The organism is Paenibacillus sp. Y280, from assembly GCF_056786335.1.
In genome coordinates this window covers 56,578-105,394 of sequence record NZ_JBXCIW010000018.1, presented here as the reverse complement: position 1 = coordinate 105,394, position 48,817 = coordinate 56,578, and the positions used below count along the sequence as shown (strand labels likewise).

Annotated in this window: 50 protein-coding genes (1 of these 50 cut by a window edge); 33 read left to right on the top strand and 17 right to left on the bottom strand. The window is 40.2% G+C overall.

The window, feature by feature from the left end; all coding sequences use genetic code 11:
* The 9 genes from tnpB to AC1TPC_RS20575 form a co-directional block, all read right to left on the bottom strand.
* A partial coding sequence (gene tnpB / locus AC1TPC_RS20615; protein ID WP_482068683.1) for an IS66 family insertion sequence element accessory protein TnpB occupies positions 1-335 on the bottom strand: 335 nt, incomplete at its 3' end.
* Entirely contained in the window at positions 329-664 is a 336-nt protein-coding gene (gene tnpA, locus AC1TPC_RS20610; protein WP_482068682.1) for an IS66 family insertion sequence element accessory protein TnpA, read from the bottom strand. The genes tnpB and tnpA, both read right to left, overlap by 7 nt.
* A 478-nt stretch (positions 665-1,142) precedes the next feature.
* Positions 1,143-2,474: a hypothetical protein gene (locus AC1TPC_RS20605; RefSeq protein WP_482068681.1), complete on the bottom strand. Its 1,332-nt coding sequence runs from the start codon at positions 2,472-2,474 to the stop codon at positions 1,143-1,145.
* Between the two features lie 468 nt (positions 2,475-2,942).
* Positions 2,943-3,539, bottom strand: coding sequence for a hypothetical protein (locus AC1TPC_RS20600; RefSeq protein WP_482068680.1), 597 nt, complete (start codon positions 3,537-3,539; stop codon positions 2,943-2,945).
* Between the two features lie 524 nt (positions 3,540-4,063).
* The gene (locus AC1TPC_RS20595) at positions 4,064-4,432 is read right to left on the bottom strand and encodes a hypothetical protein (RefSeq protein ID WP_482068679.1); all 369 of its coding nucleotides are present in this window, start codon (positions 4,430-4,432) and stop codon (positions 4,064-4,066) included.
* A gap of 123 nt (positions 4,433-4,555) precedes the next feature.
* Positions 4,556-5,263, bottom strand: coding sequence for a hypothetical protein (locus AC1TPC_RS20590; RefSeq protein WP_482068678.1), 708 nt, complete (start codon positions 5,261-5,263; stop codon positions 4,556-4,558).
* Between the two features lie 515 nt (positions 5,264-5,778).
* Positions 5,779-6,309 carry a hypothetical protein gene (locus AC1TPC_RS20585; RefSeq protein WP_482068677.1) on the bottom strand — a complete coding sequence of 177 codons (531 nt, stop codon included), beginning with the start codon at positions 6,307-6,309 and terminating at the stop codon, positions 5,779-5,781.
* A gap of 133 nt (positions 6,310-6,442) precedes the next feature.
* Entirely contained in the window at positions 6,443-7,066 is a 624-nt protein-coding gene (locus tag AC1TPC_RS20580) for a sigma-70 RNA polymerase sigma factor region 4 domain-containing protein (RefSeq protein WP_482068676.1), read from the bottom strand.
* 453 nt (positions 7,067-7,519) lie between these two features.
* On the bottom strand, positions 7,520-7,855 hold the full coding sequence (locus tag AC1TPC_RS20575) for a hypothetical protein (protein ID WP_482068675.1): 336 nt from the start codon (positions 7,853-7,855) through the stop codon (positions 7,520-7,522).
* 243 nt (positions 7,856-8,098) lie between these two features.
* Between AC1TPC_RS20575 and AC1TPC_RS20570 the strand changes: the two genes are divergently transcribed.
* The 9 genes from AC1TPC_RS20570 to AC1TPC_RS20530 all read left to right on the top strand — a co-directional run bounded on the left by AC1TPC_RS20570 (position 8,099) and on the right by AC1TPC_RS20530 (position 12,861).
* The gene (locus AC1TPC_RS20570) at positions 8,099-8,395 is read left to right on the top strand and encodes a hypothetical protein (protein ID WP_482068674.1); all 297 of its coding nucleotides are present in this window, start codon (positions 8,099-8,101) and stop codon (positions 8,393-8,395) included.
* 26 nt (positions 8,396-8,421) lie between these two features.
* Positions 8,422-9,138: an LPD29 domain-containing protein gene (locus AC1TPC_RS20565; RefSeq protein WP_482068673.1), complete on the top strand. Its 717-nt coding sequence runs from the start codon at positions 8,422-8,424 to the stop codon at positions 9,136-9,138.
* Between the two features lie 28 nt (positions 9,139-9,166).
* Positions 9,167-9,376 (top strand): Spo0E family sporulation regulatory protein-aspartic acid phosphatase, encoded by a 210-nt coding sequence (locus AC1TPC_RS20560; protein ID WP_482068672.1) that lies wholly within the window; start codon positions 9,167-9,169, stop codon positions 9,374-9,376.
* A gap of 77 nt (positions 9,377-9,453) precedes the next feature.
* Positions 9,454-9,774, top strand: coding sequence for a hypothetical protein (locus AC1TPC_RS20555; protein WP_482068671.1), 321 nt, complete (start codon positions 9,454-9,456; stop codon positions 9,772-9,774).
* Positions 9,771-10,049, top strand: coding sequence for a hypothetical protein (locus AC1TPC_RS20550; protein ID WP_482068670.1), 279 nt, complete (start codon positions 9,771-9,773; stop codon positions 10,047-10,049). Before AC1TPC_RS20555 ends, AC1TPC_RS20550 begins: the two co-directional genes overlap by 4 nt.
* Before the next feature lie 63 nt (positions 10,050-10,112).
* Positions 10,113-11,174, top strand: coding sequence for a phosphoadenosine phosphosulfate reductase domain-containing protein (locus AC1TPC_RS20545; RefSeq protein ID WP_482068669.1), 1,062 nt, complete (start codon positions 10,113-10,115; stop codon positions 11,172-11,174).
* Positions 11,175-11,199: 25 nt separating this feature from the next.
* Positions 11,200-11,535 carry a sigma factor-like helix-turn-helix DNA-binding protein gene (locus tag AC1TPC_RS20540; RefSeq protein WP_482068668.1) on the top strand — a complete coding sequence of 112 codons (336 nt, stop codon included), beginning with the start codon at positions 11,200-11,202 and terminating at the stop codon, positions 11,533-11,535.
* Positions 11,536-11,587: 52 nt separating this feature from the next.
* Positions 11,588-12,682 (top strand): zeta toxin family protein, encoded by a 1,095-nt coding sequence (locus tag AC1TPC_RS20535; protein WP_482068667.1) that lies wholly within the window; start codon positions 11,588-11,590, stop codon positions 12,680-12,682.
* Between the two features lie 38 nt (positions 12,683-12,720).
* On the top strand, positions 12,721-12,861 hold the full coding sequence (locus tag AC1TPC_RS20530) for a hypothetical protein (RefSeq protein WP_482068666.1): 141 nt from the start codon (positions 12,721-12,723) through the stop codon (positions 12,859-12,861).
* Positions 12,862-12,935: 74 nt separating this feature from the next.
* Here AC1TPC_RS20530 and AC1TPC_RS20525 read toward each other — a convergent pair whose 3' ends face one another.
* The 7 genes from AC1TPC_RS20525 to AC1TPC_RS20495 form a co-directional block, all read right to left on the bottom strand.
* Complete coding sequence (locus tag AC1TPC_RS20525) at positions 12,936-13,319, bottom strand: YhjD family protein (RefSeq protein ID WP_482068665.1); 384 nt, start codon at positions 13,317-13,319, stop codon at positions 12,936-12,938.
* A 380-nt stretch (positions 13,320-13,699) separates the two neighbouring features.
* The gene (locus AC1TPC_RS20520) at positions 13,700-14,368 is read right to left on the bottom strand and encodes a SprT-like domain-containing protein (RefSeq protein WP_482068664.1); all 669 of its coding nucleotides are present in this window, start codon (positions 14,366-14,368) and stop codon (positions 13,700-13,702) included.
* 119 nt (positions 14,369-14,487) lie between these two features.
* Positions 14,488-15,009, bottom strand: a complete 522-nt coding sequence (locus tag AC1TPC_RS20515) for a hypothetical protein (RefSeq protein ID WP_482068663.1) — start codon at positions 15,007-15,009, stop codon at positions 14,488-14,490.
* Positions 15,010-17,288: 2,279 nt separating this feature from the next.
* Positions 17,289-17,942: a hypothetical protein gene (locus AC1TPC_RS20510; protein ID WP_482068662.1), complete on the bottom strand. Its 654-nt coding sequence runs from the start codon at positions 17,940-17,942 to the stop codon at positions 17,289-17,291.
* A gap of 337 nt (positions 17,943-18,279) precedes the next feature.
* The gene (locus AC1TPC_RS20505) at positions 18,280-18,924 is read right to left on the bottom strand and encodes a hypothetical protein (protein ID WP_482068661.1); all 645 of its coding nucleotides are present in this window, start codon (positions 18,922-18,924) and stop codon (positions 18,280-18,282) included.
* 2 nt (positions 18,925-18,926) lie between these two features.
* Positions 18,927-19,382 carry a helix-turn-helix domain-containing protein gene (locus tag AC1TPC_RS20500; protein WP_482068660.1) on the bottom strand — a complete coding sequence of 152 codons (456 nt, stop codon included), beginning with the start codon at positions 19,380-19,382 and terminating at the stop codon, positions 18,927-18,929.
* 131 nt (positions 19,383-19,513) lie between these two features.
* Entirely contained in the window at positions 19,514-20,185 is a 672-nt protein-coding gene (locus AC1TPC_RS20495; protein ID WP_482068659.1) for a hypothetical protein, read from the bottom strand.
* A gap of 1,680 nt (positions 20,186-21,865) precedes the next feature.
* Here AC1TPC_RS20495 and AC1TPC_RS20490 point away from each other — a divergent pair.
* The 11 genes from AC1TPC_RS20490 (at position 21,866) to AC1TPC_RS20440 (ending at position 34,565) form a co-directional block, all read left to right on the top strand.
* On the top strand, positions 21,866-22,240 hold the full coding sequence (locus AC1TPC_RS20490) for a hypothetical protein (protein WP_482068658.1): 375 nt from the start codon (positions 21,866-21,868) through the stop codon (positions 22,238-22,240).
* Between the two features lie 3 nt (positions 22,241-22,243).
* Positions 22,244-23,563, top strand: coding sequence for an FtsZ/tubulin family protein (locus tag AC1TPC_RS20485; protein ID WP_482068657.1), 1,320 nt, complete (start codon positions 22,244-22,246; stop codon positions 23,561-23,563).
* A gap of 671 nt (positions 23,564-24,234) precedes the next feature.
* Positions 24,235-24,666 (top strand): hypothetical protein, encoded by a 432-nt coding sequence (locus AC1TPC_RS20480; RefSeq protein ID WP_482068656.1) that lies wholly within the window; start codon positions 24,235-24,237, stop codon positions 24,664-24,666.
* Positions 24,659-27,319 (top strand): MobP3 family relaxase, encoded by a 2,661-nt coding sequence (gene mobP3 / locus AC1TPC_RS20475; RefSeq protein WP_482068655.1) that lies wholly within the window; start codon positions 24,659-24,661, stop codon positions 27,317-27,319. The genes AC1TPC_RS20480 and mobP3 overlap by 8 nt, the downstream gene beginning before the upstream one ends.
* Before the next feature lie 43 nt (positions 27,320-27,362).
* Positions 27,363-29,276 (top strand): VirD4-like conjugal transfer protein, CD1115 family, encoded by a 1,914-nt coding sequence (locus AC1TPC_RS20470; RefSeq protein ID WP_482068654.1) that lies wholly within the window; start codon positions 27,363-27,365, stop codon positions 29,274-29,276.
* A 107-nt stretch (positions 29,277-29,383) separates the two neighbouring features.
* The gene (locus tag AC1TPC_RS20465; protein WP_482068653.1) at positions 29,384-29,758 is read left to right on the top strand and encodes a hypothetical protein; all 375 of its coding nucleotides are present in this window, start codon (positions 29,384-29,386) and stop codon (positions 29,756-29,758) included.
* Complete coding sequence (locus AC1TPC_RS20460) at positions 29,758-30,627, top strand: conjugal transfer protein TrbL family protein (RefSeq protein WP_482068652.1); 870 nt, start codon at positions 29,758-29,760, stop codon at positions 30,625-30,627. Before AC1TPC_RS20465 ends, AC1TPC_RS20460 begins: the two co-directional genes overlap by 1 nt.
* 3 nt (positions 30,628-30,630) lie before the next feature.
* Positions 30,631-30,969: a PrgI family protein gene (locus AC1TPC_RS20455; protein ID WP_482068651.1), complete on the top strand. Its 339-nt coding sequence runs from the start codon at positions 30,631-30,633 to the stop codon at positions 30,967-30,969.
* Positions 30,970-31,006: 37 nt separating this feature from the next.
* Positions 31,007-31,669, top strand: coding sequence for a TraC-like domain-containing protein (locus AC1TPC_RS20450; protein WP_482068650.1), 663 nt, complete (start codon positions 31,007-31,009; stop codon positions 31,667-31,669).
* A 2-nt stretch (positions 31,670-31,671) separates the two neighbouring features.
* The gene (locus AC1TPC_RS20445) at positions 31,672-33,534 is read left to right on the top strand and encodes a VirB4 family type IV secretion system protein (RefSeq protein ID WP_482068649.1); all 1,863 of its coding nucleotides are present in this window, start codon (positions 31,672-31,674) and stop codon (positions 33,532-33,534) included.
* Complete coding sequence (locus AC1TPC_RS20440; RefSeq protein WP_482068648.1) at positions 33,534-34,565, top strand: M23 family metallopeptidase; 1,032 nt, start codon at positions 33,534-33,536, stop codon at positions 34,563-34,565. Before AC1TPC_RS20445 ends, AC1TPC_RS20440 begins: the two co-directional genes overlap by 1 nt.
* A gap of 26 nt (positions 34,566-34,591) precedes the next feature.
* On the opposite strand, the gene AC1TPC_RS20435 is transcribed toward AC1TPC_RS20440, so the two are convergent.
* Positions 34,592-34,915 (bottom strand): helix-turn-helix transcriptional regulator, encoded by a 324-nt coding sequence (locus tag AC1TPC_RS20435; protein ID WP_482068647.1) that lies wholly within the window; start codon positions 34,913-34,915, stop codon positions 34,592-34,594.
* A 337-nt stretch (positions 34,916-35,252) separates the two neighbouring features.
* Between AC1TPC_RS20435 and AC1TPC_RS20430 the strand changes: the two genes are divergently transcribed.
* The 13 genes from AC1TPC_RS20430 to AC1TPC_RS20370 all read left to right on the top strand — a co-directional run.
* Positions 35,253-36,560 carry a hypothetical protein gene (locus tag AC1TPC_RS20430; RefSeq protein WP_482068646.1) on the top strand — a complete coding sequence of 436 codons (1,308 nt, stop codon included), beginning with the start codon at positions 35,253-35,255 and terminating at the stop codon, positions 36,558-36,560.
* Between the two features lie 14 nt (positions 36,561-36,574).
* Positions 36,575-37,270 (top strand): SAF domain-containing protein, encoded by a 696-nt coding sequence (locus tag AC1TPC_RS20425; protein WP_482068645.1) that lies wholly within the window; start codon positions 36,575-36,577, stop codon positions 37,268-37,270.
* Between the two features lie 13 nt (positions 37,271-37,283).
* On the top strand, positions 37,284-38,444 hold the full coding sequence (locus AC1TPC_RS20420) for a CpaE/TadZ family protein (RefSeq protein WP_482068644.1): 1,161 nt from the start codon (positions 37,284-37,286) through the stop codon (positions 38,442-38,444).
* A 3-nt stretch (positions 38,445-38,447) separates the two neighbouring features.
* Positions 38,448-40,106: an ATPase, T2SS/T4P/T4SS family gene (locus AC1TPC_RS20415; RefSeq protein ID WP_482068643.1), complete on the top strand. Its 1,659-nt coding sequence runs from the start codon at positions 38,448-38,450 to the stop codon at positions 40,104-40,106.
* Positions 40,103-41,092 (top strand): hypothetical protein, encoded by a 990-nt coding sequence (locus AC1TPC_RS20410; protein ID WP_482068642.1) that lies wholly within the window; start codon positions 40,103-40,105, stop codon positions 41,090-41,092. Before AC1TPC_RS20415 ends, AC1TPC_RS20410 begins: the two co-directional genes overlap by 4 nt.
* A gap of 12 nt (positions 41,093-41,104) precedes the next feature.
* Positions 41,105-41,995 carry a hypothetical protein gene (locus tag AC1TPC_RS20405; protein WP_482068641.1) on the top strand — a complete coding sequence of 297 codons (891 nt, stop codon included), beginning with the start codon at positions 41,105-41,107 and terminating at the stop codon, positions 41,993-41,995.
* Positions 41,996-42,021: 26 nt separating this feature from the next.
* Positions 42,022-42,171 carry a hypothetical protein gene (locus AC1TPC_RS20400; RefSeq protein WP_482068640.1) on the top strand — a complete coding sequence of 50 codons (150 nt, stop codon included), beginning with the start codon at positions 42,022-42,024 and terminating at the stop codon, positions 42,169-42,171.
* A 63-nt stretch (positions 42,172-42,234) separates the two neighbouring features.
* The gene (locus AC1TPC_RS20395; protein WP_482068639.1) at positions 42,235-42,633 is read left to right on the top strand and encodes a hypothetical protein; all 399 of its coding nucleotides are present in this window, start codon (positions 42,235-42,237) and stop codon (positions 42,631-42,633) included.
* A gap of 5 nt (positions 42,634-42,638) precedes the next feature.
* Positions 42,639-43,133 carry a hypothetical protein gene (locus AC1TPC_RS20390; protein WP_482068638.1) on the top strand — a complete coding sequence of 165 codons (495 nt, stop codon included), beginning with the start codon at positions 42,639-42,641 and terminating at the stop codon, positions 43,131-43,133.
* Between the two features lie 16 nt (positions 43,134-43,149).
* Positions 43,150-45,405 (top strand): hypothetical protein, encoded by a 2,256-nt coding sequence (locus tag AC1TPC_RS20385; RefSeq protein ID WP_482068637.1) that lies wholly within the window; start codon positions 43,150-43,152, stop codon positions 45,403-45,405.
* Positions 45,406-45,441: 36 nt separating this feature from the next.
* Positions 45,442-46,173 (top strand): HD-GYP domain-containing protein, encoded by a 732-nt coding sequence (locus AC1TPC_RS20380; RefSeq protein WP_482068636.1) that lies wholly within the window; start codon positions 45,442-45,444, stop codon positions 46,171-46,173.
* Between the two features lie 236 nt (positions 46,174-46,409).
* Entirely contained in the window at positions 46,410-47,393 is a 984-nt protein-coding gene (locus tag AC1TPC_RS20375) for an S-layer homology domain-containing protein (protein WP_482068635.1), read from the top strand.
* A gap of 77 nt (positions 47,394-47,470) precedes the next feature.
* A protein-coding gene (locus tag AC1TPC_RS20370; RefSeq protein ID WP_482068634.1) for an Athe_2463 domain-containing protein crosses the window boundary here: on the top strand, positions 47,471-48,817 show its 5' portion. Its footprint extends 5,379 nt past the window's final position; only the first 1,347 of its 6,726 coding nucleotides appear in the window; it begins with the start codon at positions 47,471-47,473; its stop codon lies beyond the right edge, outside the window.

The following is a 48,817-nucleotide window of genomic DNA, read 5'->3' as shown; positions in this document are numbered from 1 at the left end:
GTGACTTGCGGGTGCGCATGCCGTTGGCTTAGGGCAAGTCCGTCTAGCAGCCAGCGAAGTTCGCGGGAAGAGACGGTGACGGCACCTTCGCGTCCCTTTGGCCACTCAAACGTACCGCGTTCCAGCCGGCGATAAAACAGCCAAAAGCCATTGTACTCCCAGTACAGCATTTTAAGCTTGTTGCGATCGCGATTGCAGAACACGAACAAGCAAGGAGAGAACGGATCGAGCCCAAAACATTCTTGAACGAGCGCGGCTAAACCGTCGATCGACTTGCGAAGATCGGTTGATCCGCAAGCGAGGTAGACAGGGTGGGTACTGGGTAGCGTTAGCATGACGCTACTTCCAATGCATGGACGATTTCACGGAGCAACTGCGGATCGAATCCTGCACGAAGCTCAATGTTGGCTTGTCCAATACGTACAACAAGTGAGGATGTGGAGACCATTGTGTCTGGTTGACTCACAACCGTGAGCGGCATCCAGTGTGTAGAAGGAGTTACTGAAACGGAGGAAGAGGTTTCTTTCGTTTTGCGGAGCCAATATTTGAGTTGATCTAGCTTAAAGTGATTGGCGGTACACCATGCTGACATGGTAAGGCCACTCGATTTGTAATCTGTGATACGTTCAATCCATGCTTGACGACGTTGTTCTCTCGTGGTCATGTGGCAACCTCCTTCATTGGGTTGCCTTCATTTTCTCATGAATGGTTTGGACGTTGAAGGTGGGCTGGATTTGACGCTTACGTTAAAGCTAAGCAATGGAGACAAGCGTTTAAAGAAAAAATAAATGTATTCCAAGATAATACGACAAAAAAATCTTTGTTTATCTCAGTACATAGATTTATTGATAAAGCCTTTGAATTTGGACATTTTGAGGTTGAGTCGTATAAACCATCTATTATTAATCGTAACTGGGTACTGCATGGTAGAGATGATATTAATGAGTGGAAGCCTGTTGACGCACTAAGACTATTTAACGCACTATATAGCCTAACATTTTTCAATGATTCTTTTAATAAATAGATAAATAGGGAAGGGCAGCCGGCTATATCGGCTGCCTCTTGTTCGTTATTGTATCGGGAGACGCTAGTCCAATAAGGCATCGGCAGTCTGAACTTTATTTTCGTCTGTCATTGCTGCTTCATAATATTCGTAAAGCGTTTTTCATCATTCGAATATGTGGATGTAAACGATCGGATATGTCGCCTGTCTCCTTATATAGTTGGATATCCTCTTCACACTCTTTGATCCGGTCTAAGAATCCAGGAGCTGACTCAACTAACGATGAATTTCGCATTACATGAAGGACTTCTGTGTAATGAACTATTGACTCGTCGCTAGTTAGGATAGTTGTTGGACGATAATCGGGAGTAGTGATTTCATAGGATGACGCTACTTCAGAAGCACTTGATGGCTGGACAAAATAAGCTTTTTGTCTAAGCGATTTCTTTCGCATTTCTTCTTCTTTTTCTTCTTGTTCTTTCAAAATAGCTGCATGTCGAGCTTCAATGGCCGTGACTAGTGTGTTTAATTCGTCCGTGCTTACTTCTTCTTCATTCTCCCAAGCAAACGCTTTATTTTGTTTATCAAAAAGAAACAAATCGTTATTTGAGATTTCTTTGATATTGCCGATTATCATATACCATTGGTCTGGAATTTCTTTAGGCTGCGCCGTGCTTTCTCGTAGCTCCAGCTGCGATAATTTGTATAAAAAACCGTCTATTTCATCATTAACATAAAGTAAATGATCAACATTTTTGTTTTTTAACTTCAGACTTCTATCAGAAACGAGTGGGATATCGCCATATTCTTCGGCTAAATCTTGAAGTAGGTCTTCCCAATGAGGTACCCCCTGTAAAAAGGACAAGGATCCCTTTTCCGATAAACTTAAGGCCAGTGCGTGTTGCTCCTCTTTGTATGCAATCTGACTGTGGTCAAATAAAAAATAGCTTTTAAATTGCTTGGAATGATAAAGCTCTTGTTTCTTAAGTAGATAGCGCTGGTATTGCACGCTTTTTGTTCCAGTAACGTAATCAAAACTCCAAACTTCGCCGGTTGGCCATTGTACAATTAAATCAGGTACATAACTCAAATCATCATTATGCAAATAGCCATCAATAACGGTTGCATCGGTTCTTGATAAACCAGCTTGGAGCTGATTTTTAATAATGGCTTTACCCACTCTATGCTTATGAGACTCTTGCGTACCTCCCTTTTTGTACCTGGTATAATTCCGCGATCCAGCACATTCTTCTCCTTTTTCATGTTTGAAATGACAGGCCTTATCTTCAAATAAAGCCATCCAGGTTGTTGCATTGCAGCACTTACATCTAAATAGTCCTTTTTTTGAACTTTCACGATATTTAGCATTTAAAGAGTTTTTGATCATATCCCATTTCATACCGGTTTGAGCTAGCTGAATGCGTTCAATTTCGATTCTTATCTCATCTGTAAGTAACCATGAACTTTCCATACGAAGGACACCCCCGAGAAAATCAGAAAATATAAATAAATTATACCAATATATCTGTATTTCACGATGAGGAAGCTTCAAAAAAATCGTCGTTATCGGATGCGAAATGCTACCGCATTTCGCTGATTTGCATTTCTAGCTCTAAATCCATAAAAAAAAGCTGCTGCAACGAAAAGAACGTTGCTAGCAGCGAGTAAGATCTATGCGTTTTGTAGACTCAAGTGTACAGAGAAAATAAAGTTGTAGACTAACATCCTTGATATTACCTCCATAAAAGTTGTCAGATATCAGGAAATAAGTATTAGACTGGTTCCGAATTACTTCGGCTTTCAAAGAAGATTTTGAAAAATAAAGTTATAAACTACATGCTGTAGTTTCTGGCCATTATTAACGTAGTGCCAGCTTAATCTATATGCTAAACCATAGAACGGAGGGCATGATCCTTGCCCCGTAATCAACAATCATCGACTATTTAACTATGATTTCAAACTCTTTTCGAAAGAGGCCATCTATTAGAGTTAAAGAAGTTTTTCCTTTGTTATACGTGATAAGCTCGTTGTTTCTGCTGTCATAGATCGCAATGCTTTTATCATACGTATAGATGAATGAAACTGGATTTAGAGGATCCACTTTCACGATCTCCTTATTATATAGAATAGTTACATTCATTTTTGAGTTTGGAGCTGCTACAATCTTTTTTGTTTTCTTGTTATCAAGCGACAGGGTATACTTTTTTAGATCCTTTTTGATTTCATGGTTAACTGCGCCAATAAATGTTTTTTCAAACATTGTGGGATTAGGGTTTGTCGTTACTAATTTAATTAGCTGTAATGATTTTTCTTGAAATGCCATTTGCATTTCAAATACTTCTCTCATTGCTTCATCTTTACAATATAACTCTTCACAATACGTAAGATATTCAGAATAAGCTGCTAGCCGTTCATCAGATGTTATTTTATCCGATTTAACTGTATTCGCCCACATTAGACCAGATACAACAACAACTACACTCGCTACAATCCTATATATCAGCTTTATATTCCCCGAATTAAAGATTGACCGCATTAATAACCACTCCTTCTAATATCATTATATTAATCTACTACGTTCGAGTTAAAATTTGGTTGTTTACCGGTAGAAATGATTAAACTGGACTTGTTCATTCAACCAAAGGAGCATCCAGGAGCAGGGGATACACTAGGCATGCTGCTAGCATGGGTTCAATACACATAGTCCAGTATTGCTTTTACGGAAATAAGACGTTTTTTTCTTTTTACGCTTACCTGCTATATGAAGAAAATTTGTTGATTCTATAAGGATTTGGAGCTGAGGAATTGTCAGCTTATAAGAAATAAGTTTTAGACTGAATATCCAAGGAGAAGGTGTCCGTAGCGCAAACCGACACTGTTCGGAGAAAATAACGTAGTAGACTGAGCATTGACTGGTGATCGCCAAGCAGTTGATGGCCACCAACTTTATTTTTCTTTCTAATACTATATTTTCCGAGTCTAACACTTTATTTTCTTTTGACATCAAGATGTAATCAATTTTCCTTTGCAGCGTACCCTGTCCTAAAGAATCATTGAAAATCATACACCGTAAACTTCTGAATAATCATCACTAACCATTACGGCTTGAATACCATCACCACCAGCTGCTGCTGTTTGTAAGTTCTTAATCGTTTCATCTTGGAATGGGATGATAAATAGCGCTTCATTTTCAATCGTTTTATCAGCACCAGCTAACGTAAAAGCGATCAAATCGCTATGTTGCTCTACTTGCTTAACGGATGATGTGACTGCGCTAGCTCGGATATCATCTCGTAATGCAATGATATGATCTTTTGGCAGTTTAACCAATAGCATTAACTTATTATCATCAAGATCGAGTAAGCCCTTACTTGATCCGACCTTTAATCCTTTGGCTTCTTCTTTGAAATAATCTTCATAGGTTCTCATAAGACATCTCCTTCATTTGTGGGTATCTTTTATATGTCGGAAAAAAATCATCGAATTCAGATCTTGGACATAATATTTTCATAAAGAAAAAAATCCCCCTGGAGTGAGCAGGGGGAATAGCAATTAACGGTAACGATAGAGCACGCGGAAGAACGGATCGACTTGCCAGTTCCAGACGATTACTTTGCGAAGCCCGTAGTCGGCATTAACCAACATGGGTACTTCACCCGTAATATTACCTTCCGGATCGAATTGATAACCATTTGCTTCAAGTACATCGGCATTAAAACCGAAGTTACTCGCACTTGGGAGGGTAACCATCACGGTAACTTGGCTTTGGCCGACCAGCTGGAAGGATGGCATCGGTGCAAGCAGCGTGAGTTCAAAGTCGGATCCATTTTCCTCTTGAGGGTATAGGGCCAGTTCATATTCAAACGTAAGTACTTGCGTTCCTTGCTTAAAGAGAACCGGTGATAGTGAGGTAGTTGCCAGGAATAACTGATGAAGACGATTCAGTTCTTCTACATTGGATTCCGCAAGTGCTTGACCGTACTTCTTCAGTTCATCCTGCAGATCGGAATAACGCTGGCCCACAAAACTGACGATATTACCGTCAGGGAAGACCGTCCGGACATCAATTGCTCGATTCGCCGGTGGGGCGTAGAAACTTTCATCTTGAGCGAGAGGGGCATGCAGACCAATTTCATGCAAGACTTTCAAACGGTCATAAACAAGACCATATTTTGAGCTGGAGAGCACCGTGCAGCTGATATGACACCATTTCATTTCAATAGGAGTTGAAACCGTTAATTTAGGGATTTGAATTGTCATTTAAGAAGACCTCCATTTTTTATAATTAGAATTTCGCCGGAGGCTCATGCTATAATAGCATTGTTTACAGAACCACATCGGCTCCCTTACGGGGTCAATTAGGCGACGCATTTAGCAGATGCAGCGCCTTTTTTTTTGGTCAGAGCGACAGGGAATAATAGATCAACTAAAAATGTTTGAAGATAATCACCTCCTTAAAAATCAGGTTCATAATGAACCAGGTAACAGGACAAGATGGATGTAGGTTAGTGAATTATTCGTATATAAAATTAGATTATTCTTGAAAAATATCCACCTTGTCCGCCCTGCAATTCATGGTATTTTGTTGTCTTTATCAAAACGATGAAGTTTTTTTAAAAAAATGAAGGCAGCACAAACCATCTATTTTAATTATTGAAAAAAAGTATAATTGAAAAAAATTTGATTAACATTTTCATTTAAAAGATTGGTACTAATGTGAGGTGGATTTATTTATAGTTCAGGACTTTACAGCTCTATTTTTTACTATTATCTTCTTATGAACCTAATAATGAACTATCTATTTTTCTGTATTCTTCCTCTAATACTTTTAAGAACTGATCTCGCTTGGTTTCCTCTCTTTTTATAATAAAAATCTCTTCATCTTCAGTCATTTCAAACTCAGAATTTGTTAATAGATAAGGACTAATATACTGACTCTCTATTTTTTCAGTAGCCTCTTCAAGTTTTATTTCCATTGCTTGAAAGAGTGCTAAAACCTTTGTAACGTGGAGAGTCCAGATATATCTTTTTAATTCTACAACTGCTTTTATTTCAGCATCTTTTTCAATTGCTTCACCGAGTTTTGCAATAATAAGTTCTACTAGCGTAACAAAATTGTAATTAACATAAGTTTCTACCCTTGATCCAAATTTTGATCTTGCTTCAGACCCACTGTATCCATGAATTGATTTTAAAAGGTTAGTAAACAGAATTTCACGATTAAAAATGTCTTCTCCAAATGTATCGAATTGTTTATGAGCTTGGAGTTGGGTTAGGTTTTCGATTTCGACAGTGTACTTCTTCATATTATTATCCCCTCAACTCCTAGTATCCCTTATTTCCCAAATGGGGGGCTCGAAGTAAGAGCCCCATAAGGATTGAACAAATATTTAGATATGTTATAGATAAGAGCTAAGAGTTATTTGATATAGTTTAGATTTAGTATTTTTCGACGGGTGGCTTCGTCTTTTTCTTTGGTTCAATTTTTATTCCATATGCCTTCCGAATAGCCCTCAGTGATCGTTCATGAATGCTGTAAATGTTGTCTCTTGGTATCCCCATATCATCAGCAATGTCAAGCAGTTTTTCCTTGAGCCCATGGTGCCGGTATAAAACCTCTTTGAATTGAGGCTTTATCATTTCCATGTTTGCATACAGTTTTCGATTCGTTTCAGCTTCATTTTCGGAAATGATTCTCCGATGTAAATCACTTTTTACTTCATTTTGTTGTGCGATTATTTCCTTTATAGCCATTTCGTGTAAAGATTTATCATTCTCATAGATCTCGATCGCTTGCTTTACCCAATTAACTAAATAACTTAAGAGGTCATGCCCTTTATTACCTTTTTCGAAATGACGTTGAATAATAACCATGGTTATTTGGGCAATAACGTCTAACTCTTCCTGGTTAATCTCACTTCGTCGTCGTCTTATGAATTTCTTTGTAACTTCGTAGAAATCGTTAAATCGTGAATCTGAAGCTTTTTCACCTTCTCCTTCTAAAGAACGCTGGATGTCAGTGAATCGATCGTCGTACTGTTTGTGCTTTCCCTGATTAGCCATGCGACAGTTCACCTTCTCTTTCGCTACTTTGGTAGCTCACAGTCTACCTACCTGTCTTTCTCCTTAAAGTAGCGCAACTGCCGATCGCTTTAACAGCTCGGGTGATCTACTTCTGTAACATCGATTACTGCGGATGTAATCGGGCGAGAATTCCATGCCTACTACTTACATTTTTTTGCCCAAAATCTAACAGCCTCTTACTCTTTTTTTGAGAATTCGCTGTACTTCATTCGAGAGTGGTCTCTTTTTCTTCTCTCGTTTGGTTTGCCACCTATTACTACATCAATTTTTTAGGCGGAAATCTAACAGCTTCTCAAAAAATTCTTAGATTCATATTTTCTCGCAATATCCACTTCACATTGCCCCTATGACCTTGCTAATAGGATATTTTCTATGCGGCCAAGGAGACGAGTCCGTTCCCTAAGTACTTCAATACCTAAATGATTTATTCCACTAACCTTTATTGGGCGTGAAACCCCACCACCCCGCAAATTCGGAAGCGACCAGGAAAAACACCTGTTCCATTCCGAATTTTTTTTGCGCCGCCTGCAGCTCTGCAAAAAGGGGTACCCGGTGGCACGTAAAGGCAAACCTCTTACCCATTAAACCAAAAAAAAAATTGCATTTGGGAGGAATCAATGAAGAAAAGATTTGACGGTTTGTGAACCGAAATGGTGTTGCGAGCCACTTGCTGCTTCCGTTTTCAACCGCATTCATCCAGAACTGTGTCAATATCGTCATTTTAGCCTGCCATACCGAACCTTGTCCTGCAAGGGTGGCTTTTCTCATTCGAGAACGCCATCCCTTCGGGCATACCCTTGCACGACAAGAACCGGTATAGCAAAACGGGCTATGCCGATACGACACAAGGATGAATTGCTTTTTGAAAACTACATACGCAAGTTGTACTTTCGCTAACAGATTTCTGTTCCAAACCTTAAAAAACGCGCTCATCGCCGCGCGGCTAGCCTCCTCGAAATCGGATGAAGGGTAGAGAAGGGTCGATTTACCATAATTTGGAGGTTGATGAAAATGGAAGTGACATTTGATAAGGGTTTCATGGTACGCACGCTTGAAACAAAGGTTGTGAGTTGGTCCGCATTTGCTGTTAACGTTCAGGATCCATCATACTCATTGGTTAAAATCATCGGTTTTGTAATTGATGAAGAGCTTTACCGCCATGATGAGCAGTTAGCCGCTATGGTTAACAGCTGTGAATTCAGCGAGCGTTTTCGTGAAAAGGTGGTCGCAACGATAGAGCGATCGGTGACTGCTTTTGAAAAGGTCCTTAAGCAGCTTGAGAGTGAGGAGGTTTCAGAATTAGGTTAACCACTTAGAAAAGGGAGTTGGATAAAATGACAAAACAATCAATTTCTATTCCAGGTAAGGAAACAAAAAAACACATCACGGAGGCGCTTAAGGCAGTGTTTCCCGGCGTGAAGTTTAATTTTAAATCCGAATATGATTCGGTTACAGTGTACTGGGTGGATGGTCCGGTCGTTCCTGATTTGGAGAAAGTGTTGAATCGCTTCACTAGCTATACTCGCGTCCTTGCTCATACGGACTATACCGATGCAACGGGCTATGAGTGGAAAGGCGAGGTTTATGTAGGCCCTAGATATTTAAGCGCTGTGAGGACATTATCAGATGCGCGTAGAGCGGTAATAACCGCGTACATGGATGAAATTGATGGTAATTCATACGCTGATGCGCTGATATTTGAACGGATATCAGCTGAAAGGGAGCTGATCCGCAGTGGGATCATAGAAGGGACAACGCCAGCTGATCGTCCTGATCTTATGCTGGATGCCAGTCCGGTCAGGGATGAGAGAAAAGCAACAAAGCAGGCGGCGCCGGCAAAGCTACCTGATAATGTGGTGCAGTTGTTTCCGAAGAAGACGGCGGAGCAAGAGTATCTAGATTCGCTTACGCCAGAACAGAGGCTAAAGCTTCAGGTGTTATATAGTTTCTTCAAACTAGAAGCTGCAGATCTCTTAGCTCAGTCTGGTATGACAGTGGATACCGCTTTTAGCTTGGCCGCGAATGAGTTTTATGGAAAATCGACTAAATAAAGCGTTGATTCCAGGGAGGAGTAGAACGATGAGCGTACCATTCACCGTTACGAAAGAAGATATTGACCGGCTATCGGCTGAAATAGAGGAAAAAAGGATCGAATTGAACCAGTATAGCAGATGTTACAGAGGAATAAGTGATGACCTGCAGCTGCTATCTGAAAAATTGGATAATCTCATCGTTAGGCACACGCAGCTCACGAAGTATTTTAAAAAGAAAAAGCCGTCTGCTAAGTAGCAAACGACTCATGGAGCGAAGAAACTTGGTCGGTGCCCTCGCTCCTCTATTCTAACAAAACGGAGGATGATGAAACAATGTTAAAAAATATAATGAAACAGCTGCTTACATCTAAATCAGAAAAATACCATGTGATACGTGCGGTGCTCGTCCTGGTATTGGCCAATCAGTTTATGAAAGGTTGGTTTGATATCAGTCTTGCAAACTGGGCGCTGCTGCAGCTTGAATATATTGCAAGTACGGTTTGGTGGAATGTGCTTGGTGCTTTACTATTTGTCGGAATTATCGTGGTCTCGATCCGAAATGTTATGGAGATTGAGAGAGAGCAAAAAGAGCAAGCTGCAGCACAAAATCAGGATAGAGCTCATGTCGTCATAATCAGGAAGGTGATGAAATGAAATTGTTTCGCTTGGTCATTACAGTTGGCGCCTTCTTCTTATTTTCGCAAGGTTTTACCGTTTTTCTACTCCGCAAAATGATTGAGTTTGCAGTCGATCAAAAGCTCCCAATCGATGAGCTGGTTACTTATCAAATTCTTATTATGAAAATATTGATCGGATCACTTCTTGTTTTAGGTGGTTTGTTCTTAGTCCTAGTTATTGTGTTTGTTTATAAAGCAGTGCGATCGCAGGATCCGGTTATAGGGGCTTGCAGAGTAGACGCTGAAGTTTAACCACTTACAGGACGGACGGCGGACGGATTGCCGCTAAGATTCTCAAGAGAGGATGATTAGTTCATGAGAAATCACATCGTTTTTTGTAGTGCCGGCAAAGCAAGTCTAGCTGCAGCTGACTTTATTCAAACGAATCACCCGGAAGATAATATTTTGCTTTATTTCACGGATACATTATGGGAAAGCGGGGATTCTTATCGGTTTATCAATGAAGCATCGGATAAAATGAGGCTCCCATTATTGACGCATAGTACGGGTATGAATCCGATTCAGCTCATGTTTGAGAAAAAAATGGTTTATAACAATCGGATTGGTGATTGCTCAAAAATACTGAAGCAGCGTGTGGCCAGTGATTTTTTAAAGAAGGGGAAAAGACCTGCAGTTGAACACTGGCGGAATCGACATTATCTGAAGAACGATGATTTCATTACAGAGGCAGTCTTATATTTTGGGATCGGGTTTGATGAAATGCATAGGCAAGATGCGATCATTGAAAATTGGAAGCCATTCAGGGTCGAGATGCCACTGATTCATAACAACATTTGGAAAGAGGATGTGCTGAAGAAATACGATATCAAGCAGCCAATTCTGTACGATTATGGTTTCGCTCATAACAATTGTAACGCCAGGTGCGTAAAAGCCGGCCAGGCTCACTACAAGCTACTTAGAGCCAAGATGCCGGATGTCTACAAGAAAATTATGGAGCAAGAGTATCATTTGAAAATGTGTGTGTCAGCGTACCGGTATATCAAGGATACGGTATCTGATGGCAGGGATGGGTTTACTGAAGAGGTCCGCGAAATGCTGTATAAGGAAATCGATGACGCTTATAGAGATTATTTTTATGATCGAGCGCCTAAACCAAAGCTCTATATTCATCCGGCAGCCGGTGCGACTTGCGAGCAAATGCACATTAAACAATACGCATTCATGAAGAAACAAAGTAAGAAACCAGTTAGAAATACATTTACCGACGATGAGGGGAATGTACATACGCTGCTAGATTATCCCGCTGTTCCGTACCCCATTCACGTAATGGACGACGAGTTAAAGAAGGACCAGCAAATCGATTTGTTTGATTTCGGCGGTTGCGGCTGCTTCGTAGAGGATTTCGATGCAAGCTAACTAATAGATACGGAGGTTTTTTAATTTGAACGATAAAAAAAATCTGATTATCAAGAAGGGCTGTATGGATCTGTTATATGGAGGATCACGTAAAAAAGGACTCAAAATCGAACCGTTAACGAAAGAAGAAAATGCCGTATTCCAAGGTGTACTAGAGGAACATATTACGGCGATTTGTGATCAACGTAGGCAGTTGATCGTTTGCCGGCACCTCGGGATCAATGGCTTCATGAAAGAAACACGTAAGGAAATCGGTGAATCACTGGGGATATCCGGCAGCCGGGTGAGCCAGCTGGAGCGTAAAGGGCTTTTAGAATTGTTCCGGAGTATTAATCCAAAATGGCGTTCATGGATTAAATAGAGAGGAGTAAGCCTATTACGGACCAGAGTCTATTCTAGTCAAAAAAGGGAAATTGATTGCGAAACTACCGGTTCTTACCTTAAAGTGGATATATACAACACTTGGAGGGTTTATAATGGACGAGCGTAGTACGAAAGATTTGTATACGAGTAATGGGCATTATACGGAGCAGCGTTTAGAGGTTCATCGAGATATTATTAATGGACTATTTGAAGGACTCTCACCAGCAACAACGCAGCCTGCAGCTAATTTAATGGGTGGGGGAACGGCTTCAGGAAAATCAGCACTTTCAGAGCTCATGATTCGGGCATTTAAGTCAGAGAGAGAAAGTGTAGTCATCATAGATTCGGATAAAATTAAGTCGATGCTTCCGGAGTATGAGAAGCTGCAGAAACAGGATCCAGAGAAAACAGCCTCGATTTTGCATGATGAGAGCAGTGACATTAGTGAAAAGCTGTATATGCAAGCAATGGAGAAGAAGCTAAATATCATTTTTGACGGGACAATGAAAAATAGAGATAAATATGAGCGTTATATTGACTTGGCTAAGCAAAATGGTTATAAAGTTTCGGGTGTATTGGCTGATGTGCCGCTTGAAGAAGCCTTCCGGCGTGAAGAAGCCAGGTTTCTTCGTGAAAAGAGAAGGGTACCTGCTGAAATCGTTAAAGAGAGCCATGCCCTGGTGCCTGTAACATTTCATCATATTAAAGATAAACTGGACTCATTCTATGTGTACGATATGTCAGAACGTCATCCAAGCCCGTTTTATGTAAAAGAAAATAATCAAATACGGGTGATGAATGAGGAGCGTCTAGCAGGCTTCTATGCTAAAGGTGATCTCGAAGGTGACAAGTGGATCAAGCTGGAGAAAACCGTGGAATTAAAGGAGCTCCTAAAACAAGCAAATGGAATGCCAACTGGTTCACAAGTTACCGCGGACTTACTGAAAGCGGCAGTGCAGCATTATAAATTAGATGTGGTAAACGGTAAAGAGATTATGAACTACAAGCTGCAGGATGGGAAAATGGGGAGAATTACGCTCGAGAAGATGCCTTTCTTGTCAAAGGAGAAAAAAAATCAGATCCTGGATCAAGTGAGTAAGGGAAGCTTGATGTCAAAAACACGCAATATGGGTTTAGAAATGTAGAGGATAAAGCGTTATAATGTAATAAAGGGGTGAGAACTATGGATATCAGTAAAGTAATGAAGTATGTTGAGGAAAACAAAGAAGAGTACTACAAAGACTTGTTGGCCAAAGAGGCTGCAGAGTTAGAAAAAGCGTTAAAAGAAAAATCTGATGAGAATTCATCAGCTAAGGATGAGTAGTAACGCAGTGAAATCATAATGGGCGGGAATCAGTGCACTGTGGCACACCCGTCCATTTATTTATATTCCAAATTCTAAGGGGCCGTCTTCGGATCTTTTAGATCTACATCTAAGTATGCAGCCATTCTAACTTGTATCTCAACCTTGACATGACGCCAGAGCATCGTAAACTCATGCTGATAACCACGAACTTTAAACTTCGTTATTACTGCTTCTTTTTCTCGAATTTCCTCGATTATTTTAAGGCCGGCATTCTTCATGCGCTGTTTAATCTCATAATAGGACTTTGTGGCATCATTTTGAGCTTTTCTCAGTAATCCTACATAGACTTCCTTCATTTTCATGTTGGAGGCCATCATAATCTGAATATCTCTTTCGAGTACATCCAGGATATATGGAAACAAAATGGCTTCTTTTAAAATTTGTGTATCATCATTGTTATATGGTTGCGGCGCCATATTTGATCAATTCCCACCTTCAGGTTCGATATTCTTCTCATTATATACCGAACATATGTTCTTTTCCACGAGGGGATTAGTTCCAAGTAAGGAAATTAGAACAGCTATTAGTGTAAGGGTTGTTGATTTGACTGATTTTTGGAGTCGATAAATCTGCAATCTTTGAAAAATAAATTTTAGACTGCACGATCGGGATGAAGTAGCCGGCGCGCCGATTTTTTTCTAACACCCATTTAGGGTCTCTATTCTTCGATTAGAGCGACGATAAGCTTCTTAGGTATTTTGGAATGGATCAAGAGACTTAAAACGCGAGAAGGCCCTTTTAAGGGCCTTCAAATTGCATTTTTAAGCAATTGTTAAAATGCATCGTCATTTACTAATTAATCCGGTATTTCTTCAACCATTTTTTCATCGCAATCATCACAACGAATATTAACCTCTTTGGATGCTCTCACGGAGTTACCGCAGCTCGGGCACACAAGTTTTCTAATATGCGATTTACGGCGCGGTTCTTCCTCTTCTTCAGGCTCTTCATCTTCTTCGTGTTCAGGAGCTACGGTCCCAAACGTATTGCGTGCGATCGTAAAGACAGTTTGATTAATAGACATGGACTCAATCTCATTGATCGCATCATTTGTGAGCTTCGCAAATATCCAGCCAAGCTTTTTATCGGGCTTGTCCGTCTCATAATAAAAACCTCGGCGTAAACATTCATCACGGAAAAGCTTATTGTGATATTGGCCAGAACGAGATACGTCTTTCACTTTATGGATTTTGTTATATAGATGCGTCATTTCATGCATAACCGTCGTCATGGTTTCAATGAATGGGATATTTAAGTATTCAGCAGCGATGTTAATTTCATAGAGTTTAACGGAACCTTCAGTATTAAACCAAATCGGTTGCCGCGAGCACCACCCCATAGTTAATCGCTTGCCACCAGATTGAATAGTAATCGCTATCTCGGGGAGCTCATTATCAAAAAAGGCTTGATTCAAGCAGCGGTAAGCATTGTGTAATTCTTCGGTTAATACCTCAATGTTATTCAATAAAGATCTCCTCCCGTCATAGTTAAACTATATATTTTTGAATGTATACTTTCAACTATAATTGAATGTTTACATTCAATTATTATAGCCAAAAATGAGCCATACCCTTAAAGGTTGGCTCATAAAAAACGTCTCCACCATTTTTTGTTTTTTCGCTGCAGCTCTTCTTTAGTAGCAGCCAGCTGCTGCGTAACATCATCAAGTTGCTTTTTCATTTCTAGAATGGAATTGCTTTGTTCGTTTATTAGTATCGCTTGCTGGCTAAATCGTTCCTCATGGTTTTCATGAAGCCTCGCATGCTCTTGAACGGTGCCCTCTGTTTTTCGAAAAGTCTCAAGCATTTTAGGGAAAAATTCCGGAAAATCAAAAATGACATCAGCTACATCTTTTTCATCGGATGGATCCACCGTCATCGGAAAACGCTTGGCCAGTTCCTTTAGAATTTCACTTTTGGCATAGCTAGCTTCACGTAATCTCTTAATCTCGTAAAGTACAGGCAAGGCTTCGGGTTTATAATAAGTAACGGATCTTTCTTTTATCATCGGTATAAACATTTGAAATTCAATAATCCAATCAGCTGCGGTGCTTTTTGGGACATTGATAGCATCAATTAGTTCGCGTTTGCGCAACATTTGCTTCATAGGCGACCTCCTCCGGCCGTCCGCCGTCCAAACAAAAAAGCGTGGCCAATGCCTACATAATAGCAAGATATCTATCAAAATGGAGATTTCCCCAAAATATTCCCATCAATTTGCAAATTTCGACTTTCTCAAAATCTAGTATTATGTTATAGTATTCCGTAAAAGATGCCATCTTTTAGCGGATGGATCGATCCTTGACAATAGAAAAAAGCCACCGTTTCAAGCGGCAAAGGTTTGGCGACCTTTGGCTGCTCCTACCGTAGATACACGGCGAAACAGGCGCTTACGATGACTTCTTCTAATTGAAATGTCAATTCGTTGTTTAAAAACAACTTTCTGACATCATTTTAGCATAAAGAACGCACTAGTTTCAAGCGTTCCGAGCAAAATGGGAGAAGATACATAGGTCTTTTTACTGACAAACGTAGAGCCCTGCTACCCACCGTGTTAAATCGGTCGGAAGTAGGGCTTTTTTAGTTGTCTAGGATCGCAAGCCGGATGCCTAGTAATGCTGGTTTAGAGCATTATTGCAGCCGATCTAGCTAAGTTACATATATAAATCGAGTATCCTCCACTCAAATTTCAAATTTTTGAAAAATTGAGCTAATGGGGTCTAATTTCCTATTGCCAAAAATCGGAAATGGTCATTTGAGGTAATCAAAAAATAACATATCATGCGCTCCGGATTGTCTTTTGAAAAAAGAAGGCATTCCGAGGGCTTGCTTTCCTATTGTCTTTTTCGAGAATGGGGTTGGTAAGCCGGGTGAGATCCGCATAGCTTGGTGGAACAGGAGACCACGATAAAAGACCTGCTCGATCTATGTGGCGTACCGGTGGCTAGTGGATCGATGTAACGATGGTTGCCACGTTTTGGCCGTGGCCACTTGCACTTAACCAGGTGCGAAGTGAAGCTTCACTCTCGAAGTCTGTCTCTTACCGGGGACAGATAAACCGGATAAATACGAAATGCAAACCAATACTATGTGACTCCATAGTGGATTGCGACCGTTCCGATTGCGCTTGCGAGCGCAGGGTAGTACGTGGTCAGTGTGTCGCTTGTACCTTACTGGAAACCGTTAAGGGAGACATGATCACGCAGGCAACTAATAAAGCCATGGTGGCGGATCGATATATAGGAACCGTAAACGATCCAGAGTAATAAACTCTATAAATAGTTGGCGCTTTGAAAAGAGCGATGGGTAGAAACAAATCCGGCAGCCAGCCGCCGTTAGTGCTGGCCGTCCCTTGTTACGCCAACCTTATCCCAAAAGCAGCCACCGATGCTGCTAAGTCCAGCTTGATAAACTGGCCGGGATAAGGTGAATTGTGTCCACTCACCATCCTATTCATGAAAAGAAAAAGCGAAATGCCATATTCGAACTCCAATTCACCTTGAATGAAGGGGCGGGCGCGGGGAGAATGTTTTCAATAAATGAAACGCGTAGCGTTTCTACCTTCTAATAAAGCTTGTGGATAAGAATTATTAAAAAAGGAATTAATCCACAGATGTGATGTGTTTGGATAGCTCCCCCTGGCGGGTCGTAGAAGGCTGAAAGAAAGAAGAATATATGAGTAAACGTGGCAGGATTCTCATTAAGGTTTAATTCATTAGAGCAGCTGCTGCTGTGAAAAGAAAATAAAGCATTAGATCCATGTAGTGAAATTAAAGCGATTAAGGGTATCGAAACTCGTTTGATATCGAAATATAAGTATTAAATTAAGCTCAGCGAAAGTTATAAGAGAGATTTTGATGAGAAAATAATATATTGGACTGGAAGCTACCGAAAGAACAACTAGGATCACGAGTTACAGCTTCAGCGCGCAGCTGGCCGTCATCGCTCCCGGCGAAACCGATCGCGCGAAGGGGTGCTTCCGGAAGAAGAACAACCAGGATCACGCTGCAGCTTCACCGCGCAGGCGCCCGCTGTCGCTCGCGGCGAACAGATCGCAGCGAAACGCGCTTTCGGTAGAATAACCAGGATCACGAGTTGCAGTTTCGCTCCGGAGCTGGCCTCCGTCACCGGAGCGCGCCGATCCGTAAAGCGGGAAGAACATTAGTACAGCTGTTCAGAGAAAATAAAGTAGTAGACTGTCGGTCTTGCTACTAAGCCTTTTTTCAAATCAATGAACGTCAGCTTCTGGAAAATAAGTATTAGACTCAGCTCATTTTCTTTCCCTCAATCACTCGAAAAAGAAAAATAAAGTATTAGATTTAGCACAACCGTTATAACGATCTATTTAGAGGGTTTTGTCCTAAAGAATCTGTCTAATGCAGTCGGTCAATGGCTCTTGCCATACACCTTTAAATCCCTTAGATCACGATCCCTCATCCTCTGATGGAAAAACTCTTTTGGTATATTTATCATGACTGAATTCAGGCAATAATCTATAGGAAATTGGGCAACCAATCTACCTTCCAAAAGCTCGTTAACCGTGTAATCCTCGAAAAAAGTACACTCATCATCGCGCCACACAAAAATTCTCGTAGTATCCTTAGCTCTAAAACTATCTATATGCAGAGAACCGCACTCCCCCTTGTCAAGACGAGCTAATGATATTTTCTCTCTCCAATGTTGAGGTATCCTTTCTTTTATACCATCGTTACGACTAGCAGTTCCTATGTAAACTTGACAATACTCATCTAAGACCATAACATAGTGCCCGTAAATACCAGCTACAGAATTAAGATCTTTAATTTCATAAAACTTATTTGAAGCTACAAACTTATCCAGTTCTTCATTAAATTTCTCCCGAGACAGTGACTTAAAGTATTTCATATTGAGATCAAAACGAGTCATAACCTTCTCTAACTTAAGCTTTGATTCTTCAGACGAAGTGGCATTATCTTTATCACTCGTCTTCACATAATTATCGGCGGTTAGTTTATATCCACCGTCTTTATTGTGTACCTTCACTCCAAAATGGGGGATCATATATATTCCGTCCTCCTATCTCTACCCCTAAAAAAGTCCACCTAAACAACATTATTTATTGTAGATGCTGGATAGAGGAAACCCGAGGTTTTATGTGATTCTTTGCTTGCCTGATGTCATTATCTTTCCTTATCATTTTCCCGACATCTCGCTCGAAACATGCTTACACATTGGGCTAAACTCAGAACATTCGAGTTAAAAAGTCTGCCACAAGAGAGTCAGTCTATAACTTTATTCTCCTAGTCTAATACTTTATTTTCTCAGTCTAACACTTTATTTTCTTCTAACAACAGCACGAAATAGGCAGAAAAAGTTATTCCTGCCTTCTGACGTACTTTTAGATTAAATCTACTTGGATTTCATCCGAAAGGAACATATCTAGATTCATGACACGAATTCGTCCGAACGGATCAATAAAGTCCTGGAGGTTATAAGTTACGATGATGTCTGCATTATGTATAATAGCAGAAGCCATAACTGGATAGTCATCGACATCCTTTAATGGTTTCTTTCGTCCTCTTACGTTTAAAGCTTCCTCTTGCAACGCAGCGATTGTCATCCCCAAGTGGCTTTCGATTATAGATTGTCCCTTTTGGGTCCACCCGTATTCATTATCCAATATCTGCTCGACAATCTGTTTATAGCCATCCGAATACACTGGCCAAGGAAGATGCTCTAATGAGTCTAAAAAGTCTAAATTAAAAATAGCATCATAAGTTCCAAAGAGACCCATAAGTTCGGTATGCTCAAAAGCAGTTGGTTGCATGGGTCCACCTGGTACCTTTCGGATTGCTATGCCTCCGGAGCGTAACAACCCATAAAATTCTGCCTGTACCGCTTTAGGTAAGCAAAATTCAATTATACCATTAAGGTGCATATCGTATAACCGGTCAAATTCTGCGCGAACCCGATGATTGCGATAGATAAACCGATCGGCGAGTATGCACCCATCCCAAACGATAATTTTAACGTTATTGCTCATATTTAATCCTCATCATGGTACAGGTCTTTGCGGCGGACAAGTTCCATTTCGATAGCACCTTTGAACAACTCATGTTCCCGCTGTTTAACCGTTGTCTCTGATGGAGGATTAGTGAATTGTCCTTTAGGGATCCGGATATCCCGACTATGCTCACTTGATCGCTCATACTTAATCTTGTTTTGGTCAATCCATTTATAAACGGCCTTATCCGAGACTTTGAAACGCTCGGCCACTTCTTGTACTGTATAAAATTCCTCTTGCTGCGAATAGGATACTGCCGCTAATTTGTAAGCCAAATGTCTGACGCGTGGGTGAACGGTCCCATTACGGATGCGGCGGGTTGGGATGATAACCGACGATTCCAGAATTGTCTGTGCCAACTGGATCTCTTCGTGTGTCACGTTTCCCTTCTCTACCTTCACCAGAATGTTCCGTAAGGTATCTTTTACCTTTGTCATACGGTACACCTCCTTAAGCTAAGTATACCACACTAGGAGCTAATTCAACCGTATTCAACCAAAGATGGCCGAATCATAATTATGGTGAAAAAAAAAGGAAGAAGATCCTTCCTCCCCTTCCATTGCTAATGTTATTGTTGAGATTCTTTAAGTTTTCTTTCGAAATTGTCTCGAATAAATTCCTCAATAAAACGATCTCGTTTATTAATATCCTCTTCTTTACGAAACAACCCTGTTTTTATTACTCGTTCATTAATCGGTAAGGCCATCCACTTATCTAGTGCTTCTATTTTCAAACTACTTCTAATAAAGTTCTCGTTAATGCTTTCAGTTTGTCGTTTAAGTTTTTCATCATTATGATTTGTCGATTCTACTAGTTGGGACACAAGTGTTTGTTTTTGTGTCTCTAAGAGCTGTGAAAATGACTCGAAATGTTGAGTGAATAAGTTAGTGATCAAAGTTTCCATGTCTTGACCAAATTTAAGCCGCATTTGTTCAATAGTCATTAACGAGTCATTCTTCTCACCAAAGTTTTCTGGAAATGGACGTAGATCCTCGATGTCGTCAGCGATAATATCGCAAATAGCAGGTAATCCCCAATTTTGAGCTCTTTTCTCCTTAATATAATGAGCTACCTTTAAATCAAGTTCATCATAGACCCTCTTATTGTCAGCTACTCGGGTAACCCAGTGCAGCCCTTTTGCTTCTAGCATGTTAAACCAATCGTTTAATGTGGTGTAATGTGTGGTGCCCACGACTTCAGAGAATTTATTTAATTGCCAAACCTGCGGTTCATTACCCATTATATGCATACACCCCTCTCTATGACTATTAACTACTCAATGACTATTCAATCGTAATACGCGATGACTACTCGAGGACTACCAACTATTATATCACTAACTGAGTAGACTTGAAGGGCTTAATGGAAAACGGCTAATTATATCTATTATTCAGTATAACCAAGATCCCTTTAATATAAACGGATCCCACTCGATGACTTCTCACTATTCAATGACTACCCTAGTATGTATTGAGTATTGAGAGGTATAATAACATTAAATATTAATTATTACTTGATCATAACTCAGATCCGTCCGACCGCCGTTCGATAATCTGTCCAAGGCGGTCAGATCTTTCGAGTGAAAGGGTGATTAAGCAGCTGCTGAGCGCTAGATAAGGTTCCGCCGTTCGATAATCCGTCCAGGCGGTCGAATCTTTCGAGTGAAAGGGCGATTAAGCAGCTGCTGAGCGCTAGAAAAGGCTCATTTATACAGATCCGTCCGTCCGCCGTTCGATAATCCGTCCAGGCGGTCGAATCTTTCGAGTGAAAGGGCGATTAAGCAGCTNGAGCGCTAGAAAAGGCTCATTTATGCCGGTTCGTCCGTCCGCCGTTCGATAATCCGTCCAGGCGGTCGAATCTTTCGAGTGAAAGGGCGATTAAGCAGCTGCTGAGCGCTAGAAAAGGCTCATTTATGCCGGTTCGTCCGTCCGCCGTTCGATAATCCGTCCAGGCGGTCGAATCTTTCGAGTGAAAGGGCGATTAAGCAGCTGCTGAGCGCTAGAAAAGGCTCATTTATGCCGGTTCGTCCGTCCGCCGTTCGATAAACCGACCAAGGCGGTCGAATCTTTCGAGTGAAAGGGCGATTAAGCAGCTGTAGAGTGCTAGAAAAGGCTCATTTATGCCGGTTCGTCCGTCCGCCGTTCGATAAACCGAGCAAGGCGGTCAAATCTTTCAGGTGAAAGGGCGATTAAGCAGTTGTAGAGTGCTAGGAAAGGCTCATTTATGCCGGTTTGTCCGTCCGCCGTTCGATAAACCGGCCTTGACGATCAAATTCATCGAGTGACTGAGTTATCAAGCAGCTGCTGAGAACTGGAAATGACTCATTATTAGCAGTTTCGTCCGACCGCCATTCGATAATCCGTCCAAAGCGGTCAAATCTATCGAGTGAATGGATAATGAATCTGCTTTAGACCGCTAGGATAGGATCATTTATGTAGATCCGTCCGTCCGGCGGTCAAAATCATTAAGTAAATGGGGAAATAAACTGCTTCAGAACAAACGGGAGTTATGTTAAATACGGGATCTCTTAAACCGGTGCTTGAAATACATATGACTCTTTATGAGTCTATTTGAGTCCTTTTGATTCTTTATGAGTATTTTTTCTTCTTAAATTAATCTTTAGGCATCCGCAGCTGAAGTATTAGGAGCATTGGTTGAGTAGGGGGCTAGGATAAGGTTTATCGCCAGTACATGTACTTTTAAGGGTTCATATGTTTACCTTGAGTAGGGGTAGTGGATTAGCCCTCAGCTATAATTATTTCTTTGCTTAATTGGCTATGATTCTACCAATAATTAGTTGCCGAAATAGGATAAATATGCTAATATTGACTCATGGCTCATTATGACTCAATTTGATTCCTTTTGACTCAATATGATTCAAAATGAATTTAATATACCTTTTGAAAAGGAGGAAAGGGAATTGGAACAACTGGTTTCACATATACCTATTGAAGAGATTTGCCGTAAAATTTTAAAAAAATATGTTTTAGATATTTTCTTTCTCATCAAGGCAGAACCAAATCTATCAAAAGCTGATATTAAGCAGAAATTTGCCGATTATGATCCTGAGCCAAATACGAAAACGACCAAGTACCGTACACAGATCGAAGTTGGAATTGCATGTCTAGAAGCCGCGTTATTTATTGATAGCTGGCAAGATGGACAAGCTGATCGATATTTCCTTACAACATACGGGAAAAGAGCTTCTGATATCGTAGGCGATCTACTAGATCAGGACCAAGGAACAATGCTACTAGGGAGCATGATCGTTTCACAAATTATGAAGGAGGAATAAATCATGAGTGATCCAATGAAAATTGATAATGTGTGGGAGTTAGAAGGATTTATAAAACAAAGCAATGCTGTTGCAAGCATTAAGTATGGCATAATCGGGCTTGGACAGGGTGGATCTAAGATTGCGGATGCGTTTGCTGGTATTCGTTCACCAAAAAACGGGGAACCCGTTTATAAATGCCTAATTGTTAACTCTAATCTAGGAGACATGAAAAGTCTGAAGAATATTCCCCAACGGTTGCAGTTTGGCCTTAAAGGCTATGAAAAGGGTGTCGGTAAAAACCCTGAAATCGGTAAAGAGGCCTTTTTAAACAATGGTTCAGAGATTTTTGATGCTATCAGTCGTGAAATGGCTGATTGTGAATTCATTTATGTCTCAGCAGCTTTCGGAGGTGGCACTGGGACCGGCTCTATTAATGTACTGGTAGATGCTATTGCGGACTATCTCGGCAAGCCTGTAGCAGCCATTGCTTCGCTTCCTCGGCCTGATGAGGTAGAGAGTTTGAATGCGTATAATGCAATGACCGAGTTAGTGCCTAAATTAAGAGAGATCCGTGAAGATGATAATCAGCGCACCTATCGCGGTCTAGAAAACTTAATTGTGCTCGATAACGAGAAAATCGTACAAGAACATATAGCAGATCCGGAAGTACAAGGCATAACATGGGACTATTACAGTAACTATAAAATAGCTAGCATTATGCATGAATGGAACGTTGTAACAAGCTTAGAAAGTGAAATTACATTAGACTCTGCAGATTTATCAAATCATGTCTTGAAAACCGGTGGAATCATAACTTTTGCGAAGAAAAAGATCAATCTTGATGAAATTAAGACGAAAGATGATCTTATCGATCAAATCATTTCGACCTACAAAGGGAAAAATGTTCTCGCTAATGGGTTTGACTATAAAAACGATATGCAAAGTATGGGTTTAGTAGTTGTGATGCCAAGAGAACGAATGGATCTCCTTAATCAGGATACACTCGAACAGATCCGATCTACTATGAAAAAAGAACTTCCAAATGTAGGGTTTTATCCGGGTTTCACAACATCATCTAGTAAGCGTTTTGCCATTGTATATACAATGGCAAGTATGGCCGGTTTGCCAGAACGAGCTAAAAATCTAAGACAAGAAGCCGAGGAGCTAGTAAGAATAAAATTGCAAAAAGAGCAGCAGGCTTCTGGATTCGATATGGGTGAAAAACTAACACTAAACCGTCCTGCTGCAGCTCCTCGAAAAACAGGTTCAAATCCATTTGGACAATCAAACACACAGCAAAGTTCAACGGCAAGCAAACCAGTAAATCCATTCCGCAAGTGATACAAAAGACTCAGTAAGACTCATTATGACTCCATTTGATTAATCGGGAGTCATAATGAGTCTTTTTTACTATTTCAGAGGTAACCCAAAATTTCTGAGCCAGTTTCAAATTTAATTTATTGTAAAAAAATGAAAAGCAAAAAGTGTGAGCGAATTTTATCTGTAAAATTTTAACCTTGAAGATGTATTTTATTTCAAGAATATTTTTCTGTGCAGCTGGCTCTATCAAAAAAAGTCTTCTAGCAGAGTAGCCATTGGCTAGGGGTAAAGTGATAGAGCCGGACGGATAACGGACGGTTCAAGAACAGCTCTTGAGAAAAATCTCATAGATTGAAGAGTATGGATAACAGGAGGGAGAGATGAAGACGGACGGACAACGGACGGATCCGAAGAGCCAGGAGGGCGATTCGGAGAGGCAATAATTAGTAATCCCCTCCTTCGATTGAGGACAAAGGACGAAAGGAGAAGAGGGGTTTACTAATTATGCAGGATAAGGCGCGTAGCCGCGCAAAGCTACACATCGCTGGCAAAGCCAGCGAGGACATATGTTAAGTAGAGCTACATCATAGACTACACTGATAAAAAATTTTCCTTTTATTAGCTACAAATTATGGTATAATGGGATTATTGACCTATTTATGAGAGCTACATAGGGGTTTGGGGGTGGGAAAATGACTAAATCATCCGAAAATCTAGGTACTCCGTTTCACCTCCGAATTGAGACGGAAACGGAAGCATTGGTTGAGGCTGTAGCTAAAATGAGAAATGAAAAAAAGGCCGAAGTAATGAGACGTTATATCCGTGAAGGGGTCCGATCTGAAATCTTGGGACAGACCGGTGCAACGGACCATTTATTACTCTTGATTAGAAAGGCAATGAATGAAACCAATAAACCGTTTGAGGATCGTGTAGCGAAATTAATGGCCAAATCTACAATAGCTGCTGCAACAACCATGTATACAAATATAGAAGTGCTTGGGCAACTAGGGAGAAGTGACATAAAGAACGTCTACATTGAGGCTCGGAAAAAAGCCATCGCATTTGTTCGAACGCCAGAAGACAACAAAGAGAAATTGAAGGTTGAGGGAGAGACTGATGAGTGAGTATTGGGAGAGACTCATGGACCAGCACACACAATTCCAAGCTCCTTTTATATGTAATATTGAATTTACAGCACCTTCTCGTTTTCCAAAGGTCAATGAACAGGTTGTCTCTAAGAACGTCAATCATATTAATTACATAGGTACACGTTCAGGGGTTGAGACTTTAGATGAGGGTCAATCTCCTATAAAGGCTATTAACGAAAAGGAAGATTCGGATCTTGAGACGTATTTCAAATACCTAGATGAGCGTCCAGGCTCACATGGACTATTTTCAGCTAGTGATGAATCTATTCACTTGAATGCTATCAAAGATGAAATAGCTGATCATAAAGGTGTCGTTTGGAGAGTTGTGCTGAGCTTAACAGAAGAAGATGCTAAGAGGCTTGATTATACTTCACGCGATAAATGGGAAACTACTTTACGTGCGACAGTGCCGGAAGCAGCTGCAAGCATGGGTATTGGTGAAACCAACCTTCGCTGGGTTGCAGCTTTTCACAAAGAAGCTGGTCATCCTCATGTGCATTTAGTTATGTGGGAGAAAACGATACGAAGAAGAAGAGGCCTTTTGAGCTCGGCAGAAGTCAAAGATGTGAAAAAAACATTTGAGAAGGTAGTCTACGCAGAGGAACGATCAAAGCTCTTTCAACAGAAAACAATGGCCAGGGATCTTATTCGTGACCTCAGCAATAATGAGTTAACTGATGTCGTTAAGCTTATAAGAGATATTCAGGATTTCGAGAAAGTGATAAATCTAGAGAACCAATCTCGCGGATCCGCCAATGTTGGTATGGCACCTCGCGTATTTGATTCAGATACAAAAGAGCTCGCTAGCCAATTAAAAGATATAGCTGCGCAACTACCAAAAGGCGGTCGACTGGCAATGAAGTTTATGCCACCAGAAGTCAAAGAAGCGGTTTCTACGACAACTCAATGGTTGATGAAGCAACCTGTTTTTCATGAATCTGTTGGCCGATACTATGGTGCTGTAGAGGGTATGACAAGACATTTTACTTTTCAGGAAGCGGAAATTAATAAAGCGATAGAGAATGCACGGAATGATATTGAAAATCGGGTTTCTCAAGTCGTTCTCCGGGCAGCAGCTGAAACTAAAAAAAGATCCTTTTTGAAAGTTCTGCCTGAGAAAGCCGCTATTACTGTGCAAATGATTTCAAGTGCCGTTGGAAAACCGCTTGATGATCAAGCTCTGCAGGTAATGGAACATTCTACTGAGTCTTTACGGAGATTGGGTTTTTCTCCGGAAGAACAACAAACCATTTTTAAAGAATGGTACAACAAGGCTCAGTTATCCGTTAAATTTTTTGAAATACAGGATGTAATTACTCAGCTTAATAAGCTTCCATCTCCACAGGTAAACGTGTCCATAAAGGATGCTTCTGCAGTAGCCAATATTTTAAAGCTAGCCGGCAGAGATTATGAAAATATTAAATCGACACTTGAGCAAACGGGTCTTCATCCGGAAGATATTTCTGTCATTTTGAAAGATGCTTCAGCAACTGAAAAGGAATCAAATTCCTATTTTATGAAAGAGAATGACTGGCAACGGCTCATTAAAAATTTAGGTGTGAAAGCTGTGTATCCTTGGGACGAAGTTGAGCATACAATTGTCATTCCTGAAAACCGAGAAGCAGTTTTACAGCAATTTTCAAAAGGGAAAATGAATGTTGATGTTGATGAGCAGGAAAGAGGATATACAGCTTTTTGTATGACTGTTGCACTAAAGCAAATGCATTTTAATGCCGAAGAAAGATCGAGTATCATGCATGAGTTTGCAAATCGGAATAACATCACCGGCATGTCGAAGATACTTTCTAGCGTTGAGAAGGTAGAAACGAACTACTTAAAACAAGAAACCTGGAGTAGGATTGCAAGGAATCTCAATGCTGAATTAAAGTATCCCTGGCAAACTATGCAGACATTCACTATGAATGAGGGCAAGTATCAAGATGCCGCAGAAGCGTTTAAAACCGCTAGTGAAAAATTAGATTCCACGCTTGAAGTTAAATGGACGGCAGATCATCTCATTCAGTTTTTTAAATGTGATCTCGATTCGTTTCAGTTAAAACGAGAAATAGATTCATGGGCAGCTCGTTCTACAAACTTATCAATGGACCAAGTTGATGAACTGGATTTTCTAAAAAAACGTACTGATGACATCCAAGTCATGTCTAAAATTTATGGGATTGTTGATGCGATCCATGAGGCCGTTAGTAAGTTGACCAAGGTGTTAATAGCAGCTGGATTAGATCATGATCAGTTAAGCAAAGTCATAAAAGACTGGAATCAACGATCGGGTGCAAACATCGATGAGCAGAGACTTGAGAAAATTATCTCAGGTACTGAGAAGAGCAGTCGCGATGCTGCTAATTGGGGAAGGCCACCATATTTGAAACGAAGTGAATTGGCTGAACTTAACAAAACGCTAGGAACAGATGCACCTTATCTTTGGGAGAGCACAGGTAAGGGCGGCCGTGCTCATGAACCGTCTTTAAACTTAGCAAAACAATTATGGAATAGTGCATGGCAAGCTATCGAGCAAGAGCGTTTGAAAACACAGGCAGAAGGCGAAATGCTGAAACGACAAGCACAACGTCAACGACAAAGAGCCGCACAAAGAGAACAGGGAGATGACTAAATTTAGTTAATTCTGTGTCTCAAATAACCGGAGGTGATAACGATTGAATAATAATTTTGCAAGAACAGGTAAGCTGATTATCATCGGACTCATAATACTATTCGATATTTTTGTACTGCCTTCCGTAATTACTTTACCCAAATATATTATTGATAATCCTGCAGAAGCACTAAATCAATGGGTAGCTGATTTCAACCCCTTTGTAGCCATTACAAATCTACTGCAAACAAAAGAATTGCTCAGTTTGTGGGGTATCTTTCAAGTAATTGTACTTGCCTTGATCATTTTACTTTTGTGGTCAAATTCATTTAAAAGTAAAACTAAACGTGAATTCGGTGGTCCCGAATCGGCAGGTAATGGACAGTTTGGTACAAGTCGTTGGATGACCATGAAAGAAGTAAATAAAGCTGCAATCGTTTGGAAGTTCAGTGAGTTCGTTATCGCTGGTGGGATTGTATTGGGTGCAGATATAAAGAAAAAGGGAACCAGTGTAGCTTGGATTGATACTTCGGACACGAACACCATGATTATAGGAACTACACGTTCCGGTAAAACAAGACGATTGGTTTTCCCGACCATTTGGCAATTAGCTCACACCGGAGAATCTATGCTTTTAACGGATCCTAAAGGTGAGTTGTACGAAAGAAGTGCTCCATTTCTTCGCGATATGGGCTACAGCGTAAGGGTCATTGATTACCGTAAACCTGGTTGGGGTAGTCGATGGAATGCCATGCAACCCGTATTAGATGCTCTTAGAAATGACGATGTTGCCGAGGCATCAAAACATGCATGGAGTATTGCAAATATGTTCGTCTATCAGAAGCCTGGATCTGATAAAGGTGGAGGCGAATCCATCTGGAAAGATGGGGCAGAGTCGGTCATTGCTGCATTGATTTTGGTAGTAGCAATGGAAGCCAAGTCTGATAGGCAAAAACATATGTATTCTGTCTACAAAACACTAGCGGAATTAGGTAGATCAAGAAAAATAGAGATTGCTGGCCAAATGACAGAATATGTTGCCCTTAACGATTATATGGATAGCTTACCGATGGATCATCCAGCTCGAGACGCCTATGCAACAGCGATGTTAGCGCCAGAAAAGACGAGAGGTAGTTTCTTCTCAAACGTAGCCTCGCTCCTCCGATTGTTTGCAGATCCGTCAATCAGATTTTTAACAGCTGAACAAGATCATGTACTACATAAGATAGGTGAACTACCAACTGCAGTATTTTTGATCATTCCAGATGAAGATAAAACAAGGCACCCATTAGCTGCACTTTATATCGATCAAACCTATAAGGCGCTTGTTGAACTGGCTAGCAGATCAACCAATAAAAGATTACCTGTACGCGTAAATATGTTGTTAGATGAATTTGGTAATATGCCGCCAATTAAGGATTTTGACACAAAAATGACCGTATCTCTTGGACGTGGTATTCGCTGGAATATAATTTTACAGGACTTTAACCAGCTAGATATTTCATATGGTGATAAAGTAGCAAATGTCATACGTGGTAACTGCCATAATTGGATTTACCTACTTACGACAGATGATGTAACTGCAGCGAAGATAAGTAAAAAATTAGGTCCTTATACGGTGGCTACTGAAGGAAGCTCTTACAATGTTGGGAAAAACAATGTTAGTCATGGTGGGAATTTTGGATTGATGAAACGAGATTTACTAGAGGCAGAAGAAATTCTTCGTTGGCCAGCAGATAGATCACTTGTCATCCGAGCCCGACTACATCCAGCCGATCTACCACTACCTGATTTAAGCTTATGGCCGGCAGATAAAGATTTTACAACAAATGACGTAGAGCCTATTCGGAAGATAGAAAATGTCGATTTTTTCATTCCGGATGCTGCGAATATATTTATGGCGGTTACACCACCAACAAGTGCAAATAATGATGATCCAAATGAACTACCTGGTTCATTTATGGATGATGTAGATTGAGAGGGGTGATGCTTTTTTTTTGGCTTTAAAATGTCGATTTATGCTGTCGGTTTTAAAGGGATAATATCGAAGGAAGTCTTACTACAAAATTTTAGGAGGAAAATCCAATGCAAAACAGTTTGGAGAAAGTAAGTCTATTTATTCGGAAACACAAAACGCTCCACATATTCGCAATGTTAATGATGTATTCAGTATTAGGTGCTTCAGTAGTCTTTGCCGCAGGTCCAGCGCAGCCAACTTTCGTAACAGGTGCACAAGATCTTATTGAAGTAGCCACGACTTGGTTACTAATCCTTATTCCATTAACATCAGGTGCGGTGTTTACCTTCCATGCATGGCAGAAATCTCATGCAGACGAAGGTGGAGAAGTAGCGGATCGTAATAAAAAAATGAAGAGAATTATTGTTTGGGGTCCAATCGCTATGTGTGGGGTAGCTATTGTTAAGCTTGTCTTCTTCTACCTAGCCGGTAGTACCGTATAATGTTTAACGATATGATTCAAGATTCAGTTGAGCAGTTTTTTGCTAATCTAGCAGAGTCTTGTATTAATATGTTCCTCGAGCTATTAAATGGGATGAATAGTATGACGGTTACTGTCTTAGATATGGCAATCGTTAATAATGCAATTCTTTATGCGCAAGCACTTGCAGGCTCGATTCTTGGAGTCAAATTCATGTACGAACTTTGGTATAACAATTTATTGCGGTCGAGTGGAGATGCAGATGCAGATGTGCAAGGCGTATTAGTACGCCTTGCACAAGCTGCAGCTATGATAGGTGCAGTACCATGGACAACGAAACAAGTGTATATGTGGGGAACTGCTATTGCTGGGGATATTGCTTTAATGCCAGGTACAGATATGAATAGTGGGGCTCAAATATTAAAGACCCTTACTATGAGTGTTATGTCGGGTACGCATTTAATATTTGCAGCAGCAGCCGTCATATTCGCACTAATCGTATTTTTACTTGTTATGGTCCAAACTTTTATTCGCGCAGCTGAGCTGGCTGTAGTTGCAGCGGTTGGATCATTTATGGCGCTTGGTTTAACCAACCCCAATAGTCAAAGTTTTCAAGGTTGGTGGAGGGAACTATTAAACATATCAATGGCGCAAGCGATTCAAATGTTTCTCATTAAATGTTCATTTTACGCGCTTTTAATAAATCCAAATCCAAGTCTTCCTTTATTGAATGTCATGATCTTTGCTGGATTCATATGGGTGACTTATAAATCACCAACCATTTTGAAACAGTACATCTATTCATCAGGTGTAGGTAAAGGTGCAGCACAAGGTGCTCAGCAAGCTGGATCTATGGTATTGATGCGTAAGCTCATGACGAAAGGTGTGTAGGACGTGAATGACTATGATAATGGCGTTGACCTAAAACCTTACGTAGTTCCAAAAAACGTCAAAACTAAGTTTGAGCTTTTCGAAGGTTTTGGCATTAAAGAATTAGGAATTGTATTAATTACCGCGATGGCTGGCGTCTGTCTGGGGTTAATTATTTGGTTCATTCAAGGGTCAGCATTTTGGATAGGGTTAGCCGTGCCTACAGGTGCTGTAGGATTCTTTTTCAGTAAAGCTAATCCACACACTGGTAGGAATGCACTCGATTTAGTTAAGGATATACGCCGATATAATTCAAAACCATCAAGATATTATTATAAATTTGGTGAAGGCCGGGGCAAATAAGCCCCCCTTTGCTAGATAAGAAGAAAGAGGTGAAAGCATGTTCTCGAAAAATAAAAAAGTTTCGAATACATCTACGACGGCCAATAACGTTTCTGCAGCAAAATCAAAAACGCCTTCAACACAAAGCTGGTTTCCTATCGCAGATATAAAAAATAGTTTGGTATACAGGAAGGACAATAAAATAGTAGCAGCAATTCATGTTCAGCCGGTTAACGTTGAATTATTGTCTGACAAGGAAAAAATGCGTCGAGTAAAAAGACTAGAAGAAGTATTAAATGGTCTTGATTATGAATTTCAAATCTTTTCAATTGGGAAGCCCGTTGATTTAGATGCTTACATACTACAATTGGAAAACAAGCGAGCTGAGACGACTAGTATTATCAAAAAAAACATTCTCGGTTTACATACACGACAGGCTGCAGCAAAGGTAACTAGTGGCGAAGCATTGGAACGACATTTTTACTTTATTCTAGATTTGCCGATAAGCAATAAACCTCAGCTCGATGAGCAAGTTCTTCTGCAAAGGGCAACTCAAGTAGCTGGAAACCTGAGCAGTGCAGAGCTGCTAAGCTCAGTATGCACGGATAGTGAACTTCGTACTTTACATTTTATCTTTACAAATCCCGCGCAGGCAGCTTATGAACGTGCGCCAGTTGATTCATTTAGTTTCCCAACTGTGGTGTATTCAGAGGAGGTTTAATCATGAGTGAAGTGAAGCCAAAGGTGAAAAAGGTAAAGAAAAAACCCGTTAATACTACACCGGTCTCGACTGGACTACTAGATATTTTAAGTCCTTCAGCCATTGATTTTAAAAATAAAACGATAACAAATGGTGAAATGTATCAGCGTGTAATTGCCGTAATAAACTTTCCGGACCGTGTTGGTCCAGCTTGGCTAGCTAAAGTTTCTACCTTGCCAGGTGTGGTGGCGAGTATTCATGCTACACCAGCTGATCCGGTTGAGCTGATTAATCAAATTAAAGTATCATCTGGTGAATTAGAAGCTAAAATTATTCAAGGTGGAAATCAGGTGAATATTGATCGTGCAAAAGATCAATTAGCTGCTGCTAAACACCTTACACGAAAGATCTATAATGAATCACAAGCCGTATTCTTTGCAACGGTTATCTTCCTCGTTACTGCTTACGACTTGGATGTGCTTACGCAACGTTGCAAAAAACTAGAGTCCAATCTAGCTGCAGCTGGGATGCGCGGCAGAACGCCAATGTTTAGGCAAGAAGAAGGATTAAAATCAGTTGGCCCTTACCGGATTTTGGCACCGGAAATCAGTGAGCTAGCTGCCCGTAATATGCCTGTAGAAACGATCGCAGCTATGTACCCATTTGTTTATTCGGGGATTAATGACGGCAATGGTATTTTACTTGGCTCGGATAAGAACGGAGGAATCCTCCTCATTGATTTTTGGAAGCGTGATGGTAGTAGAACTAATACAAACGTTACGGTCTTAGGTCGGCCGGGTGTGGGCAAATCAACCGTTATTAAAAAGATTCTTGCGTTTGAAAATGCGAACGACACTGATATTATCATCATTGATCCGGAACGGGAATATAAGGATCTTTGCGCAAGATTAGAGGGAGACTGGATAAACTGCGGTGCCGGCGGGGACAAAGGCAGAATTAATCCCCTACAAATAAGAAATGTTCCTTTGGATGATGAGGAGGACGATCCAGATGAGCGTATGTTCTCGGAAGAGATAACTTCTCAAGGACCACTCGCTCTCCATTTCCAAATCATGCGCACATTTTTTAAACTCTATTGTGGTAAAGATCTAACTCGAATGAAAATGTCGTACTTAGAGGTTGCGCTAGAAGAAATATTCAAGAAAAAAGAAATTTTTTGGAATTCAGACCCCAACAAAATTAATAATACAGATTATCCCTACATGCAGGATCTCTTTTATTGGCTCGAAGAAATGTCGAAAAAGGAATCAACAAAGACTGTTTGGGAAGAGCTAATGATGCTTATTCGTCCAGCTGCTGTTGGAGCAGATAGTGGTTTATGGAATGGCGCCACTACCATATCAGCGAACTCAGACTTTATCTGTTTGGATACACATAACTTGCTTGAATCTGCAAAAGAGATACAACAAGCACAATATTTCAACGTACTAGGTTGGAGTTGGAATAAGATTGCACAGGATCGAACGAAACGCGTTATTTTAGCAGGCGATGAGTTTTATCTAAATGTTGATCCGGAGAATCCTGAAACCCTGAAATTCACAAGAAATGCATCCAAGCGTATTCGAAAGTATGAAGGTGGATTAATGGTTATTACTCATGATATGAATGACTTTATGGATCCAGCTGTTAGAAGATACGGACAATCATTATTGAATAATCCCGTCTACAAGATCATTATGGGTCAAGGTGAGCAAGAGATAAAATCACTAACTGAATTGATGCATCTCTCTGAAAAAGAGATCGAAACGCTTTTGGCAGGTAATCGGGGAGAAGCGCTCTTTATAGCGGGGAACCGCAGGGTCCATGCCAAAATCGAAGTTTCAAATGAAGAGCTAGCATTGTTCGGTAAAGGTGGAGGTCGGTAATGTGGGTCACCCTTGCAAAAGCGGTACTCACTTTAATACCAAAAGACAAGTTAATACAGATCATTATATTTATTCCATTAGGTCTAGTCTTCATTTTTATTATGTTGTTTGCAGCGCCAGGCGGAATATATAAACATTTGCCTATGGCTTCTGATCCGCAATATGATTATTATGTCAAAGCAGCTCAACAAATAAAGACTGAAACAGGTGTGACTGTAGAGTGGCAACAAATCATTTCAATAGACGCCGTTCTTTTAAAGCAAGATTTTACATTATCCAGCCAGTATCGAGCTTATAGCTATAAATGGGCTTTTGTGCGCGAGGAGACTATGCCTTGTCCCGCACCAAGCACGACACCTTCGCCAAAACCTTCGCCAAAACCTAAGCGAACACCAAATGGGCGAGAGCCAACGCCAATAAGTGGCGGATCTGGATCGGAACCATGCTATACAACCGTTTATTTCCCACGTACATTTGATGAGGCTCTTCTACTACTTGTTAAAAGTGGCACCATCTCAGTTAGCCAAATAGCTGATATTAAAGATTATAATAGGTTCACACTTTCTATGAGTGAATTTGATGATGAAGATCATACGGGCGGCAGCAGTGTTCATATTGGTGGTAATTTGGTTGTAAAAGTAGGTATCTATGGATGGCCATTACCTTCAGCAAATACAAGAGTAACTTCATCATTCGGGATGAGGACCCATCCAATTACAGGGGCCAGAACCGGGCATAAAGGTGTCGATCTGGCTGCAGTCATAGGGACCAAAGTTTATGCAATAGATGATGGTACTGTTCTAAGGACAGGCTTTCTTGGTACAGGAGGGGAAACAATTCAAATTAAGCATTCCGGTAATGTGGTTTCGAAATATTTACACTTAAGCGGATATGCTATAAGTGAAGGGGAAAAAGTAAATAAAGGAGATCTTATCGGTTATTCTGGAAATACTGGTGGATCCACAGGTCCTCATTTACATTTACAAATTGATTATGCTGGCGTACCGGTTAATCCCCTTCGATTCTATTAAAAAAGTAGCATGCCATTAGGTGGCTGCTACTTTTTTTTGGTTATAAACGCCTGTATTAACTCTAGAAGTGCTGTACGCTGCTCGGGTGTGAGATCCGCAAGCAAGGAAACGAGCGTTCGTTCGTCTTCATTTAATTTAATTTGTGAGGAGGTCATTTCATAAGGAAGAATATCGATAAGGGGTATGTTAAACGCTGATGCAATCTTTTGTATAGTGTCGATTTGAGGACTTCTTTTATCATTTTCTAGATCTGATATGGTAGATTGTCTTAATCCAGCCATTACTGCTAAATATTCAGAGCTCCAATCGCGTTCTTTTCGAAGGGAACGGATTTTTTTTCCTAATGACATTTGGCCAACCCCAATTTTCAAATAAATGATTACTCTATATTACCACAGGTAAAAACCGCTTTCATACTAAATTAAGTGTTTTTAAATGGGGTTTGTCTAGTTCCAAATTACTACAATCTTTTAAAAGATTTTTATTGTAAAATATCTTTTTATAAGTTAAAATGGGAATAGAAATATATCCCAATGACTACTATATCACATTTAATGGGCTTTTTCTCCTAAAACTTACGTACTATGAGAAATGATTTATCATTTGTGAAGATATAGAGGCATTGGCTTTTTAATGGGATTGTTCTGTCGTATTATGGTACTTTTTGTCCATCGGAGGGATGACATATTGTTTGGAATACTTACAAGTCGGGAGAGAAGTAAGGATATATATGATGCACTAACTGATAAGGAGATATGGTTTGAAAAAGTAGGTAGTTTTAACTCGGAGGCTTTTTTACAACATTGTCAATCGGCAGCTGCTGTTAACCTACAGTACTTCATTGTTGATCTGGATTGTACGGATGCACAGAGCCTTATTAAAGGCCTTAGAGTTTTTCGTTCGACTCGTTCTACCCGAATCATCCTTATCGCTCCTGGGCGTGTACCAGGCGACCCTACCATTACAGCGATTTTACCCCTGCAGATGGTTGATATTATTGCTCCAGAGATCGAGGAAGAAGAAAGCGATGAAGAAAGTGAGGATGATGGGGGGTACTTTGAAGAGAATCCTAACATTCCATCCTACTTGACCATACTTATTAAACAGCAAATTGCTTCTGAGTTTAGTTATGGTAATGTCGCTCGCTGGGATGTAGCTCACGATGGACAGAATTCAACTTTAACGCCCTCAACCAAAGAAAAGATAGAGAAAGGAAAAAAGGAACGGCCTGAACAGTCTAAAATCGACCCAACTATCGTGGATTTCATTGCAAACATTGATCTTCCACCGGAGCCTAAAGCAACGATAAAAGAAGTTGTGGTTTATAAAGATCGAATGGTCGGAACACCAATTATCGCTGTAGGAGGCGTAGATCGAAGGACTGGTTCAACATGGGCTGCGCTACAGTGTTCACGACTGCTTGCAAATAAGGGATACAAAACAGTTTGTATCGAGTTGAATGATAATCTGCTCAGTCCGAACGTCTTCCGATTTATGGATTTTCAAGAATCCAAACATACAGAAGGTGGTTATCACATTGATGGAGTCGATCTTTTCTCGAATGATAAAAACATCTCGATTGATCGCATCATCTCGGAATATGAATATGCAGTCATTGATCTAGGGCAACTGGTTAGTGGTAGTAAGCTCCATGAAGGGATTGACCATTTCTTACGATCGAATATTCAGATCGTAACGGCTGGTTCAAGTGATTGGGATTTTGATCGTCTCACGGCTGCGATTAGTCACTTCCAGACTCGACAAATCTCAAAAAAGCTTCATGTTTTAATCAGTCTAGCAAGTGATGATCGCTTTGATGAGCTTAATAAGATTTTCACCAAACAAGAGAAAGAAGATTACAAGCTGAATCTATATCAAGCGCCGTATTTGCCGGATAAGAAAACGAATGACCCTAATCTAGAAGACTTGTTATCCATAATTATGGGGGAATACTTACCTGTTAAAAAGAAAACACGATCATGGAAATTTTGGTAGAGGAGTAGCTGATATTGAAAAAAATACTGCGAATTCTGTTGTTTGTACTCATTGTTGCAACAGGTCCGATTTTGTTAATAGGTTGGACAAAGTGGGTCGAACCAACATGGGGAACCGTACAGGTTATTCAAGCGACGAAAGAAATTAAACGCGGACAAATCATTAATAAGACTGATTTGAAAGTGGTAAACATTAAGGCTGAGCAAATTGTCTCTACACGAATGACAGATCCTACCTTAATCATTGGCGAAGAAGCTCTTCGAACAATCTATGCCAATGAACAAATCATTGAGGATATGTTAGGGCTAGATGAACTCATTCCTGGAAATGGTGAGTCAAATATGCCGATTCCTAATGAATGGATTCTTATGGTACCGGGGAGCTTGCTTAGAGGGGACCACATATCCCTAATGCCAGTTTTAGATAAGACTAAAATTAAATCTGAAACATCACGGAATGCTCTTGAAGAAGATGAACAAAAAATCGAAAAACCTACGGTAGTATCCGATGCAGATATAAACGCGCTGACCAACATTCCCGTTAGCTATTCTAAAGCTGGTAACAACCAAGAGGTAACGACTGAAGATGATGGACGTCAAAAACCTTCCGGATCGGTTAAAAACTTAGAAATCGTCGTCAATGAAGATCAACGGCAGCTCATTATTAAGTATGGAAGCGAAGGATATAAATTCCTTGTGACTTATCGGTAATGGAGGTTTTTAAATGAAAGCATATATTCTACTTGATCAGTCAGGCGTAACCGAAGCCTTTCAAGAACTGCATGAAGTAGAGGGTGTGGAACGCTTCGTGTTGGAAGAGAAGATTAAAGTTGAAGAGGAATGTATCATCGTAGTTTCTGATCAATACGTGGATATAAAGACGATGATTCAGCTGCGTTCAGAAAACCCTAAAGCTGATCTTTTCTATCACGTATCGCTCTACGAGGATGCCAGTGAAGCAAAAGCCATCCAAAGCACGCTAAAAGCCCATGATACAAGGGTCATTCCACCACACCTGACTGGGAAGCAGATTGTTGACTTTATAGCTTCAGAATTATTTACGAATGTTAAAGGAACGAGTCGAGTAGTAACGGCTATGGGATCGACCAATGATACAGGTCTGACAACGGCCCTTATAATGCTCGGGAAACAAATTACAGAATTAAGCGATATACGGATAGCAATCATCGGACTTAACGGCTTTAATCCCGGTACGACTTGCTTTAACTATAACGGTAAATATTTAGATGAAATATGGGGTGTCCTTGATGGACGACAAATGCAGGCCGCTGATCTAGAAGAAAAAATGGATGAGCTGCGGCCAGGATTATTCTATCTAGCTGGTAATCGTGACATGTTAAAGATTTATACCTACACGCCAGAAGGAATTGCTCACTTAATAGAGCTGGCAAAACAGCGTTTTGATTTAATCATTCTTGATGTTGGTCATCATTTAGATACGCCACTAGCTGTACAAGGCATTTTATCAAGCGATCTAATGATGCTATTCACTAATCAACGTACAGCTGCTAAAGAGTCATGGTTTCGGTATAAAGAACAGGTACTTGAACGAGAGCTCGGAATGGATATTGATCATGCTAAAAATATTTGGCTAGTGTGCAATATGATTTATCTGACATCGGATGTTGAAACAACTAAGCAACTATCTGAAATTTACAAATTGCCGTGTATGGCCAGTATTCCTTATTATAATACCTTTTATCGAACTGAATTTCGGAAAGACTTGTTAGCCTTTAATGAAAAAAAATACATCAATGAGCTTAATCGAGTTGTTAATGGACTCCTTGATTTCTATCAGTTTCCTCTTAAAGAGACGAGTAAGAAAACAAAAGGATGGTTCAATTTATCGCGGAGAGGAGGATAAATTGTGGAATCAAAAAAAAGGGTGGCCCGGTTCAATCTACAACAATACAGCAAAGAACAAGGGCTTCATAAGCGAGGAACCGGAGAAGAAAAGCTGTCTTTCACAATCGCCACTGAAGAGGTGGCTGCTCCTTCTAACGTCTCCTCTTTCGAGAAGGTGTGTATTCAATTTAAGGAAGAACTTAAAGCGCTTTTCATTTCCATTGCAGCGACAAAAGAAGGGGATGATATGGTCAATCTAGAGTCATATGCCCTTATTGGAAAGCATGATTCTGTAACCGCAATGCTTGAAAAGATTGAAACCTTTATAACCAATCGGAAAATACGTGACATTCACATCCCGATCTACTACAAGGATATTCAAAATTTTGCAGATGTCGAGCAGCGGAAATACAGTAATTTAGCTCATGCAATCTTTCATGAGAATTATGGATTGAATGCTCTAGCATATTGGATTACGATGCCAGGCAGTTATGCAATGCAATCGATAGGTAAGAAAATTTGGATACATAATCCGGATATCGGTCGATTTGAACGTATGAAGTTTGAGATCCCTTCCGATGAAGTCGTTAATAAAATTATTAGAACGCTTGAAGCTCATAAATCAGGAGCGAAGATAAATGAGCAGCAACCGGAAATTGAACTGGATCTTTTTACCGGGGAAAGGGTTTCCATATTAATCGAACCCCGAGTAAAACGTAATGTCATTACTTTTAGGCGTGTGCTCAGAAATAAAGTAAGTTTAAAAAAACTTTCGTTCGAGGACAATCTTTTTCCCAAAGAGGCATTGCCCATTTTTGAAGGGATTAGCCTAACACAACCTAATGCAGTGATTTCCGGACCTATGGGAACCGGTAAAACAACATTATTACGTGCAATCATTCATGAGCGAGCCGATGATCTAACCGGAATTAGTATCGAGAACGACTATGAAATTCAAATTAGCATTGATAATCCAAATAAAAAATTTATTGAAATGATCTTGAATGGCTCTAGTTTTGAAAAAGCACTCGAAAAAGCTCTTCGCACCGATGCAGATTACGGTGTCATCCAAGAGGTTCGTATTGTAGAAGCTGAAGGCGCCATGATTATGTGCGAGAGGCTGCAGAAAGGTTTTTTAACTACAACTCATATTTGGAGGCCTGATACGATACCTGATCAATGGGCACGACTTATATGTCGCTCCAATGGGGGAGGGGATCTCCAAGCTGAAGCGAAACGTGTGGCTGAATATCTAGATCTTATCATCTTACTGCAAATGGACGAATCCAAAACTTTTAAATGGGTAGAGAGTGTGCAGGAGCTTCGCTTTAATCGTGAAAACGGAGAAATTAGCACGCATCAAATTATGCGCAGGAACGATGAAACCAATGAGTATGAATATCGAGCGGATCTTAGCAAGCAGCTGCAGAGAGAAATGAAACATAAAAATAAAAAATGGTTCAATACTTTGATAAAAACCCTAGAAATGCTTGAAAGTAAATCACCCATACCAGACGGTGAAGGCGTTGTGATTTTTAATCCAGCCATAGCGGATCCTCAGTATAGGCTAGCCTTAGCCACTGAAGCTTTAGTACAAAAGCAAACATTGACGGTGGAAGCTACCGAGCGTGTGGCTTTTGCGCTCGAATTACTTTTGAAGAAGGAAGAGGTGACACGATGATTTTCATCCTTCTTAAAGGTATCGTTTATCTCGGATCTGCGGTGATAACGTCATATGCTGTCTACCTTATTCTCAAAGGAACATTAAATAGCTTGAGTAAAAAAATTGCTGTTGAGCAGCGAATGAAAAAAAATGCAATAGAACGTAAAAATGCACATCTTGGCATTATAAAAGATGCGAGTTTTATTGAAATTGCATTTCGTGATTTAGAGAACATGCTAATGGTAACCAAAAAAAATTATCAAAAGACATTATCCGTACAAAATTTCATGATTTATCATCTCGTTATGTTTAGCATTCTTTCGATCTTTATCGGTGGTTTGTCTCAATCTTATTTCTTTGGTATCGCACTAGCTACTTTATTTGTATATGGAAATTTCATGCGACACCGTGTAAAGCTTCGGGTAAAGCGAATCGAACGAGGGTACCAGCTCGCAGAGCTAACGGGGGCAATAGCATCTACGTACAATAGCTCCATGCAGCCTCAAATGAAGCTAACTCTTCGTGAAGTAGTAAAAGAAAATCCGGATTCTCCTTTTAAAAATCATTTACAAGAAATCATTAGAATCGATCAAAACTACGTTAATCCTGACGATTTAATGGTGGTTATTGATAGTTTTGTATATAGCATTAATACTTCCTTTGCTCGAGAACTCGGATTCACTTTGTACAAAGCCTTAACAACTAAGGAGTTTGTAGGCGATACATTGACGCGAATCGATGCTAAGATCCATCAAAATATTTTGGATATTAAAAACGAAACCGCCGAAAAATCGGATGTGAAAAACCTAAGTTGGTTTCATTTAATCGCTTTTCCAGGCACATTTCTTATTCTTGCTCTATTTTTGGATATTACAGATGAGAGCATAATTCACTTTCAATTTCAGACCGATCAAGGTCGAGCAGGATTTCTCTTATCCGTTTTAGCTATAGGGATGGCCCGTGTTGTCGCATCCTGGTTTTTACGCCAACCAAATGATTATTAGGAGGGGCATTAATTGGGATTTACCATTGCAACTTATGTGTTTTACTCCGTTATTATCATTAACTATCTATTCGCTGCCAAGCTGCTTGGGAACATACTAAATGCAAAACTTCCGGAGAAAGAGAGCATTTTGCAGCGAATAAAATACCAGAATTTGAAAATGAAAGATCTACTTATATCGCCAGAACTAGAAAAAGAGTTTTCTGATGCCGGCTATCCATTAAAGATAAACGCCAAACGTTTTCAAATATGGCGCTTCCTTATTGCTTTATTCCTTCTGGGTTTTGGAATCTATAGCGCTTTTTTTAAACCAGAAACGCCTCCCGTTTTCAAAGTTTTGTTTCTAGCAAGTCCAATGCTGTTTTTATCGCTTATCACGAGTCCTAAACGAAAAACCATGAAAACTGTTTTTCGAATGTATCAGAATCGTAATGACTATCTGAAAAATCAAGAGCTCTTCATGATCTATTCCATGATTACCGATGAGCTTAAAGATTCTGGCAATCAGGTCATTAATATCTTGGATCTGATTCGTAAATTGAGATTGTACACACCGCGCATTCGAGGATCCATTAATAAAGGTCTTCGTAACACCAATTCTGGAATTGACGCGGTGATGAACATAATAGGTGACGATATAGGGACTGATGAAGCAAAAGAGGTATGTAAGATTATTGCAAGCATGCAGAATGCAGGCCAGCAAAATGTTCATGAGCTCATTGCAAATCGTGAAGAAACTTATACAGCCACCCTTAGAGCAAATAGACAAAAAAGGAGGACCACATTAACAAATATCGTAAATCCGATCGTATGGTTACCGCTGTTCATCTATATCATGAACCTCATGTTTGTTGTTATGCAAATGGTTAGTTCTATGGGTAATAACTTAACCAACTTAAAGTAATTCAAAACTAAAGGAGTGTATGTTCAATGTTCGGTAAATCATTAGGTGAGATCTTTGAAATTCTTGGGGTAGTTCTTTCCATTGGAATTGTCGTGTTTTTATTAATTTGGGCACTTATTTCAGCACTTAGCGGCGATCTTTCTGACACGTTCAATAACATCCAATTACCTTCTTAATATGAAACCATTCGTTTTCAGGGGAGATGATCTGTCTCCCCTAGGAAAGGAGGCCAAATTGACTTGTTTACTAAAGCATTGGCCGAGATTTTAACCGTTTATTTTCTCATCTTATACCTCTTTCAACCCGTGTTGCATGAAGTATTTAATGTTAGAAGTAACGCTGTCGAAATTGTGTTAAATCAAGGTATTGCAAAAGCTGCTTCACTTGATAACGGGTACTTCACACCCGAAATTATTCAAGAAATGAAAGATACGTTACGAACGAAATTTTTTATACCGGAGAGTTCAGTAACATTTACCGGTACGACCGTTCCCATGCCACGCGGCGAATACATTGAAGGAACATTGAAAGTGAAGGCAACACCACTCTGGATCTTTCAAAACTTAGCTGGATCAAGTAATGCACCTAAATTCCTGTCTCGTCATGCAACGATGATGAGTGAATATATGGAGAGGTAGAGAATATGGGCCGAGCGTTACTGATATCTGCTCTCAGTTTAATTTTCTTGTTAATGGCGTCTTTCAATGCCGATCGTGCAACAAATACTTCAGTAATTAATGCAATGACTTACAGTCTTCATTACGCAGCTCATGATGCGGCCTTACAGATTGACCCCATTCAAAAAACCGATGGATATATTGTTTTTAACCAAGATCAAGCCAGGAGTGTTTTTGAAGAGACGCTGCAAAGGAATCTTCGATTAAAAGAGAACATGATGCCTTTACCTAATACGTTGCTCGATGACCCAATTGAAATTTTATTTGAGGATTACGTGGATGATTCGAGTGGCGTGACATTCCCCTATAACTATGTGAATGATCAGTATGGCATCTATAAAACACTTCTTGGACCAGCTGTTATTTATGAGATACGGGTAAAGAGCCCAAGATCTAGTAAATATTCATATGATGGCTACATTTACAAAAATGTCATTGAACTATATCCGTTGCCCCAATAAGGAGTGAAAACCTAAAGTGAGAAAGTACAAATTCATCATAGCCATATCCATGGCTTTAGCCTTAATCGTCCCACAAATGGCTTATGCGGCGCAATCTACTCCGCCGTCTTCATCAGCTATTAAAGTCATTAATAATCTAACGGGTACACCAGACACCGTAACCGTTTCGGATCTCTATGAAGGAGACGTTGTTAAGATCTACGCAAATCCGTCGACGACAGCAACAATTGGTACAGGAACAGTAGCTGTAGGTACATCGACTGTAGTCGTTAGTATTCCACAGATTGGTACTGCAGCTGGCACAATTTATGTTTCTGTCACATCGGGTACCAACAGCCAGAGCAATCGGACACCGAAAAGCTATGCAGCCGAAGCAGCCTCTGCCTTTTTAGACGCAGGGCAGATTGCTATCACTAATAACCCGACGGGTACAGCGGACATTATTGATATCGTTAATCTAGCAGTAGGTGATGTTATCCGGGTTTATAATTCTCCGATCGATCCTACAGTTATTGGTACGGGAACAGTAGCAGGCGGACAGTCTAGCGTGTCCATTTCTATTGCACAAATCGGTGCTAAAAATGGAACGCTTTATATTACTCGAGCAACAGGTGCGGCACAAGAAAGCAGCAGAATCGGTAAATCGTTTCGAGGAGAGACAGCAACGCCGGCTCCTATTACCGCAGATATCGTCATTAACAATTTCACTACCGGTACAGCAGATGCAGTTGTAGTTAGAAATGTACAAGTGGGAGACGTTATTAAGGTTTATTCAACAAACCGTGATGCTGTACCTATTGCGACAAAAACAGCTACATCTACCTCAGAATCATTATCGGTCAGCCAGCTAGGTAAAAATGAAGGTCAAGTTTATATCACGTTGACTAGAGGAACGATGGCTGAAAGTGTTCGTGTTGCTAAGGCATTCAGTCCTGAAGCTGCAAGCACGGTACCTTTGAATAATATTAAGATCGTTAATAATACGGGTGCAGCGGATAGCGTTACTGTTGCTAATCTTAATCCAACGGATATCATTCGGGTATATGCAAATAAAACAACAACCACGCCAATGGCCATTGGGACAGCCAATAAAAATCTATTACCTCCAGTTGCTAAATGGAATTTACATGCAAATGCTTCAGCAACAAGTAATTATGGATTGCGCCTTGTAGCAACGGCTGGCGGACAGCTATCATCCTATGATGTTCCCGTTCTAGGGTCTCAAAACTACGCATTCCAAGTTTTAAATACGAATGGCGCTACGGTCAATGTGAAGACGTTAGACGCAGCAAAAGCCACGATAGGGACCAAGCTAACAACAACCATAGCAAATCCTACAGCAACCTTTGTTACTGAGAGCAATGCCGCTTATATCCGCGTTGAATTCACTTCAACTTCAGCAGGAACATTTAACTGGGCAAATGCACAAGTAGAGCTAGGTGCAGCTGTTACGGATTTTGAAGAACAAGAAGCAGCAGTTACCAAGAATATGCTTCCACCCGTTACACAATGGACCTCTCTGCATTTGAATACTAAAGTTTTAAGTGCATATAAGCTAAAGCTTACCGCTTCGGCAGCTAATCAAAGAAGTTATGTACGAGTAAAAGCATTACCATCAACAATCTATTCTTTTAGTGCACAACATGATGGACAAATCACCATTAGCTCAATATCTTCCGCAGGCGCTGTCCTTACTACAAATGTTAATGCATCAAATGCTCAAAGTGGATCCTTTACAACCCATGCATCAACGGCCTTTATCGAATTTGCTGTTACAAATGGCGCTTCAGGAACTTTTTCATTTACAAATCCTATGCTCGAGGCCGGAGGAACTGCTACGAAGTTTGAACCAATGGCTACAGCCAAAGTATACGGATTTGTTTCAGTACCCCAAATGGGAACTGCAGCAGGTACTATCTATATCACAGTTACTACGCCGGGTAGTTTAGAAAGTGCTCGGACAGTAAAGAGTTTCAATGCTGAAGCTCCAACTACAGCTTTAAGTATTAAATCAATTACTATCAAAAATAACAAAGTCGGTACAAACGACACGATAACTGTTACAGGACTAAAACCAGGTGACGTTATTAAAATTTACCGGACAAAATTAACCTCAACTGTACTTGCTACATCAACTGTTGCTGGCGGTGCTAATATGACGACCATTTCAATTGCGCAGCTTGGTCTAGCAAAAGGAAATATATTCGTAACGGTCACCAATTCAGGAAAAAGAGAAAGTGTTCGAGTAGGTAAAACTTACTCAGCAGAATAAGGGCTTAACATCGATGGCCCGTTTGGAGGAAAACATATGATTAATCCAGTAAATCGGGCCATTGATCTTATTCTTTGGGATGTTAATCAGTATCTATTTTCTTGCAAGACCAACATATTTCATATTTTTGCATCGCAATGCTTGTTTGAGGCGCTGCGCCTTCGTGATCCAAAAACGTTAAATCATTCATTGAAGGTGGGAATTTACGCATACCTTGTGGCAAAGAGTTTGGATAGTAGTCGAGCTATGGAATATTTCCTTGGGGGTTTAGTACATGATATCGGGAAAATTGCTTTTCCTGATTTCATTTTAAATGGTAAGAATCTCGTTGGTAAAAAACGAGATCAAGTAAAAGAACATGTAGCAGATTCAGTCAACACACTGGTTCGATTAAAAATGCCGGAGATTATCATTAATATTGCTAAATATCATCATGAACGTCATGACGGATCGGGCTACCCAGAAGGAGTAAAAGGGGAATGTATTCCGATAGAAGGTAAGATTGCGGCAGTCGTGGACGTTTATTGTGCTATCACAGAGCAAGATAGGGGATATCAACCTGGAAGGTCCCATGAAGAAGCATTTCGAATTCTAAAGGAATCCAAAACTCTATTTGATCCATATGTGCTGAAACAATTCTTTAAGATGTTTAATGATGTCAAAACGATAAATCAATTAAATGAAGTAAGTAATGTAATGCTAGAAAACATTTTTTCTTTCGAGAAATATCTTGATACTATCTCTACTGATTCGTTGGTTAAATCTTGATGCTCGATAGCTAGTATGGTTTCTCGAAGAGGGCGGCCTTCTTGATGGCTTTTCCGCCTGTCACAAGCGTACCATGGGTCGCCCTCCACCTAAAAGTTTTCCCGGCATATCCTCGCCTTTGGCTCCGGTATTCCAGTTTCCTTTTAGTCGGAGCCTCTACTGAACCCATGGTTACGCATCGCCAGGGCGGAAGCCTATCTGGCCGCTACAACAAAATTTATTAGGAGTGATTATTCATGAAGAAAAATTTCCGTAGTTTCATTGCAGCAATGATCGTAGTTACCGTTTTGGCTTCAGCACAAGTAGCAGATGCGGCTGCGACCTTTACAGACACCAAAACTCATTGGGCTAAAAACGAAATTTTGGCTGCAGTCGATCAAAAGTGGATTAATGGCTATGATGCTGATACGTTTAGACCAAATGCAAATATGACGCGAGCTGAATTCTTAAAATCGCTCGTTGTAGCTATGAAAATCAAGGTCGCAGATTCAGATACTCCATTTGTAGATGATGCCGGTTGGTTCCGATCCTTCATTGCTACCGGCTTAAAACAATCCATTATTAAAGTTGGTGACTATAAGGAAAATACATTTGAGCCTAATTTGCCGATTACGCGTGAAGAGATTGCCCGCATGACGATACGCGCGCTTGGTAAGGATGCAGAGGGAGTCAAATCGGGTTATTTGGCAGTCGCTAAAAAGCTAGAAATTATGAAGGGCTATCCAGATGGAACAATGGGAGGCGATAAAAATGCAACACGTGCGGAGTCTGTAGTTATGATTACAAGCACACTGACGGCTAAAAACCCTTCAAAACCAATCTCTTATCCCAAGACCAAAGAAGAGATGAATACATTAATTCAATCTCTTCCCTCTTTTAAGGGTACAATAACACTTGGTTCTAATGGAATTGTTTTAATTAACACCAAAGGCTCAGATGACTTCATGGATAATACTCTTGTTGTTGAATATAAAACAGGCATAAAAATGACTGTAATAAACATTGCTGATCCTACTAGAGATAACCAATTGATTGTAAAAGATTTACTGAAAAATTACTTTCCGAAATCATTTGAAAAAGCTTATGAAACTTATGTGAAAGTTAATAACGCATCTAATTCAGACGCCAACGCTGTTATTAGTTTAAAGTATGACGGGCGTGTGTTTGAGGTAGGAAAAGCCTCTTTTGGTAAAAGAGTTGTGATTCGCATTGGAGAGTAATTCATACCTCAAGAACACTGATCTATATCTTGTTACTCTAAAAGTAGCGGTTACTAAGAAAAATGGAGAGTGAGGAAGTGCATATATCACTTAAGAAGAGTTTATTTATTTCTCTACTTATTGTTCTAATAATAAATTCATCTATTTCTTATAATTTTTTAAACGCAGCAGGAGCAGCAGATTGTCCATTACCTGCAACATATGATGCGAATGCACAAAAGCTTATTGATCAGAACGATATTCCTACTTCTATCACTACCGGAAAAGGAACGCTCAAACTAAATGGCAATTATCTTTCTAATCAATGTGGTCTTGGGAAAAATGCTGTCGTTTATGGAACTCCTGCCAATGTCCCCGGAAATCAATTTGACCAAGGGCAGTGGAGATACCTTGGATACGATCTTAATGGCGTTGTCTATCGTAATTGGAAGTTTCGCAGTGATTCAAGAGCGACTAAACATGTAGCTAAGAACTGGGTGATAAGTCCGTGGGATCATCCAGTGGGTTTTCATAAACAAATATATGAAACGCCAAACATAACTGAAAACCCAGAAGCGAAAATATGGTTAGAGAAAATGATCGATCCCTATCATGAATCAGCGACTTTCATCCAAAGCTACAATAACCGGACAGGAAAAGGCTGGACAGGAGATTCACTAAAACCTTATGTTATCTTTCAACAAGTGCCTACAAAGTTTAGTCCCGGCGTGGTTCAAATGTGGAATATCTGGCAGCCGGACGGATCTTGGTGGTATGAGATGTTTGAGATTCCTCCATTGGACCCTTTAATTATAAAAACACAGCCAGACCTTCTGATTAAAACTGTAATTAATCCGGCAGATGCGTGGGTAGGTGATACTGTACCTGTTAAAATAACAACAGAAAATAAAGGCGATGAAGGTAGTGGACCTTTCACAGTAGGCATCGTGGGAACGAATTTTAAATCAGAAGTCATATCGAATGTTCCTCCCGGTCAGATCAAAACAGTTACCGTGAATGTTTCCTCAACCACAAGCGGAATTAAGAGCTTCACCGCTAAAGCGGATTTTGGTGAAGCCGTTGCTGAATCTAATGAGACGAACAACACAAAAGATTTTAAAATTGCTTTTAACAAGAAAAATGAACCAACAACGCCAATCGCCGTTATAAGTCACCTTGAAGGCGATCATCGGACCGAACCAGAAATTACAATCAAACCAACTGTCGATCCGAAGCTGAACGATAAACTGTCTTATTCGCCCGGTAATGAAGCTATTACACTTTATGAGTGGAAATACAAAGCACCAAACGGAAGTATCTTTAAAAAGAAACCTGTAACAAAGGACTTTGCCGCTTTAGGAGAATACCTCGTTGAGTTGCGCGTTACTAACAGCAAGAACAAAGTATCAGAATGGGCGCAATTGAAGGTTACTGTCGCAAGCACT

What these genes read in the sequence shown, in the direction of transcription:
- tnpA (WP_482068682.1), bottom strand. Translation starts at nt 664, where the DNA reads ATGACCACGAGAGAACAACGTCGTCAAGCATGGATTGAACGTATCACA.
- AC1TPC_RS20605 (WP_482068681.1), bottom strand. Translation starts at nt 2,474, where the DNA reads ATGGAAAGTTCATGGTTACTTACAGATGAGATAAGAATCGAAATTGAA.
- AC1TPC_RS20600 (WP_482068680.1), bottom strand. Translation starts at nt 3,539, where the DNA reads ATGCGGTCAATCTTTAATTCGGGGAATATAAAGCTGATATATAGGATT.
- AC1TPC_RS20595 (WP_482068679.1), bottom strand. Translation starts at nt 4,432, where the DNA reads ATGAGAACCTATGAAGATTATTTCAAAGAAGAAGCCAAAGGATTAAAG.
- AC1TPC_RS20590 (WP_482068678.1), bottom strand. Translation starts at nt 5,263, where the DNA reads ATGACAATTCAAATCCCTAAATTAACGGTTTCAACTCCTATTGAAATG.
- AC1TPC_RS20585 (WP_482068677.1), bottom strand. Translation starts at nt 6,309, where the DNA reads ATGAAGAAGTACACTGTCGAAATCGAAAACCTAACCCAACTCCAAGCT.
- AC1TPC_RS20580 (WP_482068676.1), bottom strand. Translation starts at nt 7,066, where the DNA reads ATGGCTAATCAGGGAAAGCACAAACAGTACGACGATCGATTCACTGAC.
- AC1TPC_RS20575 (WP_482068675.1), bottom strand. Translation starts at nt 7,855, where the DNA reads ATGAGAAAAGCCACCCTTGCAGGACAAGGTTCGGTATGGCAGGCTAAA.
- AC1TPC_RS20570 (WP_482068674.1), top strand. Translation starts at nt 8,099, where the DNA reads ATGGAAGTGACATTTGATAAGGGTTTCATGGTACGCACGCTTGAAACA.
- AC1TPC_RS20565 (WP_482068673.1), top strand. Translation starts at nt 8,422, where the DNA reads ATGACAAAACAATCAATTTCTATTCCAGGTAAGGAAACAAAAAAACAC.
- AC1TPC_RS20560 (WP_482068672.1), top strand. Translation starts at nt 9,167, where the DNA reads ATGAGCGTACCATTCACCGTTACGAAAGAAGATATTGACCGGCTATCG.
- AC1TPC_RS20555 (WP_482068671.1), top strand. Translation starts at nt 9,454, where the DNA reads ATGTTAAAAAATATAATGAAACAGCTGCTTACATCTAAATCAGAAAAA.
- AC1TPC_RS20550 (WP_482068670.1), top strand. Translation starts at nt 9,771, where the DNA reads ATGAAATTGTTTCGCTTGGTCATTACAGTTGGCGCCTTCTTCTTATTT.
- AC1TPC_RS20545 (WP_482068669.1), top strand. Translation starts at nt 10,113, where the DNA reads ATGAGAAATCACATCGTTTTTTGTAGTGCCGGCAAAGCAAGTCTAGCT.
- AC1TPC_RS20530 (WP_482068666.1), top strand. Translation starts at nt 12,721, where the DNA reads ATGGATATCAGTAAAGTAATGAAGTATGTTGAGGAAAACAAAGAAGAG.
- AC1TPC_RS20525 (WP_482068665.1), bottom strand. Translation starts at nt 13,319, where the DNA reads ATGGCGCCGCAACCATATAACAATGATGATACACAAATTTTAAAAGAA.
- AC1TPC_RS20515 (WP_482068663.1), bottom strand. Translation starts at nt 15,009, where the DNA reads ATGAAGCAAATGTTGCGCAAACGCGAACTAATTGATGCTATCAATGTC.
- AC1TPC_RS20510 (WP_482068662.1), bottom strand. Translation starts at nt 17,942, where the DNA reads ATGATCCCCCATTTTGGAGTGAAGGTACACAATAAAGACGGTGGATAT.
- AC1TPC_RS20505 (WP_482068661.1), bottom strand. Translation starts at nt 18,924, where the DNA reads ATGAGCAATAACGTTAAAATTATCGTTTGGGATGGGTGCATACTCGCC.
- AC1TPC_RS20500 (WP_482068660.1), bottom strand. Translation starts at nt 19,382, where the DNA reads ATGACAAAGGTAAAAGATACCTTACGGAACATTCTGGTGAAGGTAGAG.
- AC1TPC_RS20495 (WP_482068659.1), bottom strand. Translation starts at nt 20,185, where the DNA reads ATGGGTAATGAACCGCAGGTTTGGCAATTAAATAAATTCTCTGAAGTC.
- AC1TPC_RS20485 (WP_482068657.1), top strand. Translation starts at nt 22,244, where the DNA reads ATGAGTGATCCAATGAAAATTGATAATGTGTGGGAGTTAGAAGGATTT.
- AC1TPC_RS20480 (WP_482068656.1), top strand. Translation starts at nt 24,235, where the DNA reads ATGACTAAATCATCCGAAAATCTAGGTACTCCGTTTCACCTCCGAATT.
- mobP3 (WP_482068655.1), top strand. Translation starts at nt 24,659, where the DNA reads ATGAGTGAGTATTGGGAGAGACTCATGGACCAGCACACACAATTCCAA.
- AC1TPC_RS20465 (WP_482068653.1), top strand. Translation starts at nt 29,384, where the DNA reads ATGCAAAACAGTTTGGAGAAAGTAAGTCTATTTATTCGGAAACACAAA.
- AC1TPC_RS20460 (WP_482068652.1), top strand. Translation starts at nt 29,758, where the DNA reads ATGTTTAACGATATGATTCAAGATTCAGTTGAGCAGTTTTTTGCTAAT.
- AC1TPC_RS20450 (WP_482068650.1), top strand. Translation starts at nt 31,007, where the DNA reads ATGTTCTCGAAAAATAAAAAAGTTTCGAATACATCTACGACGGCCAAT.
- AC1TPC_RS20445 (WP_482068649.1), top strand. Translation starts at nt 31,672, where the DNA reads ATGAGTGAAGTGAAGCCAAAGGTGAAAAAGGTAAAGAAAAAACCCGTT.
- AC1TPC_RS20440 (WP_482068648.1), top strand. Translation starts at nt 33,534, where the DNA reads ATGTGGGTCACCCTTGCAAAAGCGGTACTCACTTTAATACCAAAAGAC.
- AC1TPC_RS20435 (WP_482068647.1), bottom strand. Translation starts at nt 34,915, where the DNA reads ATGTCATTAGGAAAAAAAATCCGTTCCCTTCGAAAAGAACGCGATTGG.
- AC1TPC_RS20420 (WP_482068644.1), top strand. Translation starts at nt 37,284, where the DNA reads ATGAAAGCATATATTCTACTTGATCAGTCAGGCGTAACCGAAGCCTTT.
- AC1TPC_RS20410 (WP_482068642.1), top strand. Translation starts at nt 40,103, where the DNA reads ATGATTTTCATCCTTCTTAAAGGTATCGTTTATCTCGGATCTGCGGTG.
- AC1TPC_RS20400 (WP_482068640.1), top strand. Translation starts at nt 42,022, where the DNA reads ATGTTCGGTAAATCATTAGGTGAGATCTTTGAAATTCTTGGGGTAGTT.
- AC1TPC_RS20390 (WP_482068638.1), top strand. Translation starts at nt 42,639, where the DNA reads ATGGGCCGAGCGTTACTGATATCTGCTCTCAGTTTAATTTTCTTGTTA.
- AC1TPC_RS20380 (WP_482068636.1), top strand. Translation starts at nt 45,442, where the DNA reads ATGATTAATCCAGTAAATCGGGCCATTGATCTTATTCTTTGGGATGTT.
- AC1TPC_RS20375 (WP_482068635.1), top strand. Translation starts at nt 46,410, where the DNA reads ATGAAGAAAAATTTCCGTAGTTTCATTGCAGCAATGATCGTAGTTACC.